Source organism: Flavobacterium sp., assembly GCF_027490375.1.
Taxonomy (GTDB): Bacteria; Bacteroidota; Bacteroidia; order Flavobacteriales; family Flavobacteriaceae; genus Flavobacterium.
In genome coordinates, this window is sequence record NZ_JAIXYH010000005.1 from 1 (window position 1) to 42,027 (window position 42,027).

Sequence of the window (42,027 nt, forward strand, 5' to 3'; positions counted from 1 at the left end):
AGTTAACTATTTGTAAATAAGCACTATAAATATACTAAATAGTTCGCTATTTCAATCAAAAAAGCTGTCTTTTTTATATCGAACTCACGTTAAATAGGTGATTAATACCAATTGGATTTATAAAATAGGCTAGAGAAAAAAGGTTGTTTTTGAGACAGAACAATGCAAAAAAATGTTGCATAGCAGCGCTACGGAAGATTTTTTTAAAGCAGTTATGGCTTAAAAACATTTTTTATCGGACTGTTTTATAGATCTAATTGGTATAACAGGCGTATTTTCTTTGGGATACCGAGGTATCTCAAAAAAACACAACGACGTAAGCGACTGTTTAAATGGTTAGCTCCCCTAATAATTTCTTCTCTGTTTAAGGAAATAAAGCAATAATTTGAATTTTCGTGCGATCTAACAAAGATTTTTTGTCGAACTCACGTTAATTTAGCTCAGATTTTAACTGTATGTCATTCCCTAAAAACGCTGCTAATAAACTTCGAAAACGACAAGACGAAAACGCCTTTCGAACGCTTTCTCATGCACGTTTACCGATCGATTTTTCCTCAAACGATTACCTTGGTTTCGCTACTAAAAAGGAACTCTTTACACGCAGTCTCGATTTTCTCCAAAAAAACAAACACGAGTTTTCAGGCAGCGGTGGCTCGCGCTTAATTTCGGGCAATCACCAGTTGTATCAGTTGGCCGAAAAAGCCTGCTGTACGTTCTTCGAAGCCGAAACGGCACTTATTTTTAATTCCGGATTCGACGCTAACGCTGGTCTTGTTTCAAGCTTGCCCGGACGCAACGACCTTATTTTTTACGACGAATTGGTACATGCTTCGATTCGCGACGGCATCCAGCAATCGCTTGCAAAAGCATACAAATTCGAACACAATAACATCGATCAGCTCGAGCAGTTGCTTCAAAAACATCAAGCCGAATCTGTTTTCGTTATTACCGAAACCGTTTTCTCTATGGATGGCGATGTTCCCGATTTACAAAAATTGGTTTCGGTTTGCCAACAATACCAAGCCTTTTTAATTCTCGACGAAGCACATGCCGTTGGCGTCATGAAGTCGGGCAAAGGACTTGCTCGTCCGTCGGAACTAGACGGACCGGTTTTTGCTCGAATTGTCACTTTCGGAAAAGCTTTTGGCTGCAACGGCGCCGCGGTTTTAGGCAGCGAGCAATTGCGCGATTTTCTCATTAATTTTTCGCGAAGTTTTATTTACACCACCGCACTTCCTCCGATTAATGTAGCGGCAATTGCAGCGTCGATTCAACTTTTTGAGGAAGATGGTAAGCCAATTCAAGAGTTGCAAAACCGAATTCGTTGTTTTCGAACTGCCATACAATTTCACGGAATCGAGTCGCAATTCGGCGAAAGCCAATCGGCCATACAAACCATGAACATTTCTGGCAATACTGCGGTTAAACATGCGGCTGCAACGGTACAAGAAGCCGGCTTTGATGTGAAAGCTATCTTGTCGCCTACCGTTCCCGCCGGACAAGAGCGTTTGCGGATTTGTTTGCACGCGTTTAACAGCGAAAGCGAAATTCAGCAACTGGTTTCCCTACTTAAAGACATCAGTTTTATCCAAAAACCTGAATTCGATTAAAAATCTTTGTCAGATCGCGGTTTAACAATGCATTTAGATTTTAAATAGCACAAAATCTGCATAAATCGCTGTCGCTAAATATTTAAACGGTTGCCTACTTCGTTGCATTTATTTGCGATACTATAGTATCCCAAACAAAGGGCGCCTTGTATTCAACCATTTAAATATTTTCTGACTTTAATTTTTAAATCGAGTTCAGGTTAAAAGAAATAGTAATTAACGCGACATTTCAGGATAGGCGACTTAAATTTGCGGCTTAATTAAACGCAGATGGAAATTTTTGTAACCGGAATCGGAACCGACGTTGGAAAAACCGTGGCCGCCGCCGTAATTACTGAAGCTTTGCAAGCCGATTATTGGAAACCAATACAGTCGGGTGATTTTGATTTTGGCGATGCCGATCGGGTAAAATCGTATATTTCAAATTCAAAAACCGTTTTTCACGACAACGCCTATAAATTTCACACTCCTGCAAGTCCGCACTTCGCAGCCGAGCAAGAAAATGTAACTATTGATATCACTCAAATTAAGCGTCCGAAAACCAAAAATAGTCTTGTCATCGAAGGCGCCGGTGGGATTTTAGTTCCTTTAAACGAGCAACATTTGGTAGTCGATTTAATTGCACCAACCGATTTAGTCGTTGTAGTTTCCAGACATTATTTAGGAAGTATCAATCACACCTTATTAACCGTTGAAAGTTTGCGTGCTCGCGGAAAACGCATAGCTGGACTTGTATTTAATGGTTCGAATCCAGCGTCGGAGTCGATTATTTTAGCAATGACGAATCTACCTGTTATCGGTCGGTTGGAAGAAGAACCGTATATCGACAGTCGAGTTATTTCCGCTTACGCAGAAGAATGGAGTGCGCAATTAAAGACCTTGGCATGAAAAGTTTAGCCGAAAGAGATGCGCAGTTGCTCTGGCATCCGTACACCCAACATCAAACAGCCGATCCGGCGATCGGAATTACGCACGGAAAAGGGTCGTATTTGGTTGACGAAAACGGGAAACGCTACATCGATGCTATTTCCAGTTGGTGGACTTGTCCGTTTGGGCACCGGAATAAAAAAGTAACAAAAGCCATCAGCAAACAGCTCCAAACCTTAGAGCACGTGCTTTTTGGCGGTTTTACGCATCAGCCAGCCGTTGAGTTAGCTGAAGTGCTTACCGAGATTTTACCAGACAACCAACGTAAGTTTTTCTTTTCGGATAATGGCTCTACAGCGGTTGAAATTGCTTTAAAAGCTGCTTTGCAATTTTATTTTAATAAAGGAGAAATCCGACCTACCATCATCGCCTTCGAAGATGCGTATCACGGCGATACTTTTGGCGCTATGGGCGCGAGCAGCATTTCGATTTTCTCCGAAGCCTTTCAAAGTATGTTAATCGATGTGGTGCGAATTCCAGTTCCTATAAAAGGGCAGGAGGAAGCAAGCGAACAAGCATTGAAAGAAATTATCGAGAACAAGAAAGCGGCGGCATTTATTTTTGAACCGCTGGTGCAAGGCGCGGCAGGCATGGTTATGTACGAACCAAAGATCTTAACGCGATTGATCGCGATTTGCAAAAATGCAGGTGTTTTCACCATCGCCGATGAGGTAATGACTGGTTTTTGGAAAACAGGAACGCTCTTTGCTAGTTCGCAATTGGGCGTAGCACCCGATATGATTTGTTTGTCTAAAGCGCTTACTTCGGGAACGATTCCGTTAGCGGTTACTTCCTTTACAGACGAGATCTACAACGGATTTTTGAGTCCTGATAAGAGTAAAGCGCTGTTTCACGGACATACATTTACGGCAAATCCGACAGGTTGTGCTGCAGCTTTAGCGAGTATAATGCAATTGCGAAAGCAGAGTACGTTTAAAAAAGTTCAGAAAATCAATGGCTTGCATTTGGCTTTCGCCGAAAGTTTACAGCATTCCACGAAAGTGCGCAATGTTCGAGTTAAAGGAGTGATTATTGCCATTGAATTGGCAGTTCCTCCGCAGGATTATTACTCGGATTTACGAAATCGGCTGTATCGCTTTTTTATTGAAAACGGCGTTTTACTGCGTCCCGTTGGGGGAACGATTTATATTTTACCGCCTTTTAACATTAAGCAAAAAGACTTGGAATACGTGTATTTGACGGTTGAACGAGCTTTAGATAAATTTGTAGATTGATGGAAAAGAAACCTTTTTTTGTCAATCATTTTTCTGCGATTTCGCCGTTGGGAATGGACGTTGATTCGCTATCCGACGCCTGGTTTGATGCGAACACAAGCTTGAAATTAGATGCGGATTTGGGCGTATTTTCCGGAAAACTAGAGTCATCTTGTAGTGAAGTGATTTCAGAAATAAGAAAGTCGGAAAAGCGCTATAAACATTTAGATCGTTCGGCTTTGTTGGCAATTGCTGCCAGCCGACAATTGAGATCTTTTGTAGATGTAAGAGACATTCCTGATACGGGAATTAATATCGCGTCGTCGAGAGGTGCAACTACTGTTTTTGAAGAGTCTTACAAACATTTTTTAAGAACGGGAGAAAGCAGTGCACAAACCTCGCCTTCAACAACCTTAGGGAATATTTCTTCTTGGGTCGCACAAGATTTAGGTTTTTCCGGAATTAATTTTTCACATTCGGTTACCTGTTCCAGTGGTTTACATGCGCTATTAAACGGTATGGCTTGGATTGGTTCTGGAATGAGCAAACAGTTTTTAGTGGGTGCTGCCGAAGCCCCATTAACATCCTTTACTGTGGCACAAATGCAAGGTATGAATGTGTATTCGGATGAAAATTCAATTTTTCCGTGTCGCGCTATGGACAATTCAAAGCAAAGAAACACGATGGTCTTAGGTGAAGGCGCTGTTTCTTGTTTATTGAGTTCCGAAAAAACTTCGGACAATGCAGTTTGTGTGTCCGGCTATGGTTTTGCAGCCGAGCGATTGGAGAGTCCGACTTCATTAAGTAAATCGGGTTTTTGTTTGGTAGAGTCTATGGAAATGGCATTACGCGGTATCGAAAAGGAAAATATCGATGTCGTAATTACCCACGCGCCTGGAACCTTGCGTGGCGATGCGTCGGAATTGGCCGCTTTAGAAGCTGTTTTTGGAGAAAATACTCCTTTTTTGGCAAACACAAAATGGAAAATAGGCCATACGTTTGGCGCCAGCGGTTTGTTTAATTTGATTTTGGGAATAGAAATGCTTCGCAGGCAACAAGTGCCATATCAGCCCTTCTTAAATCAAGAGCTGCCCACGCAAGTACGTTCGGTATTGCTGAATGCGGTTGGTTTTGGTGGAAATGCAGTAAGCCTGGTTTTAACTCTTGCTTAATTTCCTTTTTCTAGTTTGGTAACAAATTCGTAAACCAGATCGCTTTCATATCCACGCCGCAGGAGGTAGTCGCAACATTTTTTTCGTTTTTTGAGGACGTTTTTCTCAGTAGTCTGTTCAAATATCTTTGTGGCGGTTTTCTCGAAATTTTCCCTGTATTCTTGTTCTATTTCAGCTAGCGCTAAATTTATGACGGTTTGTGAAATACCGCGTTGTTTTAATTCGGCAGTGATTTTATTTTTCCCCCAAGATTTTATTCGGCTTTTTCCCCGGGCAAAGGTTCGCGCAAAGCGTTCTTCGTTGAGGTAATTATCGGCGATGAGTTTTACAAGTATTTCATCTTGAACTTCGGCTGTGGCACCGAGTTCTCGGAGTTTTATTTTCACTTCAAAATGACAACGCTCTTGGTACGCGCAATACCGAGTAATTTTTTGCCATATTTCGCTCGTGATCGGATTCATTTGACGATGAATTTTTGGGGTAATGTCCTCATTTTATGGATTTTCCAACTGCGCATTTCGTCGGATTTTTAACTCTTTTTGTCGATTAAATCGATTTCGAACTAATGATTTTAAAATCTGACGAATTTACTTCCTAAATTTATTTCCCTTTTTTTTTACAGACAGCCTAAAGACGAAGCGAAAATAAATGATTTTGGATATAAATGCCTGTTGATTTATGATTTTGAAAAAATACGCCCCGATTTTTTTTACACTATTTTTCAGTTCTGTTTTTGGACAAAACATAATTTGGAATTTTGGCACTGCTGCTCCGAGCACTAATACTACTAGCAATTTAACGATTGGAAATGTAACTCAAGGCAATGTAAACGGTGCAGTGACAATGTTATCCAATACTTCTGCTTCTTCGGGATATGCCGGTGCATCAGGTGGAAACAATGCCGGAATTGCAGTACAAAACGGCGCTTTGAATACAGCAACTTCTAGTTATTTTGAGTTTGTTCTAACACCAGCTGCCGGCTTCACCGTTTCGTTGAATGCAATTTCATTTGGAATGCGCAGTACGGGTACTGGACCGGTTAATTTTGTAGTTCGTTCAAGTAGTGACTCTTACGCAAGTAATCTAGCAAGCGGAACCGATTCGGCAAATTCAGCATGGACGTTGAAGTCGCCAACAACAACAACAGTAACGTCAGGCAATGGAACAGCAATAACCGTCAGAATTTACGGTTTTGGAGGAACGGGCGCAGTGGCAAATACCGCTCAGTGGAGGATCGACGACCTGCAATTAACAGTAACGGTAAATCAGGTTTTTGCACTTAATGGAAATATCGATGAAGCGGTTTGGGGGACGGCATTGGCAACATCTGCCGGAGGGCCAACACCTAGTTTTGGTGCATCTCACGCGATTAATGCGGTATATTCTTACGGAGACGCAACGTATCTCTATTTCGCTATTGCAGGAAATGTACAAAGCGGAAATAGAATTTTATTGTTTATCGATTCGGCCACAGGTGGTTTCAACAATGGTTCATTCAACAGAACTAATGCGCCTTCAGGTGTAAATAACTGGAATTCAGGTACAACATTTGACTCGGGCTTTAATGCCGATTATTGTGCGGTTATTGGAACTAATGGCTCGGGAACGTATTTTCTTGATTTGTTCACATTAACCTCAGGCACAGGTAGTAATACCTTCATTGGGTCGGCAGGTTCTGAATTTGGAATTAATGTAGACAATACCAGTCTTACACGTGGATTTGAATTTCGAATTCCGAAAACAGCACTAAATTATACTGCAAACCAAGAATTACAACTTTTTGCTGCTTACACCAGCGACGGTGGATTTTTGTCGAATCAGTTTTTAACCCGTGCAAATTCAGGTGATGGAAGTTATGGATCAGGTGCCGTAGCTTTTGGTTCGGCAGCACCAAATCCGATCACGGTGCCTTACGTTTCACGTCAGACAGGTAACTGGGCCGACGCGGCTACTTGGCGATTGGGAACGGGTAATCCAACCAATGTGGGTATTTCCATCTTGAACGGTCATAACGTAACTGTAGCCGCTGCAGCTGGAAACATTAACGCATTGAACGTCAACACGGGAGGTACGTTAACGATTGGTGGAACAAATACGCTTTCCTTCAACAACACCCAAACATTTACCAACGCTGGAACCACAACCTTTTCGGGCAGCGGTTTTATTACCATGGGTACCAACTCAGCGCTGGCAAACAGCGGAACTTTAACAATGGGATCTGGTGCCCTCACGTTTGGAAACGCAGGTATTCTCAATCAAACAGGAACTTTCACTGCAGGCACTTCAACGGTAACTTTTAATGGTCAAGGTACCATTTCTGGAACTGTAGTAGCAAACAATATTACTGCCAACGGTCAGTTAACACTTAGCAACGCCGTTACTGTAAATGGCACATTACGTTTAAACTTAAATAGTTTTGTGGACGGTGCAAATTCTCCTACTTACGGAAGTGCATCGACCTTATTGTACAATCACGGCGGTGCTTTTTCCATAAATCGCGGCAATGAATGGACGAGTGCAACCTCAGGCGCAGGTTTTCCAAATAATGTAACCTTATCAAATAACACCACTTTCAATATGAATTTGGGTACGAGTGCGTCTATGGGAGGCATCCTAACCGTTGATTCAGGAAGTATATTTAATTCCTTAGCAGGAACTTTAAATATTGCAGGAAGCGTTTTAAACAACGGCACTTTAAATACGGGAGCGGGCGGAGTTGTTTCTACCGGAACAGTTACCAACAACGGCACACTAGTGTTGAATGGAGATTTTACGACTTCTGCCAATTGGGTACAAGGAGCCTCCGGAGTTCAAACAAATAATAATAGAGCTGTATTTTTCACAGGAACAGGGACTTCGCTAATTACCAAAACAGGAGGCGGCACTATAACATTCGACTACTTAGTTGTGAACAAGACAGCGGGAAGTGTTCAGCAAAACAGTAGTCCGGCGACCAATGTAATAGTGGGAGGCACAACTGGCGATGTACTGCAGTTAATTAATGCAAGTACATACGATATTAATGGAAATTCCCTTACGATAAATGGTACAGGAACGGCCATAGGAATTTCAGCAAACGCAACCGGACGTACAATTACTTCAACAGCAGCAAACGCCCAGTTGTTGATTAGCAACAGCAACAAAGCTGTAACGGGTACAGGCACTCTGATATTAGGTGCAAATGTTACCACTGTTCTAGCAACAGGTTTCGATTTTGGAGCTTCAAAAACGACAATAAACGGAAACCTACAATTAAATCCGGGTGGTTTTGTTAACAATACAAATGCTCCTATCTATACAAATACTTCTACTCTCATCTATAATAATAACTACAACGTATTTGATGAATGGAGAGCAACGGGATCGTCAGCTGGATTGGGTGTGCCTCAGAATGTAGTTATTAATTCGGGCTTCACCGTAAATATGCCAAATGCCGATAGAGGTTTAGCGGGTAACCTAACCGCTACGGCGGCGAATGCGGTTTTATCCATGAATGCAACATCTGGGAATTTATTCGTTGGTGGGAATTTGAATTTTAATTCGGGAAACAGTTTTGTTGGAAACGGCCGCTCTGTAATTTTCCAAGGTTCTGCCAATCAAAATATCAACGTGGCCGCTGCGCCGGTACTTACTATTCCATCATTCACGATACAAAATGCAATTGCTGTAACCAGTAATGCTTCCCTAAATGTTTCCGCACCGACAGCAGGCGCTGCCATAACAATAACAAACGCAGGAGGAACTTTTACTTGGGGAGCCAATACATTAACTATTGGTACTTCTGGCGTTGCAAGTACGCTTGCCGGCGCGGGTTCGCTGGTTGGAAATGCCGCTGCAACACTTATTTTACAAGGTTCAGGAAGCATTGGAACTTTGCGGTTTACAGGAACAACCCAGTTAGGGACTTTAACCATAAATAGAACGGCAGGAGCTGTTGCTGCTGTTTTGGGTAGCGCTTTGACGGTAAATACCGCTATGAATTTAACTGCTGGAATTCTCGATTTAAATACGAGTACACTCACGTTGGGTGCAGCGGTAACTGCTGTTGCTGGCGCTTCTTCTAGTAACTTTATTATTGCAGATGTATCCGTTGGAGGTGCACTTCGCAAGAATTTCACTAATGGAATAGCCGTTTCGCGAAGCTTTACTTATCCAATCGGAACCACTACAACACAATACACACCGGCAACATTTTCATGTACAACGGGCGATTTTGCAACGGCAAATCTTATCATGTCGGTTGATAATGTTATCGATCCCAACAATGAATCAGATAGTTACATTACCCGTTACTGGCAAACTTCGGCTACTGGAATTACCAACGCTACCTTCGATTTTTCGGGAATTTATCTAGCTGGGGATGTTGTAGGTACACACTCAAACATGTATTCTGGTAGATACATCGGCAGCACCGGCAATTGGATTATTGGCAATTTAGTTTGTAACCCAACTTGTACCAATACAGTATCGTTTACCGGATTAACCACTGCTGCGGGAGCGCTTTCAGGCACTACAAATACGTACACTGCAGGCGATATTTTCAGACGTGCGGAAATCAATGTATTGAATCCTTCTAATACATCAATAGCAACGGGGGCTACTTTTGCTTTCGGTTCTCAAAGTGCCGGAAACGCAGTGGACCAAACTTTTACCATCCAAAATTTAGGTTTGCAAACACTAAATCTATCAGCTGCAACGGTTACGGGAGCTGGTTTTAGCTTGTTCCTAAATTACAGCAGTACCGTTACCGGAGGAAGTTCAACGACCTTTACCATTCGATTACTCGGAGATACTGTTGGAACGGTAAGTGGCTCAATAAGTATACCGAATAACGATATAACAGGCAGCGAAAATCCGTTTGTAATTAATTTTTCAGGAACCATAACTTGCTACCGAGCTACCAGTGAGAGCTCAGCAAAAGGTTCTTATGCTGCAGATGAAGTTTCAATTGATGGAAGAAGTTGGTTTTTGTCTGAAGCGCTTATCGGAGATCAAACCAATGATTACAAAATTGGCAGTAGATCGATTCGTTTCCGCGCAGACGTAAATAGCGTTGCTGAAATGCTAGAAGATCAGTTGTTGGGAATTAATGCCGTTAGTTTTAATTACAGAAGATTTGGGACCGATGCCATTACGGCTAGTTTTGTTGTTGAGTACAGCAAAGATTCGGGAAATTCTTGGATACAGTTAGGTGCGGCAATAACGCCAACAGGTACTGTTCAAACGTTTAACCAGAGTTTACAACAGTCGGGTCCAGTACGTTTGCGCATCAAGTATAATTCGGGAACAACCAATGCCAACCATCGATTCAATATTGATGATTTAGAAATTTGCCCATTTAACGCTCCGGCAGAGATTGAGGTATTTGGTAACCAAGCGAGTATTCAAGACGGATCAACTACTACAACCTTACAAAATAATACCAAGTTTAGTAACAGCTATTTTACGAGCGATGGTGTTATAACCAAAACATTTACCATTACGAATACCGGTACGGGAACTTTAAGTTTGTCGCAACCCACTTTAACGGGTGCAAGCGAGTTTAGTATTTCAGCGGCGCTGCCGATAACTTCATTAAGCGCCGGACAAAGCACAAGCTTTTCCATCGAATTTTCAAGTACCACCGCAGGGCCAAAAATTGCTACAGTTTCAATTGTAAACAACGATAGCAACGAGAATCCGTTTAATTTCGATATTTCTGCTGATGCAAATAATTACAAACGCTGCGCGCTAACAGCGGTAACCACTATTGCACAGCAAACGTTCGAGACCTCACCGGCAAGCCCAGTAGTAAACTATACAGGCACTGGTGGAACATTTGCCGCAACTGGAGGAACTGCTTATGGCGATAACCGTACAACCACTACCAACAAATTCATAGGTGCTCAAAGTTATCAAGTAACTGGAACCACGGCGGCTGCCACAAACGTTTTGAGTTTTGATAATGTAGTCACAACAAATTATAAGAATATTAGCCTTACGTTTAATCTTGGTTTTTACGGAACAAACAGCACACAAGGGCTAGAAACGAGTGATGAGGTTCGAGTTGCTATAAGCACTGATGGAGGTACTACTTATGTTGACCAGATTTTGATTCGAGGAAACAACAATGCCTTGTTAGACATCAATACATCAACTGTGGCAACGGGAACAAAAAATTACACTTTAACTGGCACACTGACTACCTTCGGGGCTCGCTCAAATTCAGTAAATGGATTGCCGCGAACCTATTCCATAATAAATATTGATGCGCCAACGAATCAAGTTCGCGTTCGATTTACAATCAAGACCAATACAAATAGTGGAAATGAAGTAATCGCTATTGATAATGTTGTACTTCAAGGACAACAAGAAAGTACGAAAACATGGGTGGCAGGCGCTTGGGATACAACTGCGCCGAGCGATACAGATAAGATTATAATTGACGACGATTTTAATACGGGCACTAGTGGAAGTTTGCAAGGCTGTGAATGTCAGATTAATTCAGGACGAACGCTTACAATAGCTTCTAATACATATGCAGAAATTCAGAGCAATATTGTCAATAATGGAAACCCGATAGTTATCGAGGATAGTGGTTCGCTGATTCAATACAATGATAACGCGGTTAATGTGGGTGATATTGAAATGACGAGAATTACCTCGCCATACGAAGAGTATGATTATGTGTACTGGTCGAGCCCCGTAACTGCAACTACATTTCAAATTCCTTTTGATGGATGGCGACCAGACTATACTTTCGCATTTAATACAGCAGCCTATGAAGACTTAGATGGTGATAGTTACGACGATGACGGCAACGCTTGGGTAAATATTCCGTTTGCTACCCAGATGACTCCGGGAGTTGGCTACGCGATTATGGCTCCAACCGACCTAGGAACCTATCCAACTACCGCCACTGTTGTATTTACGGGAATTCCAAACAACGGGCAAATTACCTACACGCTGCAGGAAAGTAACAATGTCGGCGAACTAACGGATGATTACAATTTAGTCGGTAATCCCTACCCAAGTGCAATTTCAGCGGATTCCTTTATCAATGAGAATTTAGCGAATTTCGAAGGCACCATTTATCTATGGACGCATGTTGGAGATATTCAGCCCAATACTACCAATCCTGGTCCGGGTGGTTATAATTTTTCTTCGGATGATTATGCTATGTATAATTTAACGGGTGGAATAGGTGTTGGTACGAGTTCGGTTTCAGGTAGTACTACACCAAACGGATTCATTGCCGCAGGACAAGCCTTTTTTATTGAAGGCTCAAATGCAGGATCTATTGTTTTTCGAAATTCTATGCGTGGATTGGGATACAACAACCAGCAATTTTTTAGACCTGCCGCGTTGCCTCCAATGCCTTTAGGTGATTCCGATCAAGGAAAAATTTGGTTGAAATTGCATAATTCCGATGGTATGAGCTCGCAACAGTTAATAGCGTTTTTATCAGGTGCGACAGACGATTTCGATAAAGGTTACGACGGGAAGTTTAATCCTGCGGGAGCTGCCTTGAATTTTTATTCGAGAATTAACACAGAATTCTACAGAATACAAGCACTCGGAAACTTTTCCGGCGATCACGTTGTTCCTTTAGGCTTTACCTCTGGAGTTTCAGGCCAAACGTACATTTCAATCGATCAGTTTGAAGGTGTATTTGTCGATGTTTCCGTACCGATTTTACTCTACGACGCACTTTTAGATATTCATCACGACTTGCGTTTAGCGCCGTACGGATTTATGGCAGATATAGGAGCACAGAACAATAGATTTTATCTGAAATTCAATCAAGCTCCTCTGAGCATTTCAACTCCAGAACCCTACCAAGCTCAAGTCGATGTAGTTGCAACTAACAACCATGTACTTATAAAATCTGAACAAGATGCAATAAAAAGCGTGCAACTTTTTGACTTAAACGGGCGATTGTTATACGATATATACGATGTTGATTCCGCAGAGACTCAAATTGAAACTGCAAAATTTCAAACAAAGATTCTATTAGTAAAGATTGAATTAGAGTCTGGAATAGTTTCGACGCGAAAAGTAATCAAGCAGTAAGGTGTTTTTGAATACGTTCGAACAAGCAATTAACGGTTAAACATTAAGATATCAGGTGTTTTGTAGTGTTTTTACAAAATCATGTTAATTGTTTTTCAATAAATTACTTAACTAGTCTACGACGTTAACGGAGCTGTTTTTAAAGAGTTTTCCCTTCTCGAATCAATTTTCTGTGCGTATCTGTTAATGCACGCAAATTTTTGTATTCAATCCATTTCTTACCTTGAACTTTGCGCATAAACGTATCGTAAAACCGCATAATGGTTACGTTGTAGAAGGCTTTTGCCAGATGGTTTATTCCACGCGGAAATGCTCGCAAACTCATTGAGAAACCTGCCGTTTAGTATTTCATGTAATGCCAGTAACCTTCCGGCATATACAGCATTTCTCCGTGATTGAGTTCGCAAATATATCCCTCAGCATGCCGCAGCGCGGGGAATTTCTCAAAATCAGGATTATCAAAATCAATGTCTTCGCGCGAAATCAAAGCATGCGGAACTTTATACAAGTATTTACTTTCAGACGGTGGGAAAATGATACACTTCTTTTTTCCATGAAAATGGAAGTGTAAAATATTGGCATAATCAATATCAAAATGCATAAAAACTTTTGCGCCAGCTCCGCCAAAAAAAAGCATTGGAAGTTGCTTCACTAAACGCAATCCGATATTTGGCCACTTAAAATCGTTTTGAAGTACCGGAACTTCTTTCATTAAGTTGTAAAGAAATATCCGGTAGTTTGTTGGTTGGGATTCCAGGAGCTTAATGTACTCCGACATTAACGTGGTAGTGTGCGCTTCGTTGAAACCTTCCTCGTGCGACACCGGACGGTCGTCGTATAAAGGAACTGTTTTTGCGCCTGCTAAAGAATTAATGTAATTTAAATGCCACTTCTCGTAGGCGGGCCAATCTTCGGTGAGTTTCGTCAGAATAACTGGTTTCTGAGGTCTGACGTAGTTTTCGTAAAATTCTTGCTTAGAAAGCGACTCAAATCTGGGAATTTCTTTTAGTAAAAATCCGCGCGTAGTAACCGTCATCCAATTAAAACATACAAATCAGGACGACAAAAATAAAATCATCCTAATTTGCTCGTAGCTATTTTAACAAAAACTAAACGCTTACGCCTCCGATTTTCGTTTTGAAGCGGCTTCAATATTGCGCTCTATTTTATGCTCTGGGCGTGTCCATTTTGGTTTTTCTCCTAAGGCAACGTATTCAGAGTCAGAAGCCTCAACTGTTTTAGGCTGGCTTTTCTTTGCGAAAGGTTTCATCGGAATCAAACCTAATGCGTCGAACATTTTCATATCCTCGTTCACATCCGGATTTGGTGTTGTAAGTAACTTGTCACCTGCAAAAATCGAGTTAGCTCCAGCGAAGAAACACAAAGCCTGACCTTCGCGCGACATTTCTGTTCGACCTGCCGACAAACGCACCTGTGTGAGCGGCATCACAATTCGTGTGGTAGCAACCATTCGAATCATTTCCCAAATTTCAACCGGCTTCTGATCTTCCAAAGGCGTTCCTTCCACAGCAACTAATGCATTAATTGGCACCGACTCTGGTTGCGGATTTAAGCGCGCCAAAGCCAGCAACATTCCGGCTCGGTCTTCGGCACTTTCTCCCATACCAATAATACCTCCGCTACAAACGGTTACATTGGTTTTACGAACATTGTCGATTGTTGCCAAGCGATCCTTAAAATCGCGTGTTGAAATAATCTCTTTGTAATATTCTTCAGAAGAATCTAAATTGTGATTGTAAGCATATAAACCAGCTTCGGCTAATCGCATGGCCTGATTTTCAGTAATCATACCCAAGGTGCAACAAACTTCCATGTCGAGCTTGTTGATGGTTCGTACCATTTCCAAAACCTGATCGAACTCCGGTCCGTCTTTAACATTACGCCACGCTGCGCCCATGCAAACGCGCGAAGAACCCGATGCTTTGGCTCGTAATGCTTGTGCTTTTACCTGGTTAACCGACATTAAATCGTTACCCTCGATATCGGTATGGTATCGTGCGGCCTGCGGACAATACCCACAATCTTCAGGACATCCGCCCGTTTTGATCGATAACAAGGTACTAACCTGAACTTTGTTGGGATCGTGAAATTCACGGTGAATGGTTGCCGCTTCGTACAGCAAATCCATCATCGGTTTGTTGTAAATCTCTAAAATCTCCTCTTTAGTCCAATCGTGTCTTAACTGCATAGCTCGGTAATATTAGCGCTCAAAAATACACAATACTTTTTACTAGCACGCAACTCCTTCGACGCTTAACAGCGCTGCGAAACGCGATTTTTAAACCAAATTACTGTAAATGAAGCTCGGAGATACTATCGATTGCATTTATTTTAACGTGAATTCCAAGAAATCGTTTGGTTTTCAATGTATAACGGATTCGTAATGAGTTGATTCCCTGCTTACATGTTTGGTGATTAACCAAATAGTAGCGTTTCCAATTTTAGAAGATTCACTTTTTTTGAAAATGGAGAGCAAATAAAAAAGCCGCAAACAAACGTTGCGGCTTTTAAACTAAAGTAAGATGAATTAATCGACAATGTTGATGTTTTCTACTTTTCCTTTCCAATATTGCATCAAACAAAACGATACAATAAGTGAGGTTGCTACCGACTCAAACAACAAGCCCGTACAATAATTGTAGATGCTTGCTTTACCTCCGCCGAATAGAAATGCATCGGAAAGCGACTCTAAATAAACTTCGCCGCCTTTGAAATAGATATAGGTTAACAGTGCACTCACGCTTAAAACAGCACCAACCATCGAGGTGGTTATAGCAGCCAGCAAATTGGTATTGTACCCGCGAACACCCGAAATTATATTCTCACGTAGGGTTTTATTAACGCCGTAAATAACAATGAAGAGGTTTAAAACCCGTAGATAAAATTCTCGCGACAAGCCCAAAGCTTCCATCAACAAGAAGTAAATTCCTATTCCTAGGAAAATCAGAACCCCATTTCCAATCACTCTTTTCGTATTCATATGCAACGATTTTTAGATTAGATTTTATTTTCTATCTAAAGGTAATCAAAAGCAAGCATACAAAAACCTGATTTTCTTTGTTTTAAGAAAAATTTAATCGTTTAGGAAGGGTGTTTTTTGATTAGTCGCGCTTTCGCGGAAGATTTAAAAGTCGCTACAAAAGGCGTCCTTTGAGTCTTTTTTAGTGAATTCCTTTTTCATTAAAAACCGCGTACGAATCGTCGGCATCTTGCTCGAGGGCTACTTTGAGCTGCTCTAACGACTCAAATTTAGCTTCGGCACGGAGGTAACCTAAGCAATAGGTGGTAATGGTTTTGCCGTATAAGTCGCCCTCAAAATCGAAATAGTAGATTTCGATGGTTCGGGTTTGGCCGCCCACAGTAGGGTTGGTTCCTATCGACATCATTCCTTTCACCATTTGGCCGTCGATTTCAGAAATGACAGCATAAATTCCTAAGCCGGGAACTAATTTGTGGAAGTCGGTTATTTCGATATTAGCTGTTGGATAGCCAATGGTACGACCCAGTTTTTTCCCATGCACCACCGTTCCGGTAAAGTCGTACGGGCGTCCCAATAACTTTTCGGCTAGTGCAACCTGTCCGGAAAGCAGCGCTGTTCGAATTTCGGTTGAACTAATCGTAAGCGCATCGACGGTTTGTTGCGACAATTGCTCGACCTCGAAGCCATATTGTGCGCCAAATCGCTGTAGATCGGAATAATCGGCTTGACGTTTAGCACCAAAGCGGTGATCGTAACCAACAAGCATTTTCGAAACCTGCAGTTTATCAACAAGAAGTTGCTTTACATACGTTTCGGCATCGAGTTCGGAGAAAGCGGCATCAAACGGCTGAACAATAAGGTAATCGATACCCAAATCGGCAATAGCGGCTTGTTTTTCTTCGATGGTTTGCAGCAAAAACATGGGTTCGTTGGGTTTTAGAACCATGCGCGGATGTGGATGAAACGTAAGGACAGCCGAAGCCAAACCTTGTTCTTCTGCCTCGGATGCAATTTGCGATAAAATAGCCTGATGCCCGAGATGTACACCGTCGAAAGTGCCCACAGTTAGCAACAACGGTCGGGTACTCTGAAATTCAGCAATCGAAAAAAATGTTTGCACAGCTCTAAAATTACCGCAAAAGTAAAAGTTTAGAATTACATGAGCGACTTAAATATTTGTGAATGTCTGAATTGATTGATTTTGTGGATGATGTAAGCAAAAAGGTAGCTTTTTTAATTTTTAATGATTTTATTTTAAGTGGGCACTGCGTGGATGATGTGTCGTACTAATTGATAAAGCTCTGAAAAAGCGTCGGTTTTTTAACATACGTAATATTGCAATATTACCACGGATAATTATCTGAAAAATAGTTATTTAATTTAAAAAAAAGAGATTTTAAAAAATAACTTTCCGAGTATTTTAAACAACGTATTTTCGGTAACGATACCCGCGGCCGTGATGGCAGTGGAAATGAAAGCGCAGCGGCCGCGCGTGACGGCGTTTTTTGCACAGCGACCAACGGAAGCTGCGCAAAAAGCTACCGGAACCCAGGCCGCGCGATTTTATTGCAACGAACAGCGCGAAATGCCGCCCAAAACATGCAAAACAGCGCTTTTAAAGCTTTGGCATTTTAAGATAAGCGGTTGGGAAAATTTACCTCGCGCGAAACCTGCCGACTTTGTATCTTTAACGCCCATGATTTCGAAAGCAACCATAGATAAAGTTTACGATACCGCGCGCGTCGAGGAAGTAATTGGCGATTACGTGCAATTAAAGCGCGCGGGCAGTAATTTCAAGGGTTTGAGTCCGTTTTCGAACGAACGCTCGCCCTCGTTTATGGTTTCGCCGGTAAAGCAAATTTGGAAAGATTTTTCGTCGGGAAAAGGCGGAAATGTCGTTGCATTTTTGATGGAACACGAGCATTTTACCTATCCGGAAGCCATTCGGTATTTGGCAAAACGCTATAACATTGAGATTGAAGAAACTGTTGAAACCGAGGAAGAAAAAGCCTCGGCCGATGTGCGCGAGAGTTTGTATTTGGTTTCGGAATACGCTAAAAAGTATTTTGAAACGCAATTGCACGAAACCGAACAAGGTAAAGCCATCGGATTAACGTATTTTAAAGAGCGCGGTTTTACGACCGAGACCATAAAAAAGTTTGCCCTAGGATACCACCCCGACGGCTATTCGACCTTTAGTGAGGCAGCGAAAAAAGCGGGGTATAATCCGGATTTTCTGGTGGGCACCGGACTCAGTATTGCGCGAGATAACGGCGAATTGATTGATCGCTTTCGCGGAAGAGTCATGTTTCCGATTTTAAGTATGTCGGGTCGGACGCTTGGTTTCGGAGGTCGAATTCTGACGAACGACAAAAAAGCGGCCAAATACTTGAATTCGCCAGAAAGCGAAATTTACTATAAGAGCAAGGTATTATACGGCATTTTTTATGCGAAGCAAGCTATAGCCAAACAAGATTTGTGCTATTTGGTAGAAGGATATACCGACGTGATACAAATGCACCAGGCGGGAATTGAAAATGTGGTTTCGAGCAGCGGAACAGCACTTACTTCGGAACAAATTAGATTGATAAACCGACTCACCAAGAATATTACCGTTTTGTTTGATGGCGACGCAGCTGGATTGCGAGCAGCTTTGCGCGGCATCGATTTAATTTTGGAGGAAGGAATGAATGTGCGCGTTTGTTCGTTCCCCGACGGCGAAGATCCGGACAGCTTTGCAAGAAAGAATTCGAAGGAAGACATTGAGGCGTACTTTGCCGCAAATGCGAAAGATTTTATTCGGTTTAAGGCGTCGTTGCTTATGGCAGAAGCGAAAAACGATCCGATTAAGAAAGCCGATTTGATTCGCGATATCGTTCAGAGTATTTCTAAAATTCCCGACCGCATTCAACGGGAGATTTACGTGCAGGAATGTGCGCAGATCATGGAAATTTCCGAACAGGTTTTGGTGAGTACACTTGCACAAATGCTGCAAAAAGACTTGAAAGAGAGTTTTAAAAAGCAGCAAAACCAAAATCAGCCGCTCGAAGTCGTAAAAGCCGAAAATACTAGCACATCGGATAAAATTAATGTGCTGGAGACTTTGGAGAAGAAGATCATTGAGTTGTTGCTGTTGTACGGAACGTCGGAAGCTACTTTCGAAGATTATGTTTTGGAAACGACTGAAAACGGCGAGGTGGTGGAAAAGCAAATTTTCACTCAGGCGAAAGTGTACGAGCGTATATTCTTGAGCTTGCAACAGGATGAAATAATTTTTAGCAACGAAACTTTTCGAGGTATTTACGAGTTGCTCATTGCTTATTTAACCACTCATGAAAAGTTCTCTGCCGAACAGTTTATGTCGGATTTACCGGTGGAATATGCACCTTTAGTTGCCGATATTTTAATGGAAGAAGAGAAAATTCAGCTTCACAATTGGGAAAGTCGCGATGTTTTTGTGAAATCGAAACAAGTGGGAATTGCACAATACGTCAACGAAACAATACTCTCGTTGCGTTGGTATTTAGTTGATCGAATCATTGCAGATTTAATGACACAAATTAGTCCGGATCCAACAGCCGATAACTCCGAAATCTTGTCAAATACAATTGATTACCAGCAGCTTATTAAGTCGTTTTCCGATAAATTAGGACGCGTTTTATCTCGTTTTTAAAAAATCTCCAGTTTTTTTGCTTTGTCAACCAAGTCAACCAAGTTGGTTACGTCTAGTTTGTTCAGCAAGCGCAATTTATAGGTGCTGATGGTTTTTTCGTTCAAACTGAGAAGTTTGGAAATTTCGTTGTTCTTTTTTCCTTGGCTGAGGTAGCGCAAAACTTCGACTTCGCGGGTAGACAATTTGCGGTAAATGCGTTCCGATTTGTTTTGCTTGGCAATGAGCGACAGTTTTTGAAGCAGTTTTTCGTTAAATCGGTGTTGACCGCCACGAGCTAAAAGTATGGCCGCAGCAAGGTCGTCTAAACTGCGCGACTTATTTAAAAACGCACTGACACCTGCTTTGATGGCATTGGGCGTATAAATTTCTTCGGATAAATTGGTGAAAGCAATAAAACGCGTTTCGGGAAATTGCTTCACTAAAAGCTTTATTTCGTTGATACTTTTTAACGCATCGAGTTCTAAGTCGAAAACCAACACGTCGATGTTTTTAACCGACAATAAGGGTTCTACTTGGAGGAAATTGCTGATGTTATCAACGATTTGAATTTGGGGATGTTGCGAAAAATAGGCGTTTAACCCTTGGTGAACTACTGGATGATTATCGGCAATGGCAATTGAAATCGACGTGGCTTCGTTCATTGTTCAAGTGTCGTTTTATGTTTTTAAGAACATTCGCTTTTATTATTTTTAAAGTGAGCAGGTATTTCACAAACTGGAATCGGGTTCATTTTGTGTTGATTAGCGTTGTTTAAACGTTTGTAAATGGCAAAAACGGTGGCTTGACGTTCGGTAAAGGTGCTCGGATCGTGTGCTGATCCAGAAGTTTCCATAGCCCATTCGAGCTCGTCGTAGCTGGCGCCAAGCTGATCTTCGTCGGTACGACTGTCGCCAAACAATCCATCGGTAGGTGCAGCTTCTAAAATCGATTGCGGAACGCCCAGCACACGTCCCAATTCGTAAACTTCCGATTTATATAAATCAGCAATCGGACTTACATCTACACCGCCGTCGCCGTATTTGGTGTAAAATCCAACGCCAAAATCCTCAACTTTATTTCCGGTGCCGGCCACTAAGCTGTGGGTTAATCCGGCATAATAGTACAAGCTCGTCATGCGTAAACGCGCGCGGGTATTGGCCAGGCTTAAATCGACTGTGGCTTGATCATCGGTTTGTGTAACGACCGATTTAAAGCTTTCAAAAACCGGAGTTAAATCAACCAATTGTCGGGAAACATTCGGGTATTTCTGAATAAGGGCATCAATGTGTTCTGCGGCTCGATTTACCTGCGATTCGTGCTGATGAATAGGCATTTCCAAGCAATAAACAGGCAAGCCAGTACGTGCACAAAGTGTTGAGGTTACCGCCGAATCGATTCCGCCCGATACGCCCACAACAAATCCGTTAACTTTGGCGTTCTTGGCATAGTCTAGCAGCCATTTCGAAATGTAATCGGCAACAGCTGCCGCTTGAGGCGTAGAAATTTTTGACATCATCAGTTTCCTTTAGTTCGAAGCAAGTATCTTTGCACGTTTTAACATACCGTGCTTCGCAAAAGTACACAAGGAAAATCACTGTATCCAAGTTATGAAGGCATTGAAATACAAGTTTGTTATAATTTTAGCATTTGTTTGCGGCACTTTGCTGTTTTTCTCCTGTTCGGAGAAAGCAAAAGTTGAAGAAGCTATTCAAGAACAGCCCGTTGCGCTACAATTGGTGCGTTTCGATAAGCAGTTTTTCGAAACGCCTGTCGCCAAACTTCCGGAATTAAAGAACACGTTTCCTGATTTTTTTCCAGCTGATGTTCCCGACAAAGAGTGGGTTGAAAAAATGACTAATCCGCTGTGGCGCGAATTGTACAGCGAAGTGCAAAAAACTTTTCCCGATTTTAAAGAAGAGTTGCAGGAAATTAACGACGTTAAAGCACGAATTAATTATTATTTCCCAGAAGAAAAGTCCAAGAATCCGGAAGTAATCACGATGATTTACGAGATGGATCCTTCCACGAAAGTGCTGTACACTGATAAAGTTATCATCATTTCTTTGGAGATGTATTTGGGAAGAAAGCACAGATTTTACGAATTCCCGGAATACCAACGTGCTAATTTTGAAAAATCGCAGTTACTGCCCGATTTAGTGAGTGCGTTTGCTGCTACGAAAATACCAATCGACAAGAGCAAAACGTTTTTATCGAAAATGATCGATGCTGGAAAAGAATTGTATTTGAAAGATTTATTGCTTCCCGAAACGGCCGACAGCACCAAAATTGGTTATACCGATTTACAACTCAAGTTTTGCCAGGAAAACGAAGCCTATATTTGGAAGTTTTTTATTGAAGAGAAGCTGTTGTACGATACCGATCCAAAGTTGGGACCCCGTTTCATAAATCCGGCGCCCTTTTCAAAGTTTTATTTGGAAATCGACAATGAAACTCCAGGTAGAATTGGCACTTGGGTAGGTTGGCAAATTGTTCGCGCTTACGCGGAAAAGAATAAAGTGCCCGTTCAAAAATTATTGCTAATGGACGCCGACACAATTTTTAAAGAATCGAAATACAAACCCAAACAAGATGAGTAAGAAATCGGATATCGTATTAGGAATTGAGCTGGATGAGAACAACGTTCCCGAAAAATTAGCGTGGACAGCCAGCGACGGCGGCATCAATAACGAAGAAGCAAAAGCGTATTTACTTTCGGTTTGGGATTCAAATGCGAAAGAGACCCTACGCATTGATTTGTGGACCAAAGACATGCCTGTGGATGAGATGAAACAGTTGATTCACCAAACTTTAGTAGGCTTAACCGATACGTATTTGCGCGCCACAGCCGACGAGTTAATGGCCGACACCATGAGGCAATTCACGGATTATTTTGCAGAGAAATTGAATTTGAAAGGTGGGGTAAATTAATGTTTTCCCAGAGGGTCTTCTTTAAAAAAATCTTGATTTAACTCGTCAATGTATGCCAGAATTTCTTCTCTGCCGCGTCCGGTTTCGGATGAGGTCACAAAGTAGGGAGGAAGTTCTTCCCAATTTTCGGCAAGCATTGCTTTTTGGTAATTCTTTACGGCATGATCAACTTTGGTCACGCCAATTTTATCCGCTTTCGTAAAAATCATGATAAACGGAATTTGCGATTCGCCCAAATACGTAAAAAATTCCAAATCGATTTTTTGCGGTTCTAAACGGATGTCAATCAGAACAAACGCACAAACCAATTGCTCGCGCGTTTCGAAATAATCGGTTATGAATTTCTGAAAAGTGGCTTTTACTTTCTTTGAAACTTTAGCATATCCGTAGCCCGGTAAATCTACCAAAAACCAATTTTCATTGATTTTAAAGTGATTGATAAGCTGCGTTTTTCCGGGTTTAGCCGAGGTTTTTGCCAAGGATTTATTGCCGGTAAGCATGTTAATCAACGACGATTTTCCAACGTTCGAACGCCCAATAAAAGCATATTCGGGAATGCGTTCCGGCGGACATTTAGCAGCTTCGGAATTACTGATGACAAATTTAGCGCTAGTTATTTTCATGTAGTAATTTCGTTACTTCTTCTAACAGAATTGGTAAATCTTTAATAATTATTTTCCAGATCAGTATATCATCTACGGAATCGTACGCATGAATTACCTTATTTCGTAAGTTAACTATTGTTCTGGCGTATGAGATTGCGATTTCAGGGTTTATTTTAAGTAATTTATTTATAGCCTCCCCAATAATTTCTATTTCTCTTTCAACGGCTCTTCTTTTCGTTTTATTTGAAAGATATTCCTCTAAAATTCTTTTGTTTTCTAAATGGTCGTCAATAGCATTTACGGAGTCGATAATATCAACTAATAGTTTTTTTTCTTCCCTGCTAGTCATATCAATCGTATTTTACTCTCGTTTATACTCTCAATTAAGAAGGGGTTTTTGAGTGTTTTTTCCGCAGTTAAATCGATTTTCTTTTTCAGTAGAATTTCCAAATCCGTTACGAGTTTAAAATAACTATTGAAATAAGTTTCTACGTCTAATTCGTTGGGAAAAGAATACAGAAAATCAACATCGCTGTTGGCATTATTTGTCCCTTTAGCACTACTTCCAAATAAGTAAGCGCTTTTTGCTCCATATTTTTCAAACAGAGCTCTTATTTCAGGTAATTTATTTTCAATTTCTTTGTCCATAACTATTATAAATGGGATTTCTTCAACCATTTATACATGAGTTCATTAAATTCGTCTGGATGTTCCATCATGGCAGCGTGTCCGCATTTGTCAATCCAAAACAATTCCGAATTTGGAAGTAATCTATTAAATTCTTCTGCCACTTCAGGTGGAGTCACCTTATCGTTCTTGCCCCAAATAATGCAGGTGGGTAAATGCATCTTTGGTAAATCTTTTGCCATATTATGACGAATAGCGCTTTTCGCGATGGTAAGTGTTTTAATCAGTTTTATCCGATCGTTCGCAACATTATACACTTCGTCAACAATTTCAGGAGTAGCAATTTTCGGATCGTAAAAAACGTCTTCCGCTTTTTTCTGAATATAATCTCTGTCGCCTCGACGCGGATAACTGTCGCCCATAGCGTTTTCATACAAGCCTGAACTTCCGGTTATTACCAAGCCAGCCATTTTTTCAGGATACAATTTTGCATGATACAAGGCAATGTGTCCGCCAAGGGAATTTCCAAGCAAAATCACGCGATCCAAACCTTTATACGTAATGAAATCTTTCACAAACTTTGCAAAAGCACGCACATTCGTTTTCAGAATATTCTGTGTGTACAAAGGCAATTCCGGAATTAAAACGTGGTAACCCTGTTGCGGAAAAAACTCGGCAACACCATCAAAATTGCTCAATCCGCCCATTAACCCGTGTAAAATGATAATCGGACGGCCCGATCCGGCTTCGAAATATTTAAACTTCCCTTCTTTCTTAATCGCTTCTTGCATGAACAGTCGGTTATTGGTAGGCTTTTAATTCTGGCAAATATAAGCGATTTACAGGAACATCAATTTTCATTTATTCCCACCGAACTAATTCGCTGTAAAAGGTTGTAAACACTCGATTTTTTAGGTAACAAGATTGTTAAAATGACACAACTTATTAACAATGTGGGAAATTTTGGGAGTGGGTGGGAATTAATTATTTACTTTTGCTTGAACTGTTTTTTAAGGCTAAAGTGTTGACACCCATCATAGGTACATACGAATGTAAGATAGACGACAAAGGTCGGCTACTCATTCCTTTGGCTTTAAAGAAGCAATTGGCTATCAACGATGGTTTTGTTTTAAAACGATCGGTCTTTCAACCGTGCTTGGAGCTGTATCCGATGGCCGAGTGGAATGCCATGATGGCAAAAGTCAATAAACTCAACCGTTTTGTGAAAAAGCACGACGATTTTATTCGTCGCTTTTCGGCTGGCGTACGCTTAACAGATATAGATGTGAACGGACGTTTGTTGATTCCCAAAGATTTACAAGGTATTGCTCAAGTCAAAAAAGACATAGTCTTATCGAGTGCAATCAACATTATTGAGATTTGGGACAAGGACACGTATGAAAAAGTAATTGCAGATACCGCTGTGAATTTTGCGGATCTAGCTGAAGATGTGATGGGGAATTTGAACGATGGAAGTGATGGATTATCATAATGCCGTTTTACTTGAACAAACAGTTGCCGGGCTTGCCATCAAACCCGACGGCGTTTACGTGGACGTAACTTTCGGTGGCGGCGGACACTCGCGCGAAATCTTAAAACACCTCGGACCGAACGGTAAGTTATTTGCATTCGACCAAGATGAAGACGCGTGGGAAAACCGAATCGACGACGAACGTTTTACGCTAGTGCCACATAACTTCAGACATTTAAAACGATTTTTAAGATTTCACGGAATTACTGAAGTCGATGGAATTTTAGCCGATTTGGGCGTTTCGTCTCATCAGTTCGACGTAGCTGAACGCGGATTCTCAACTCGTTTCGACGCCCCGCTCGATATGCGCATGAGCAAAAGCAACTCAAAATCGGCATATACCGTGATCAACGAGTACGAAGAGAAAGCACTGAAACATATTTTGTTGGAATACGGCGAGTTAAAATCGGCTCCAGCCATGGCACGAACCATAGTTCACCATCGCAACCCTACTCCGATTGCTACTACCGAGCGTTTAAAAGAAGTGCTACGCCCGTTTTATCCTGCACATAAAAGCCATAAAATCTTAGCTCAAGTATATCAAGCCATTCGAATTGAGGTGAATGAAGAAATCGAAGTGCTTCGCGAAATGCTCGAACAAGCCGTTGATGTTTTGAAGCCCGGCGGTCGCTTATCAGTAATATCGTATCATTCCTTGGAAGATCGTCTGGTAAAGCGACTCATCAAAAACGGTCAGTTTGAAGGTGAACCCGAACGCGATTTCTTTGGAAACTTTCAAGTGCCGCTAAAAGCAATCGGAAAGCTAATTGTTCCCGATCAAGCCGAATTAGAAGCCAATAGTCGTTCGCGCAGCGCCAAACTTCGAATTGCAGAAAAAGTTCAAATCGCAAAAAAATGAAAGGGAGTGTTTACAATATCATCAAGGCGCGCTTTCTAGTCAATGAACACGCGACTCGAAATTGGGTATTTATTACCTACCTGATTGTTTTGGCTATGGTCATGATTTGGAATACCAATCGTTACGAACAAAAAATCATCCGAATTGCTGAGCTGACTTCCGAAGTAAAGGAACTGCGTTCGGAATTTGTAGATCGGAAATCGCAATTAATGAAACTCAAAATGGAGTCGACCGTTGCACAAAAGATGGAAAAACGCGCCATCTATCCATCATCGGTTCCGCCAGTAAAAATAAAAGTCTTAAAACCAACCGAAAAAAAGTGGTTTGAAAAACTATGGGAGTAGAACCTAAAAATAATAATTACAGATTGTACGCTGTGATCGCAGGAATGTTGATCGCCGCGATTTGTATTGTTATTAAACTCACCAACATTCAGTGGGTTGAAGGGAACCACTACCGAAAAATTGCCAAGGAAAAGAGTGTAAAAACTTTCGTTATTCCCGCGAATAAGGGAAACGTGTATTCTTCCGACGGCAGTTTGCTCGCTACTTCGGTTCCGAACTATACCATTCGATTCGATGCGATGGCGCCTTCCAAAGCCGATTTCGACAAAGAGATCGGACCATTAGCTGCGGCACTTTCCAAGAAATTTCGAAAGCCAAAATCCGAATATCTCGCAAAGTTTCTGAAAGCGCGTCGTACGGAAAATCGCTATTTGCTTGTTGAAAAAGGACTTTCGTATACCGATTATATGGAAGTTAAAAGCTTTCCACTCTTCAATAAAGGAACGTACAAAGGCGGAATGATCGTTGATCAAAAGACAGTTCGCGAACATCCCATCGGTAAAATAGCCGAACGAACCATTGGTTACGAGCGTGTCGACGGCGACGGTCAGGCGAGAAATGCCGGCATTGAAGGGGCATTTTCACGTTACTTAAACGGTAAGGACGGTAAGGTTCTCAAACAAAAAATCGCAAAAGGACAATGGAAACCCATTCGCGATAACAATGAAATTGAACCACAAGACGGCTACGACGTTATCTCTACCATCGACGTTTATATCCAAGACATTGCACATCACGCCCTACTAAAACAGCTCGAACATTACAGTGCCGATCACGGTTGTGTGGTAGTTATGGAAACTAAAACCGGCGATGTAAAAGCCATTTCGAATTTAGGACGCGATTCGCAAGGAAATTATTACGAGAAATTAAATTATGCCGTTGGCGAGTCGCATGAACCCGGATCGACCTTTAAACTACTCGACCTGATTGCCTTACTTGAAGATGAAAAAGCCGATACGAGTTCGGTATACGACAGTAACGGAGGTGTGATTTCCTATCGTGGAAAATTGGTAAAAGATTCGAAGAAAGGCGGTTATGGTAAAATTTCCCTAGCACGTGGTTTCGAAGTGTCCTCAAACACCGTTTTGGTTCAAGCCGTTTACAAAGCATATAAATCCGACCCAAAGCAGTTTGTAGACCGTATTTACGATTATAAATTACATAAGCCACTGGGTTTACCCTTCGCGGGAGAAGGCCGACCGGTAATACGTACGCCCGAAGATCCGAAATGGTCGGCTATTTCACTTCCGTGGATGGCATTTGGCTATGGAGTCGCCGTTACGCCACTTCAAACGCTAACACTGTACAACGCCGTGGCCAACAATGGCGAAATGGTTAAACCACAATTTGTGAAAGAAATTCGTGAGTGGAACCGCGTGATTAAAAAATTCGATAAAGAAATTATTCATCCGAAAATTTGCTCTGAAAAAACCATCGACAAATTACATGCAGTGCTAGAAAACGTAGTAAAGCGCGGAACGGCAAGCAGCTTGTATTCGAAAGATTTTTCCATGGCAGGAAAAACGGGAACCGCTCAAGTAGATTACAACAAAGGAGAAGGAAACCTGTATTACACCTCTTCGTTTGTGGGTTACTTCCCAGCCGATAATCCGAAATACTCCTGCATTGTAGTCGTACACAAGCCTAATGTGGCGAAAGGCTATTACGGTGCCGACGTTGCTGGCCCAGTTTTTAAACGAATTGCCCAAAAGATTTTCACCGATTCGCCAACGATGAATAAGATCAAAGGATTGCAAGGAAAATCTAAAAAAGTTGAGCAAGCCTACGAAACGTATATCGCAAAAAGTGCCGACGATCTCAAGCGCATTCCTAACGTGAAAGGTATGCCCGGTATGGATGCAGCGGCACTTTTGGAGAATCTAAAGTTGAAAGTTCGCGTTCGCGGAATCGGAAAAGTGAAAAAACAATCGATTCCACCAGGCGAACCTCTAAAGAAAAACGAAACTATAATATTGGAATTGTCGTGAAAGTATTTAAAGACCTCTTATATAAAGTTAGATTGGAGTCGGTTATCGGAACAACAAGCGTTCCGGTCCAAGCGCTTACTTTTGATTCGCGACAAGCTCAAGCCGATTCGCTTTTCTTCGCCGTTTCTGGAACCAAGACAGAAGGTCACAATTTTATCGATCAAGTAATTGCCAACGGTTGTCGCGCAATTGTGTGTGAGCGAGCTCCCGAAAAAATACAGCCCAACGTTTGTTATGCCGTGGTAGGAAGCACAACCGAAGCCATGGCGCAGGTGGCGGCAAACTTTTATGATAATCCGTCGCAACAACTCAAATTAGTTGGTGTAACGGGAACCAATGGTAAAACCACCGTAGCTACGTTACTGCATCAATTATTTCAGCGTGCAGGATTTAAAACGGGCTTGCTATCTACGGTTAAAATCGTGGTCGATTCGCAAGAATTTTTAGCTACGCATACAACTCCAGATTCTATTTCGATAAATAATTATCTACGTCAGATGGTAGATGCGGGCGTCGACTACTGTTTTATGGAAGTGAGTTCTCACGGGATCCACCAAAATCGAACCAAAGGTTTGCGATTTGCCGGTGCTATTTTCACCAATTTGTCGCACGATCACCTCGATTATCACAAAACGTTTAGCGAATACCGCGATGTGAAAAAGAAATTCTTTGATGAATTAGATCGCGATGCTTTTGCTTTGGTGAATATCGATGATAAGAACGGAAACATCATGTTCCAAAACACCGTTGCCGCTCAGCGAACGTATGCATTAAAAACCTTCGCTGATTTCCGAGCACAGATTCTTGAAAATCAAATCGGCGGACTTCTCTTAAAGGTAAATAGCAAAGAAGTTTGGGTGAAGTTAATCGGTTCTTTCAATGCCTATAACATTCTTGCCATTTACGGAACTGCTGTATTGCTTGGTATGCCCGACGACGATGCACTCCGATATCTTTCTGAATTGGAAAGCGTTTCCGGCAGGTTTCAGTATTTCATTACCGAACAAAAAATCACTGTAATTGTAGATTACGCACACACACCCGATGCCTTAGAAAATGTATTGAATACAATTAACGGTATTCGAACAGGCAATGAAAATTTGATAACCGTGGTAGGTTGTGGCGGCGATCGCGATGCAACTAAGCGTCCGGTTATGGGAAATATTGCCACAAAATTGAGCAACCACACCATTTTTACTTCTGATAATCCACGGACCGAAAATCCAGATTTGATCTTAGCCGAGATTGAAGCCGGTGTGGAACCACAGAATTTCAAAAAATACATCACCATTTCCGATCGAAAAAGCGCAATAAAGTCGGCGATCACGCAATCGAATCCAGGCGACATTATTCTCATTGCTGGAAAAGGACACGAAATGTACCAAGAAATCAACGGCGTAAAATACGATTTCGATGATCTGGAAATCGCTAAAACATTAACCAACCAACTAAACAAATAAGTTATGCTGTACTACTTATTCGATTACCTAAACAACAACTTCAATGTTCCAGGAGCGGGAGTTTTCCAATACATAACGTTTCGTTCAGCCTTAGCGGTTTTGTTGTCGTTGGCCATATCAACCATTTTTGGAAAGCGAATTATCAATTTCCTTAAACATCAGCAAGTCGGCGAAACGGTGCGCGAACTCGGATTAGCCGGACAAAATGAGAAAGCCGGTACACCAACTATGGGCGGATTAATTATCATCATAGCAACCTTGATTCCGGTTTTTCTGCTGGCAAAACTCGACAACATTTACGTTATATTATTGATAGTTACAACCTTATGGATGGGAACTATCGGGTTTATAGACGATTATATTAAAATCTTCAAAAAAGACAAGCAAGGACTTAAGGGTGTATTTAAAGTTATAGGTCAAGTAGGCTTGGGTTTGATTGTAGGTACCGTTTTGTATTTACATCCGGGCGTTACCGTCCGAAAAGATCAGCAAGTTAAATACAATTTTGCTTCGGAATCGGCACAGATCTTACCCAAACCTATAGAAGAAAAATCGACTGCCACAACGATTCCTTTCTTTAAAAATAACGAATTAGATTATGCCGAGGTCTTGTCGTTCCTAGGCGATGGCTACGAGAATTACGCCTGGTTGATTTTTATTCCGGTTGTTATTTTCATCATTACCGCAGTGTCAAACGGCGCTAATTTAACCGACGGAATCGATGGTTTAGCAGCAGGTACCAGCGCCATTTCAGTAATTGCCTTAGGCATATTTACGTTTGTTTCTGGAAACATCATTTTTTCGAGTTATCTGAACATCATGTACATTCCCAATTCGGGAGAAATGACAGTTTACATAGCTTCTTTTGTTGGGGCATTGGTAGGTTTTCTTTGGTATAATTCCTATCCCGCCTCGGTTTTCATGGGAGATACCGGGAGTTTAACCATCGGTGGAATTATTGCGGTTTTGGCCATTTCCGTTCGAAAGGAACTTTTGATTCCGCTTTTGTGTGGAATTTTCTTAGTGGAGAATTTCTCAGTGGTGCTTCAAGTGAGTTATTTCAAATACACCAAAAAGAAATTTGGCGAAGGCCGACGTATTTTCTTGATGTCGCCGCTCCATCATCACTACCAGAAAAAAGGCTATCACGAAAGTAAAATTGTAACCCGTTTCTGGATTGTCGGGATTTTACTCGCCATTTTATCCATTGTTACGCTGAAACTCAGATAATGAAAAAGTTAGTTATTCTTGGCGGAGGCGAAAGCGGTGTAGGAACTGCTATTTTAGGAAAGAAACAAGGTTTTGATGTTTTTCTTTCCGATGGCGGCGCCGTGAAACCACATTACCAAGAAATTTTGAACCTTAACGGCATTCGTTGGGAACAGCAGCAACACACCGAAGCTGAGATCCTTAATGCCACTTTGGTTATGAAAAGTCCGGGAATTCCCGATAAGGCGCCAATTGTTCAGAAAATCCGCAAAAGCAAAATACCAGTAGTTTCCGAAATTGAGTTCGCCATTCCGTACACAAATGCAACTATAATTGCCATAACGGGTTCAAACGGCAAAACCACAACCACGCTCTTAACCTATCATTTATTGAAAAACGGAGGTTTACACGTGGGCTTGGGCGGAAACATCGGAAAGAGTTTCGCTTGGCAAGTAGCCGAACAAGATTTCGATTGTTATGTTTTGGAAGTGAGTAGTTTTCAGTTAGATGACAGCTACACGTTCAAACCACACATCGCAATCATTACCAATTTGTCGCCAGACCACTTAGATCGGTACAATTATCAGTACGAATCGTACATCGCTTCTAAGTTTAGAATAACGATGAATCAAAGCGAAAACGACTATCTGATTTACGATGCCGACGATGAAACGCTCGTGCAGTTTCTCTCAAAAATCGACACTAAAGCAACTAAAATACCTTTTTCTATAACCAAACCACTGCCTGTTGGAGGTACATTAAACGAGAATACTATGAAACTTAAACTCAACGACGACAATTTTTCTATAGACACCGCGCACCTAGCCCTCGAAGGCAAACACAATGTTAAGAATGCCATGGCAGCTACTTCTGTGGCCATGCTTATGAAGATTAGAAAGGAAACGATTCGTGAGAGTTTGTCGAATTTTCAAGGTGTAGAACATCGATTAGAAAAAGTACTTAAAATTCAAAATGTTCAATACATCAACGATAGTAAAGCCACTAACGTCAATGCAACCTTCTTTGCTTTAGACAGTATGACAACGCCAACCGTATGGATTGTAGGTGGTGTAGATAAAGGAAACGATTATACGGAACTAATGGCATTGGTACGCGAAAAGGTAAAAGCTATTATTTGTTTAGGTGTAGATAATCGCAAAATTATCGATGCATTTGGTAATGTTGTGGATGTCATGGTAGAAGTTGGTTCCATGCAAGATGCCGTTAGAACAGCTCAAAGAATAGCAGAGAAAGGCGATACCGTTTTGCTTTCGCCTGCTTGCGCGAGTTTCGACTTGTTTGAAAACTACGAAGATCGTGGACGTCAGTTTAAACTAGCGGTTCAAAACCTGTAATACGATGTTTAAGTTTATACAGCGTTTAAAAGGAGATAAAGGCATTTGGTCGTTCGTGGCCTTACTTGCCCTATTTTCGTTTATGCCTGTATTTAGTGCTAGTAGTAATCTGGCCTACATGAACCACGGTACTGGCAACACGCTGGGATACCTTGTAAAACACGCGGTACATATTGGGTTCGGATTTTGGATACTGTATCAAGTGCAGAAAATTCAGGTTAATCGCTTTAAAGCAATCGCAATATTGTTGCTTCCCTTCAGTTGGTTACTAATTGCGGCAACGTATTTTATTGGTGTCGAACAAGGCTCGGCTACACGTTGGCTTCGCATACCCGGAACTTCCATAACCTTTCAGCCATCAACCGCTGCATTTGTAATGTTAATGATGTTTGTGGCTTTTTACCTTTCGCGAAAGCGAGAAGAACCGCTCACTTTCAAAAGCACACTCATTAATTTGTGGTTGCCTGTTGGCGTCACGCTTATGCTGATTCTACCCAACAACTTTTCCACGGCGGCTTTAATCTTTGCGATGGTGCTCATGTTGGCGTTTACCGCGAATTACCCGCTGAAGTATTTGTTTGGTGTTGTTGGAATTGGAGTAACGGCTTTTGCGCTATTTATCGCCGTCGGGAAGTTTGTCAATAAAACACAGCCCGAAGTTAAAACCGGATTGTTTCACCGTGTGGCAACCTGGGAAAAGCGCTTCGAATCGTTTGTAAATGAAGACGAAAAAACCGATGCGCAAAACGACGATTATCAAATAGAAAAAGCCAAAACGGCCATTGCAACAGGAGGTTTATACGGTCTCGGCCCTGGGAAAAGTGTACAAAAGAACTTTCTTCCGCAGTCATCATCCGATTTTATCTTTGCGATTATCGTAGAAGAATACGGTTTGCTGGGCGGACTCGCCGTGTTGTCTCTGTACATGTTGCTGTTTTTACGATTCATCATTACGGCACATAAAGCAAAATCAACTTACGGGAAGCTACTTATTATTGGTCTCGGATTTCCCATCATATTCCAAGCGCTCATCAATATGGGAGTTGCCGTACAATTATTGCCCGTAACCGGACAAACCTTACCCTTGGTTTCCAGCGGAGGTAGTTCGATTTGGATGACCTTTTTTGCCATCGGGGTGATACTCAGTGCAACGAAGAAAGAAGAGGAATTTGCAGAAGAACAAGCCGAACGCGATGCTCGTGAAGCGGCGCTGCAAAAACTAATCGACAAACAACTTGAGGAAGAACGCCAGCTTGCCGAAGCCGAAGCCCTTAAAGGAGTTGTATCAGAAACTAAAGCCGTTCAATCATGACAAAAGGAAAAAACCATAAACTCAAAGTGATTGTTAGTGGCGGCGGAACGGGCGGCCATATTTTCCCAGCAATTGCTATTGCCGATGAGATTCGTCGCAGAAATCCGGATGCCGATATCCTTTTTGTGGGCGCACGAGATAAAATGGAAATGCAAAAGGTCCCGCAAGCCGGATATTCGATAAAGGGCTTGTGGATTGCCGGAATTCAACGCAAACTAACGGTCGACAATCTATTGTTTCCCATAAAATTATTGAAATCGTTGATTGACAGCTATCGTATTGTTAAGTCATTCAAACCAGATGTTTGTATTGGAACCGGAGGCTTTGCCAGCGGACCATTATTGCGAGCAGCAGCTTTTGCCGGAATTCCAACAGTTTTACAAGAACAGAATTCATTTCCAGGAATTACCAATAAATGGTTGGCTAAATACGCAGCCGTCATTTGTGTAGCCTACGATAAGCTAGAACGTTTCTTCCCAAAAGACAAGATTCGGCTTACTGGAAATCCAGTACGGCAATCGCTAGTTGTTGCTTCCGAAAAACCAAGTCAAAAGCTCTTTGATAACAATCAACCTACTTTACTGGTTTTAGGCGGAAGTTTAGGTGCCTATGCCGTGAATAAACTGGTAGAAAAACACCTACCACTCTTCAAAAGTCTCAGAATTAACGTATACTGGCAATGTGGTAAAAATTATGAGAGTACATACACTAAATACAACTCCGACGGAATCATAGTTTCGGCTTTTATCGAGTCTATGGAAACAGCCTACAACAATGCCGACATCATTATTTCTCGCGCAGGAGCTTCGTCTGTTTCCGAGCTTTGTTTGGTAGGAAAACCAGTAATCTTTATTCCTAGTCCGAATGTTGCCGAAGATCATCAAACTAAAAATGCACAGTCGTTAGTTGATAAAAATGCAGCAATGATGCTCCGCGAAAGCGAACTCGAAACAGCATTCGAAAGTACATTCTCCAATTTGTTCCGCGACAACGATTTGCAAAAGCAATTATCAGAAAATATTAAGCAGTTGGCAAAGCCACGAGCTACTCAAGATATCGTCGATTTAATTTTTGAAATCCTGCAAAAGAGATGAAGTTAGCACATATAAAATACATCTATTTCCTCGGGATTGGCGGCATCGGCATGTCGGCTCTAGCTAAGTATTTTCACCGTTTGGGAAAACAAGTTTCGGGCTACGATAAAACGCCTTCGGCAATAACCGCCGGTTTACAAGAACTCGGAATTGCTATTTGCTTTTCTGAAGATGTAAGTATCGTTCAGGATTTTAATCCCGATGAAACCTTGGTAGTGCTAACGCCTGCGGTTCCAAAAGATCATGCACAATGGAACTACTTCCTGACGCATAAGTATCAGATCATGAAACGCGCCGAAGTTTTGGGCTTAATAACGCAAGACACCTTTTGTTTTGCTGTAGCTGGAACACACGGTAAAACTACAACTTCGGCTATTTTGGGGCATATTTTATACACTGCAAATTCCGATGTTACGGTTTTTGTTGGTGGAATTGTTGAGCAATACGGCAGTAATTTAATTGGAACGGGAAAGACAGTCACCGTTGTGGAAGCCGATGAGTTTGATCGTTCTTTTTTAAAACTCTCGCCTGATTTACTTTGTGTAACTTCTGTAGATGCCGATCATCTGGATATTTACGGAACTGCGGAAAATATAGCCAAAGGATTTAATCAGTTTGCTGAAAAAGTAGCTGCTGATAAACGATTTGTTGCCAAAGGCATTCCCATTGCAGGACATACCATATCGAGCACCGAAAACGCCGATGTGTCCGCAACAAATATTCGAATCGAAAATGGAAACTATGTTTTTGATGTTCGGTATTTTGAAGAGGAAATTCGCGATTTAGAATTTGGACTTCCGGGACGCCACAATCTTAGCAACGCTTTAACCGCTTTGGCTATGGCAAAAGCCTACGGAATTGCTAATGCCGATATCAAACTAGCATTGAAGAGCTTCCGCGGAATTGAACGCAGATTTTCCCAAGTGTATAAATCAGACGAACGTGTTTATATAGACGATTACGCACATCATCCAACCGAAATTGCAGCCGTGCATCAGGCTTTGCGCGAATTGTATCCGAACGATCGTATTTTGGCCATTTTCCAACCGCATTTGTTCAGCCGGACGCAAGATTTTGGAGCCGATTTCGCGAAGGCGTTAAGTGCGTTTGATGAAGTTGCGTTGTTGGAAATTTATCCTGCGAGAGAGTTGCCTATTGCTGGAATAACTAGCTCGTGGTTGCTTTCGCAGATGGAAAACAAACAAGCAGTGTTGATCGAAAAATCGGCGATTCTGGAAACTATACGCCAGTCAAAAGCACGGATTGTTTTAACGATTGGTGCAGGCGATATCGGTGTCTTGGTAAGTGATATAAAAAAGATGTTACATGGAAGCGAGTAAAAAGAGAAATCTCCTATACAATATCCGATTATTTGCCATGCTTTTGGTACTGATTGCTTTGTACGCTTTCTCGGTAAACCGCAATAAAAGCCGACAAATTGCAAAGACTTTGGTCTTTTTCGAACCGACAAAAGATCAGTTTATTAGCAAAACGACGGTTAATAAATTGTTAATAGAAAATATTAGAGAGGCAGGAAGCCACGCAAAAGAAAATTTAGATTTGAATCAATTGGAGCACACGCTTAACGCGAATCCAATGATCAAAAAATCAGAAGTTTCGCTGGGAATCGACGGCGTTTTACGAGCTAAAGTTGAGCAACGCGCACCCGTGGCGCGTTGGGTAAATGATGGTATGATTTTTTATATTGACGATGCAGGGACTAAAATGCCGCTGTCTGAACTGACTTCGGCGCGTGTTCCGCTTGTTACAGGAGCAATTACCAAAGAAAACACAAAAGACATTTGTGAAGTCTTGAAGTACATCAACGATGATTCTTTTTTAAAGAAAGACATCATCGGAGTAAAAATTGCCCCAAATGGTTCTTTACTGATGTTGAGCCGGAGTTATGATTTTAAAATCGACTTTGGTGAGCCAAAGCACATACATAGAAAGTTTTGCAATTACAAAGCTTTCTATTTTAAAGCAGAAGCCGACAAGAGTTTAGAAAAATACAAGCTCGTTAATTTGAGATTTACAAAACAAGTAGTGTGCACAAAATAAATAGTTATGAGTAACGAAAAAATAGCGGTTGGTTTAGATATCGGTACAACCAAGATTGTAGCCATGATTGGCAAGCGCAATATGTACGGAAAGCTTGAGATTCTCGGAGTAGGGAAGTCGAAAAGTTTGGGCGTTGCACGTGGTGTAGTAAATAACATTACCCAAACCATTCAATCTATTCAACAAGCTGTTGCCGAAGCTGAAAGTGTATCTGGCTACAAAATCAAAGATGTAGTGGTTGGTATTGCGGGTCAGCACATTCGTTCTTTACAACACAGCGATTACATCAGTCGCCCGAATCCAGAAGAAGTAATTGGCGATCAGGATATCGAACAATTAATTGCACAAGTTCACAAACTAGCTATGTTACCGGGCGAAGAAATTATTCACGTACTGCCACAAGACTTTAAGATCGATGGTGAAGCCAACATCAAAGAGCCAGTTGGTATGTCGGGTGGTCGAGTGGAATCGAATTTTCACGTGGTTGTAGGTCAGGCGGCAAGCATTCGAAACGTAGGCAGATGCATCCAAAGCAGCGGAATTCAGTTGTCTGGATTAACTCTCGAGCCTTTGGCTTCGGCCGATGCGGTTTTAAGTCAGGAAGAGAAGGAAGCCGGCGTTGCGTTAATCGATATTGGTGGTGGAACTACCGATTTGGCTATTTTCAAAGACGGAATCATTCGCCATACAGCCGTTATTCCTTTCGGAGGAAATGTAATTACCGAAGACATAAAAGAAGGCTGTTCGATAATCGAAAAACAAGCAGAACTACTGAAAGTGAAATTCGGTTCGGCTTGGCCAGGAGAAAATAAAGACAACGAAATTGTTTCGATTCCTGGTTTGAGAAATCGCGAACCTAAAGAAATATCGCTAAAAAACTTGTCGAAGATAATTAATGCTCGTGTTGTTGAAATTATCGAGCAGGTTTTCGCGGAAATTAAAGCGTATGGTCACGAGAGTCCTCGCAAAAAACTCATCGCCGGTATTGTTTTAACGGGCGGAGGAGCACAACTCAAGCACATCAAACAATTGGTGGAATACATCACCGGTATGGATACGCGAATTGGCTATCCGAACGAGCATTTAGCAGGCGATTCAGACGAGGAAATATCTTCGCCACTTTACGCTACTGCTGTAGGTCTGGTTATGAATTCCATTCGCAACCAAACACAATCAGCTGTGAAGTTTGCTCCGGAAGTTGTTTCAACGCCAAAGCCAGAGCCTATTGTTGAGGCAGAACCTGTTGCAGCTGCTCCTGCCGAGGCAGTTGCTATTGAAGAAACACCGATGGAACCGAAGTCGGCCAACTCAACAGAAGGCAAAATGAAAAAGTCGTTTTTCGACAGATATGTAGAGAAAATCAAGGATTTCCTTGAGAATGCAGAATAACAATTTAGATCAGTAAAATACCCATAATATGGAAAGCAACTCAGATTTTGGAAGTATCGCGTTTGATTTACCAAAAAATCAATCAAACGTAATTAAAGTTATCGGCGTGGGTGGCGGCGGAAGTAACGCAATCAACCACATGTTTAAACAAGGCATAAAAGGCGTCGATTTTATTGTGTGTAACACTGATTCGCAAGCTTTACAAAATAGCCCGGTGCCAAACAAAATTCAGTTAGGCGTAACATTAACAGAAGGTTTAGGCGCAGGTGCAAATCCGGAAATCGGACAGCAAGCGGCTATAGAAAGCGTCAATGAAATCGAGAAAATGCTAGACAGCAACACCAAAATGGTTTTCATTACTGCCGGTATGGGTGGCGGTACAGGAACCGGTGCTGCTCCTGTAATTGCGAAATTGTCTAAAGAACGCGATATCCTTACTGTGGGAATCGTAACAATTCCGTTTCAGTTTGAAGGTAAAGTACGTCATGAACAAGCACTTGCCGGTGTAGAACGCTTGCGCAAGCAGGTAGACTCGCTTATTGTAATCAACAACAATAAACTGCGCGAAGTTTACGGAAATCTTGGTTTTAAAGCCGGATTCTCTAAAGCAGATGAAGTTTTAGCAACCGCTTCAAGAGGTATTGCAGAAGTAATTACGCACCACTATACACAAAACATCGACTTAAAAGATGCGAAAACAGTTTTGTCGAATAGCGGAACAGCAATTATGGGTTCGGCTACAACCAGTGGCGAAAACCGCGCGAAAGAAGCCATCATAAACGCCTTGGATTCACCTTTGCTAAACGACAATAAAATTACGGGTGCGAAAAACGTATTGTTGCTTATCGTTTCTGGTACCGACGAGATTACAATGGATGAAATCGGAGAAATCAACGAGCACATCCAAGCAGAAGCAGGCGGAAATGCCAACATCATTATGGGTGTGGGCGATGATGAGAAATTAGGCGAAGCTATTTCTGTAACCATTATTGCAACAGGTTTCAATGCCGATCAACAAAGCGAAATCGTGAATACCGCTCCAAATCGGATTATTCACACTTTAGAAGACGAGCAAAAATTAACACAGCAATTAACGCCAGGTTACGTTTTGCCAACGCCTGTGATTGAAACTCCTGTTGTTGCTGAATCGAAAGTCGTTTTTAATTTAGATGACGAGTTGGTTGAAGAACCGATTAAAGATATAACTGCCGCAGTGGAGTTTACACCCGAGATTGTAACGCCAGCTGCTCCCGTAGTAGAAACACCACAGTCGGATTTACTAATTGCTACGACAGAGTTTATCAGAAATATCGATGTAACATTCGAAATTGTTTCTCCATTAGCCGAGCAAGACTTCTTCTTTACACCAACGCAAGTTGTAACAGAAAAACCAGTTGCAAGCGTTGAAAAAGAGCAGATCTCTTTGTCGTTTGACTTACCGTTAACGCAGCCAGAAAAAACGGAAGCGCCTACCTTACTTTTCGATCTTCCACAAGAAACCAAAGAAATAAAAGTAGTTGAAGCTTTAGAAGTAGTTCCGGTTACCGACGTTACTTCAAATGGTGTAATTGTGCATTCGTTGGAAGAATATATGGAGTTTGAGAACAGCCTACTTCAGAGTCAGCCACAAGCTAAAGCAGAGGAGCAAATTCCGGCAGAATTAAACATTACCTTGAAACAAGTAGAAACCCCTGCAACGCCTGTTCAAACGCCAAGTGCTACGAACCAGTCGGCACCTGTTGATATCAATCCGACCGACATGAGTTTGGAGGAAGTGAATCGATTGAAAGCGGAAGAGCGTCGCAGAAAGTTGAAAGAGTTCAATTACAAGTTTCACAGCAATAGTGCGCGCATAGACGAGTTGGAACGCGAGCCGGCATATAAAAGATCGGGTATTGACTTAACACAAGGACCAAATACGAACAGTGCTTCGCGTACTTCGTTGGGAATTGATAGCAATAACGATATACAGCTGCGTTCAAACAATTCGTTTTTACACGACAATGTAGATTAGGTACGTTTATAATTATTAATAGCGAACCCGGAGGAAACTTCGGGTTTTTTTATGGATTCTTTGGTTTTAAAACGCGCGCTAGTTTGCGTACCTTTGCACTTCAAATTTAGAAATCATGAGTTTAGCGGCGCAAATTACAGAAGAGTTAAAAACAGCCATGAAAGCTAAAGATACGGTTGCTTTAGAGGCTTTACGTGCTATAAAATCGGCTTTGTTATTGGCCCAAACCGAATCGGGGGCGAAAGAGGATTTGGATCCGTCTGAAGAGATAAAATTGTTGCAGCGTTTGGTAAAGCAACGTAAAGACAGCGCTAGTATTTATACAGAGCAGGGGCGCGCTGATTTGGCAGCGCCAGAATTGGAGCAAATAAAAGTGATTGAACGGTTTTTGCCACAGCAATTATCTGAAGAAGAGGTAGATGCGCGCGTGAAAGCTATTTTAGATGAAAATGGACTATCAGGTATGGCGAATATGGGTAAAGCTATGGGGCTAGTTACGGCAGCTTTATCGGGTCAGGCCGATGGTAAATTAGTATCGAGTCTTGTTAAAAAACACTTGGGTGCGTAGTTCTTTTTTATAGTTTTGCACTCCTTACATAAGGCGGCCTCGTAGTTCAACTGGATAGAATATCAGATTTCGGCTCTGAGGGTTGGGGGTTCGAATCCCTCCGAGGTCACGAATAAATCAAAAACACGCTAAAATCCGACGAGCTTTGCTCAGTCGGATTTTAGCGTGTTTTTGATTTTCAGCGCGGAGCGCTCAGGGATGTCGCGATGCAAGAGCGAAATCCCTGATTCGTGTTGGTTCGTTTTTATGATTTGTTTCGAGCTTTGCTCAGTCGGATTTTAGCGTGTCTTTGATTTTCAGCGCGGAGCGCTCAGGGATGTCGCGAGGCACGAGCGCAATCCCTGATTCGTGTTGATTCGTTTTGGAGCAAACAGCACAGCAAAAAATCTGTGATTAATGCTGTAAATTCACGGTCGTCGGCTTGTAGTAATTTATTCATCAACTTACGGCGACCTACAGGTTAAAAAATGAATTGTTTTTTTTGGGCGTTCCGGCGGCCAGATTCGTAACGCTTCGCAAACGTATTTTCGCGTGGGCCGCCGTCAGGCCTTACACTCCAAGCTTTTTTGGGGCTTAAACGCCACCCCAAAAAAGGCTTTCTGTTGCAGTCCTTAACGCGAAGCAGCGTAACCTACGAAAGTGCATAAATAAAACGTTTGAGTTCAAAGTCTTAGTTTTTAAAACCCAAGCTTGCTTTAACGTTACTATCACGATCAATTCACAATTTTCCAAAAAGCGTGCTATGTTCGCGGCCGATCTTGCACCCGATTTGAAGGAGAAAGCGGTTGAAAAAATGCGCTTGCTCATACTATTATTGGGAACTTCCACCCCCGCCCCGTAAAGCGAAATTACAATTTGTTTGAAATTATCATTACGGGTTTTCCGTAAATTTTCAGCTGTTTTGAATTGATTTTCGGAGCACTTTTTCGGAACACGATTTTGCACCGGATTTGAAGGAAAAAGCGTTTTAAAAATGCGCTTGCTTATACTATTATTGGGAACTTCCACCCCCGCCCCGTAAAGCGAAATTACAATTTGTTTGAAATTATCATTAC

At 41.8% G+C, this 42,027-nt stretch carries 32 protein-coding genes, 1 tRNA gene and 1 pseudogene; 23 read left to right on the forward strand and 11 right to left on the reverse strand.

Going from position 1 to position 42,027, the window contains the following annotated elements:
• Positions 1 to 455 precede the first annotated feature (455 nt).
• From Q0064_RS00410 to Q0064_RS00425, 4 genes are all read left to right on the forward strand, one after another.
• A complete protein-coding gene (locus Q0064_RS00410; RefSeq protein ID WP_298142619.1) occupies positions 456 to 1,610 on the forward strand; it encodes an 8-amino-7-oxononanoate synthase in 1,155 nt (384 codons plus the stop codon).
• 270 nt (positions 1,611 to 1,880) lie between these two features.
• Positions 1,881 to 2,498 carry a dethiobiotin synthase gene (bioD, locus tag Q0064_RS00415; protein ID WP_298142622.1) on the forward strand — a complete coding sequence of 206 codons (618 nt, stop codon included), beginning with the start codon at positions 1,881 to 1,883 and terminating at the stop codon, positions 2,496 to 2,498.
• Positions 2,495 to 3,772 carry an adenosylmethionine--8-amino-7-oxononanoate transaminase gene (bioA, locus tag Q0064_RS00420; protein ID WP_298142625.1) on the forward strand — a complete coding sequence of 426 codons (1,278 nt, stop codon included), beginning with the start codon at positions 2,495 to 2,497 and terminating at the stop codon, positions 3,770 to 3,772. Before bioD ends, bioA begins: the two co-directional genes overlap by 4 nt.
• Entirely contained in the window at positions 3,772 to 4,923 is a 1,152-nt protein-coding gene (locus Q0064_RS00425; RefSeq protein WP_298142628.1) for a beta-ketoacyl synthase N-terminal-like domain-containing protein, read from the forward strand. The genes bioA and Q0064_RS00425 overlap by 1 nt, the downstream gene beginning before the upstream one ends.
• Here Q0064_RS00425 and Q0064_RS00430 read toward each other — a convergent pair.
• Positions 4,920 to 5,384 (reverse strand): regulatory protein RecX, encoded by a 465-nt coding sequence (locus tag Q0064_RS00430; RefSeq protein ID WP_298142629.1) that lies wholly within the window; start codon positions 5,382 to 5,384, stop codon positions 4,920 to 4,922. The two genes, Q0064_RS00425 and Q0064_RS00430, sit on opposite strands and share 4 nt — an antisense overlap.
• A 217-nt stretch (positions 5,385 to 5,601) precedes the next feature.
• Here Q0064_RS00430 and Q0064_RS00435 point away from each other — a divergent pair, with 217 nt between their 5' ends.
• The gene (locus Q0064_RS00435) at positions 5,602 to 12,975 is read left to right on the forward strand and encodes a choice-of-anchor D domain-containing protein (protein WP_298142632.1); all 7,374 of its coding nucleotides are present in this window, start codon (positions 5,602 to 5,604) and stop codon (positions 12,973 to 12,975) included.
• Positions 12,976 to 13,114: 139 nt separating this feature from the next.
• Here the strand turns inward: Q0064_RS00435 and Q0064_RS00440 are convergent.
• The 4 genes and pseudogenes from Q0064_RS00440 to Q0064_RS00455 form a co-directional block, all read right to left on the reverse strand.
• Positions 13,115 to 14,011 (reverse strand): annotated as a pseudogene (locus tag Q0064_RS00440) (cupin-like domain-containing protein).
• A gap of 81 nt (positions 14,012 to 14,092) precedes the next feature.
• Entirely contained in the window at positions 14,093 to 15,184 is a 1,092-nt protein-coding gene (gene bioB, locus Q0064_RS00445; protein WP_298142635.1) for a biotin synthase BioB, read from the reverse strand.
• Between the two features lie 339 nt (positions 15,185 to 15,523).
• A complete protein-coding gene (locus Q0064_RS00450; protein WP_298142638.1) occupies positions 15,524 to 15,976 on the reverse strand; it encodes a hypothetical protein in 453 nt (150 codons plus the stop codon).
• Positions 15,977 to 16,157: 181 nt separating this feature from the next.
• The gene (locus Q0064_RS00455) at positions 16,158 to 17,096 is read right to left on the reverse strand and encodes a bifunctional riboflavin kinase/FAD synthetase (protein ID WP_298142641.1); all 939 of its coding nucleotides are present in this window, start codon (positions 17,094 to 17,096) and stop codon (positions 16,158 to 16,160) included.
• 576 nt (positions 17,097 to 17,672) lie between these two features.
• Between Q0064_RS00455 and dnaG the strand changes: the two genes are divergently transcribed.
• On the forward strand, positions 17,673 to 19,649 hold the full coding sequence (gene dnaG, locus Q0064_RS00460) for a DNA primase (protein WP_298142702.1): 1,977 nt from the start codon (positions 17,673 to 17,675) through the stop codon (positions 19,647 to 19,649).
• Here the strand turns inward: dnaG and Q0064_RS00465 are convergent.
• Both Q0064_RS00465 and nadE read right to left on the reverse strand, forming a co-directional pair.
• Complete coding sequence (locus tag Q0064_RS00465; RefSeq protein ID WP_298142643.1) at positions 19,646 to 20,290, reverse strand: response regulator transcription factor; 645 nt, start codon at positions 20,288 to 20,290, stop codon at positions 19,646 to 19,648. The two genes, dnaG and Q0064_RS00465, sit on opposite strands and share 4 nt — an antisense overlap.
• 23 nt (positions 20,291 to 20,313) lie before the next feature.
• Positions 20,314 to 21,141, reverse strand: a complete 828-nt coding sequence (nadE, locus tag Q0064_RS00470; protein ID WP_298142646.1) for an NAD(+) synthase — start codon at positions 21,139 to 21,141, stop codon at positions 20,314 to 20,316.
• 94 nt (positions 21,142 to 21,235) lie between these two features.
• Here nadE and gldB point away from each other — a divergent pair, with 94 nt between their 5' ends.
• The gene (gene gldB / locus Q0064_RS00475) at positions 21,236 to 22,225 is read left to right on the forward strand and encodes a gliding motility lipoprotein GldB (RefSeq protein WP_298142650.1); all 990 of its coding nucleotides are present in this window, start codon (positions 21,236 to 21,238) and stop codon (positions 22,223 to 22,225) included.
• The gene (gldC, locus tag Q0064_RS00480) at positions 22,218 to 22,556 is read left to right on the forward strand and encodes a gliding motility protein GldC (protein ID WP_298142653.1); all 339 of its coding nucleotides are present in this window, start codon (positions 22,218 to 22,220) and stop codon (positions 22,554 to 22,556) included. Before gldB ends, gldC begins: the two co-directional genes overlap by 8 nt.
• Here the strand turns inward: gldC and yihA are convergent.
• Genes yihA through Q0064_RS00500 form a run of 4 tightly spaced genes read right to left on the reverse strand, consistent with a single transcriptional unit; the run spans position 22,553 to position 24,579 of the window.
• The gene (gene yihA, locus Q0064_RS00485; RefSeq protein WP_298142656.1) at positions 22,553 to 23,179 is read right to left on the reverse strand and encodes a ribosome biogenesis GTP-binding protein YihA/YsxC; all 627 of its coding nucleotides are present in this window, start codon (positions 23,177 to 23,179) and stop codon (positions 22,553 to 22,555) included. The two genes, gldC and yihA, sit on opposite strands and share 4 nt — an antisense overlap.
• The gene (locus tag Q0064_RS00490) at positions 23,166 to 23,510 is read right to left on the reverse strand and encodes a HepT-like ribonuclease domain-containing protein (RefSeq protein WP_298142659.1); all 345 of its coding nucleotides are present in this window, start codon (positions 23,508 to 23,510) and stop codon (positions 23,166 to 23,168) included. Before Q0064_RS00490 ends, yihA begins: the two co-directional genes overlap by 14 nt.
• Complete coding sequence (locus Q0064_RS00495) at positions 23,507 to 23,839, reverse strand: nucleotidyltransferase domain-containing protein (RefSeq protein WP_298142661.1); 333 nt, start codon at positions 23,837 to 23,839, stop codon at positions 23,507 to 23,509. The genes Q0064_RS00490 and Q0064_RS00495 overlap by 4 nt, the downstream gene beginning before the upstream one ends.
• Positions 23,815 to 24,579 (reverse strand): alpha/beta hydrolase, encoded by a 765-nt coding sequence (locus Q0064_RS00500; RefSeq protein ID WP_298142663.1) that lies wholly within the window; start codon positions 24,577 to 24,579, stop codon positions 23,815 to 23,817. Before Q0064_RS00500 ends, Q0064_RS00495 begins: the two co-directional genes overlap by 25 nt.
• A 233-nt stretch (positions 24,580 to 24,812) precedes the next feature.
• Here Q0064_RS00500 and Q0064_RS00505 point away from each other — a divergent pair, with 233 nt between their 5' ends.
• The 15 genes from Q0064_RS00505 to Q0064_RS00575 all read left to right on the forward strand — a co-directional run bounded on the left by Q0064_RS00505 (position 24,813) and on the right by Q0064_RS00575 (position 41,081).
• Positions 24,813 to 25,280: a division/cell wall cluster transcriptional repressor MraZ gene (locus tag Q0064_RS00505; RefSeq protein WP_298142705.1), complete on the forward strand. Its 468-nt coding sequence runs from the start codon at positions 24,813 to 24,815 to the stop codon at positions 25,278 to 25,280.
• Positions 25,267 to 26,178, forward strand: a complete 912-nt coding sequence (gene rsmH, locus Q0064_RS00510; protein WP_298142666.1) for a 16S rRNA (cytosine(1402)-N(4))-methyltransferase RsmH — start codon at positions 25,267 to 25,269, stop codon at positions 26,176 to 26,178. Before Q0064_RS00505 ends, rsmH begins: the two co-directional genes overlap by 14 nt.
• Positions 26,175 to 26,522: an FtsL-like putative cell division protein gene (locus Q0064_RS00515; protein ID WP_298142669.1), complete on the forward strand. Its 348-nt coding sequence runs from the start codon at positions 26,175 to 26,177 to the stop codon at positions 26,520 to 26,522. Before rsmH ends, Q0064_RS00515 begins: the two co-directional genes overlap by 4 nt.
• Positions 26,513 to 28,510, forward strand: a complete 1,998-nt coding sequence (locus Q0064_RS00520; RefSeq protein ID WP_298142672.1) for a penicillin-binding protein — start codon at positions 26,513 to 26,515, stop codon at positions 28,508 to 28,510. The genes Q0064_RS00515 and Q0064_RS00520 overlap by 10 nt, the downstream gene beginning before the upstream one ends.
• Positions 28,507 to 29,970 carry a UDP-N-acetylmuramoyl-L-alanyl-D-glutamate--2,6-diaminopimelate ligase gene (locus Q0064_RS00525; RefSeq protein ID WP_298142675.1) on the forward strand — a complete coding sequence of 488 codons (1,464 nt, stop codon included), beginning with the start codon at positions 28,507 to 28,509 and terminating at the stop codon, positions 29,968 to 29,970. Before Q0064_RS00520 ends, Q0064_RS00525 begins: the two co-directional genes overlap by 4 nt.
• Before the next feature lie 3 nt (positions 29,971 to 29,973).
• Positions 29,974 to 31,200 (forward strand): phospho-N-acetylmuramoyl-pentapeptide-transferase, encoded by a 1,227-nt coding sequence (gene mraY, locus Q0064_RS00530; protein WP_298142678.1) that lies wholly within the window; start codon positions 29,974 to 29,976, stop codon positions 31,198 to 31,200.
• On the forward strand, positions 31,200 to 32,534 hold the full coding sequence (gene murD, locus Q0064_RS00535) for a UDP-N-acetylmuramoyl-L-alanine--D-glutamate ligase (protein ID WP_298142681.1): 1,335 nt from the start codon (positions 31,200 to 31,202) through the stop codon (positions 32,532 to 32,534). Before mraY ends, murD begins: the two co-directional genes overlap by 1 nt.
• Positions 32,535 to 32,538: 4 nt before the next feature.
• The gene (locus tag Q0064_RS00540; protein ID WP_298142684.1) at positions 32,539 to 33,846 is read left to right on the forward strand and encodes an FtsW/RodA/SpoVE family cell cycle protein; all 1,308 of its coding nucleotides are present in this window, start codon (positions 32,539 to 32,541) and stop codon (positions 33,844 to 33,846) included.
• Positions 33,843 to 34,940 carry an undecaprenyldiphospho-muramoylpentapeptide beta-N-acetylglucosaminyltransferase gene (gene murG / locus Q0064_RS00545; protein WP_298142687.1) on the forward strand — a complete coding sequence of 366 codons (1,098 nt, stop codon included), beginning with the start codon at positions 33,843 to 33,845 and terminating at the stop codon, positions 34,938 to 34,940. The genes Q0064_RS00540 and murG overlap by 4 nt, the downstream gene beginning before the upstream one ends.
• Positions 34,937 to 36,280 (forward strand): UDP-N-acetylmuramate--L-alanine ligase, encoded by a 1,344-nt coding sequence (gene murC / locus Q0064_RS00550; protein WP_298142689.1) that lies wholly within the window; start codon positions 34,937 to 34,939, stop codon positions 36,278 to 36,280. The genes murG and murC overlap by 4 nt, the downstream gene beginning before the upstream one ends.
• A complete protein-coding gene (locus tag Q0064_RS00555) occupies positions 36,267 to 37,001 on the forward strand; it encodes a cell division protein FtsQ (protein WP_298142692.1) in 735 nt (244 codons plus the stop codon). Before murC ends, Q0064_RS00555 begins: the two co-directional genes overlap by 14 nt.
• 6 nt (positions 37,002 to 37,007) lie before the next feature.
• On the forward strand, positions 37,008 to 38,390 hold the full coding sequence (ftsA, locus tag Q0064_RS00560) for a cell division protein FtsA (protein WP_298142694.1): 1,383 nt from the start codon (positions 37,008 to 37,010) through the stop codon (positions 38,388 to 38,390).
• Positions 38,391 to 38,418: 28 nt separating this feature from the next.
• On the forward strand, positions 38,419 to 40,404 hold the full coding sequence (gene ftsZ, locus Q0064_RS00565) for a cell division protein FtsZ (RefSeq protein ID WP_298142696.1): 1,986 nt from the start codon (positions 38,419 to 38,421) through the stop codon (positions 40,402 to 40,404).
• 115 nt (positions 40,405 to 40,519) lie between these two features.
• Positions 40,520 to 40,972 carry a GatB/YqeY domain-containing protein gene (locus tag Q0064_RS00570; RefSeq protein WP_298142699.1) on the forward strand — a complete coding sequence of 151 codons (453 nt, stop codon included), beginning with the start codon at positions 40,520 to 40,522 and terminating at the stop codon, positions 40,970 to 40,972.
• Positions 40,973 to 41,007: 35 nt separating this feature from the next.
• A tRNA-Arg gene (locus Q0064_RS00575) sits at positions 41,008 to 41,081 on the forward strand.
• The last annotated feature ends 946 nt before the right edge of the window (positions 41,082 to 42,027 follow it).

What these genes read in the sequence shown, in the direction of transcription:
- Q0064_RS00410 (WP_298142619.1), top strand. Translation starts at nt 456, where the DNA reads ATGTCATTCCCTAAAAACGCTGCTAATAAACTTCGAAAACGACAAGAC.
- bioD (WP_298142622.1), top strand. Translation starts at nt 1,881, where the DNA reads ATGGAAATTTTTGTAACCGGAATCGGAACCGACGTTGGAAAAACCGTG.
- bioA (WP_298142625.1), top strand. Translation starts at nt 2,495, where the DNA reads ATGAAAAGTTTAGCCGAAAGAGATGCGCAGTTGCTCTGGCATCCGTAC.
- Q0064_RS00425 (WP_298142628.1), top strand. Translation starts at nt 3,772, where the DNA reads ATGGAAAAGAAACCTTTTTTTGTCAATCATTTTTCTGCGATTTCGCCG.
- Q0064_RS00430 (WP_298142629.1), bottom strand. Translation starts at nt 5,384, where the DNA reads ATGAATCCGATCACGAGCGAAATATGGCAAAAAATTACTCGGTATTGC.
- Q0064_RS00435 (WP_298142632.1), top strand. Translation starts at nt 5,602, where the DNA reads ATGATTTTGAAAAAATACGCCCCGATTTTTTTTACACTATTTTTCAGT.
- bioB (WP_298142635.1), bottom strand. Translation starts at nt 15,184, where the DNA reads ATGCAGTTAAGACACGATTGGACTAAAGAGGAGATTTTAGAGATTTAC.
- Q0064_RS00450 (WP_298142638.1), bottom strand. Translation starts at nt 15,976, where the DNA reads ATGAATACGAAAAGAGTGATTGGAAATGGGGTTCTGATTTTCCTAGGA.
- dnaG (WP_298142702.1), top strand. Translation starts at nt 17,673, where the DNA reads ATGATTTCGAAAGCAACCATAGATAAAGTTTACGATACCGCGCGCGTC.
- Q0064_RS00465 (WP_298142643.1), bottom strand. Translation starts at nt 20,290, where the DNA reads ATGAACGAAGCCACGTCGATTTCAATTGCCATTGCCGATAATCATCCA.
- nadE (WP_298142646.1), bottom strand. Translation starts at nt 21,141, where the DNA reads ATGTCAAAAATTTCTACGCCTCAAGCGGCAGCTGTTGCCGATTACATT.
- gldB (WP_298142650.1), top strand. Translation starts at nt 21,236, where the DNA reads ATGAAGGCATTGAAATACAAGTTTGTTATAATTTTAGCATTTGTTTGC.
- gldC (WP_298142653.1), top strand. Translation starts at nt 22,218, where the DNA reads ATGAGTAAGAAATCGGATATCGTATTAGGAATTGAGCTGGATGAGAAC.
- yihA (WP_298142656.1), bottom strand. Translation starts at nt 23,179, where the DNA reads ATGAAAATAACTAGCGCTAAATTTGTCATCAGTAATTCCGAAGCTGCT.
- Q0064_RS00490 (WP_298142659.1), bottom strand. Translation starts at nt 23,510, where the DNA reads ATGACTAGCAGGGAAGAAAAAAAACTATTAGTTGATATTATCGACTCC.
- Q0064_RS00495 (WP_298142661.1), bottom strand. Translation starts at nt 23,839, where the DNA reads ATGGTTGAAGAAATCCCATTTATAATAGTTATGGACAAAGAAATTGAA.
- Q0064_RS00500 (WP_298142663.1), bottom strand. Translation starts at nt 24,579, where the DNA reads ATGCAAGAAGCGATTAAGAAAGAAGGGAAGTTTAAATATTTCGAAGCC.
- rsmH (WP_298142666.1), top strand. Translation starts at nt 25,267, where the DNA reads ATGGATTATCATAATGCCGTTTTACTTGAACAAACAGTTGCCGGGCTT.
- Q0064_RS00515 (WP_298142669.1), top strand. Translation starts at nt 26,175, where the DNA reads ATGAAAGGGAGTGTTTACAATATCATCAAGGCGCGCTTTCTAGTCAAT.
- Q0064_RS00520 (WP_298142672.1), top strand. Translation starts at nt 26,513, where the DNA reads ATGGGAGTAGAACCTAAAAATAATAATTACAGATTGTACGCTGTGATC.
- mraY (WP_298142678.1), top strand. Translation starts at nt 29,974, where the DNA reads ATGCTGTACTACTTATTCGATTACCTAAACAACAACTTCAATGTTCCA.
- murD (WP_298142681.1), top strand. Translation starts at nt 31,200, where the DNA reads ATGAAAAAGTTAGTTATTCTTGGCGGAGGCGAAAGCGGTGTAGGAACT.
- Q0064_RS00540 (WP_298142684.1), top strand. Translation starts at nt 32,539, where the DNA reads ATGTTTAAGTTTATACAGCGTTTAAAAGGAGATAAAGGCATTTGGTCG.
- murG (WP_298142687.1), top strand. Translation starts at nt 33,843, where the DNA reads ATGACAAAAGGAAAAAACCATAAACTCAAAGTGATTGTTAGTGGCGGC.
- murC (WP_298142689.1), top strand. Translation starts at nt 34,937, where the DNA reads ATGAAGTTAGCACATATAAAATACATCTATTTCCTCGGGATTGGCGGC.
- Q0064_RS00555 (WP_298142692.1), top strand. Translation starts at nt 36,267, where the DNA reads ATGGAAGCGAGTAAAAAGAGAAATCTCCTATACAATATCCGATTATTT.
- ftsA (WP_298142694.1), top strand. Translation starts at nt 37,008, where the DNA reads ATGAGTAACGAAAAAATAGCGGTTGGTTTAGATATCGGTACAACCAAG.
- ftsZ (WP_298142696.1), top strand. Translation starts at nt 38,419, where the DNA reads ATGGAAAGCAACTCAGATTTTGGAAGTATCGCGTTTGATTTACCAAAA.
- Q0064_RS00570 (WP_298142699.1), top strand. Translation starts at nt 40,520, where the DNA reads ATGAGTTTAGCGGCGCAAATTACAGAAGAGTTAAAAACAGCCATGAAA.